Raw genomic sequence first — 57,671 nt, forward strand, 5'->3', positions numbered from 1 at the left:
ACCTTCTGCAATACCCTGGTCGCCTACATCGCCCCGAGCGCGCAACGCGGCTCGATGCTGGCGATCCATATCGGCGGCATGACCAGCGCCGGCATGCTTGCGCCCTGGATTGTCGGCCAACTGGTCGAGTTGCGCGGCGGCGACATCGCCCACGGATTCGAGACCGCACTCGGCCTGTTCGGCGTGCTTACCGTGGTCTGCGCCATCCTCGGCTGCCGGATCATCGCCCCCGAGCGTACCCGCCAGTCCCTGCAGGGCGAGCATAACGAAGCGCCGCTGCCCGGTGCTGTCGGCCACGCCTGATCTTCTTCAAAGGGCCCGCGCGTCGGGCCCGTTTTCCTGACTCGAATCCAATCATCCGGAGTGGTGATGAAGCCGTCTGCCTGCTTTTCCCAGAGCTACGCCGAAGCGCGTGGCAAATTCCTGGCCGCCTGCCTGTCCGCCGGCCTGGTTGTCGAATCCCACCGTCATCCGCTGACGGGCCGCGATGGTGAGCCCCTTGCCCTGGATGTGGCGCGCAGCGGCCCGCGCGATGCGCGCAACCTGCTGATCATCAGCAGCGGCTGCCATGGGGTGGAAGGCTTCTGTGGCTCGGCAGTGCAGGTCGCACTGCTCAACGATCCCGACTGGCTGGAGCTGTGTGCCAAGGCTGATTGCGCGGTGCTCTACCTGCACGCGGCCAACCCGCATGGTTTCTCCTGGTGGCGGCGCTGGACCCACGAGAACGTCGACCTCAACCGCAATTTCATCGACTTCTCCCAACCGCGCCCGCGCAACCAGGCTTATGGCGCGCTCGATCCGATTCTGATTCCGCGGCGCTGGCCATCCTTCGCCAGCCACCTGCGCCTGCTGCGTTACGCCATGCGCCACGGACGCAAGCAATTGCAGGCGGCCATCTCCAGCGGCCAGGACAGCCACCCCAAGGGCCTGTTCTATATCGGCGCCCAGCCGACCTGGAGCAACCAGGCCGTGCGCAAGGTACTACGCCAGCACGCTCGCGAGTGCGCTCGCCTGGGCTGGATCGACTTGCACACCGGTTTGGGCCCCAAGGGCCATGCCGAGCGCATCTATGTGGGCGGTAACGATCCGCAGACCCTGGCGCGAACCCGCCGCTGGTGGGGCGCGGAGGTGACCTCGGCGCACGAAGGGGGATCGGTGTCGGTGCAGTTGCAGGGGCAGATGATCCTCAGCGCTGCCAGCGAGTGCCCGCAGGCCGAGTTGACCGCCATCGCCCTGGAGTACGGCACGCTGCCGGGGCTCAAGGTGCTCAAGGCGCTGCGCGCGGACCAGTGGCTGGCCAACAATCCCGGCGTGCCGCCGGAGAAGGCCCTGCGCATTCATCGCCAGTTGCGTGATGCCTTCTATGTAGACGAGGACGGCTGGAAGTGCCGGGTGCTGGAACAGGCCGGTGAGGCGGCGCGGCAAGCCCTCGCGGGGCTGGGCGAGGCTCAGCCGGCGGTGGCTCGCGCGTCCAGGTAGCAGATCGTCGTGCGCCGTGACCCATTGGGTCGGCGCTGCGGGTCGGCGAAGGTTTCCAGCTCCTGGAAACCGGCCTTGCGCATCATGCCGGCGGAACCGGGGTTCTCTTCGTGTCGCTCGATGTAGATGTCGGGCAGGTCACGGGCGACCAGATCGGCGATGGCGGCGCGCAGCAGGCGGGTACCCAGGCCACGTCCGGCTTCGCCACGGTGCACCGTAGCCTCGGCGATATAGGCATGGCGTGACCGTCCATTCTGCTGGAAGCGGCCGAAGGCATCGCTTTCATGAAAAGTCACCAGGCCGCGCAGCTCGTTGCCATCCACTGCGACCAACGCCCATATTGCTCCCTCGGCGATGCCCTGGAAGTGCTCGCGTACCGGTCCTTCGGGCAGGAAGTTCCAGTCGTTGGGGCCGTGCTCGAAGATCAGTTCCAGCATGCCCGGCACGTCTTCGGCGTGGGCGGGGCGAATCTGCAGGTCGGCCATGGCGTGCTCCTGGAGGTCGGCTCGAAGTCGGGACGAACGACTCTAGCCACGGTCGATGCCCGGTTGCAGGCACAGTGGCGCAGGAAAACTGTACGGGTTGGGCCGGATCAGCGGCCGGGCAGCATCGGCGTCAGGTGCAGGATGTTCAACAGGTGCGGAACGCGCAGCGGGTAGCAGGCCTGCAGGCGCACGCGCGCCTCGGAGAGGGTCATCTGACGGGAAAACGAGCGCAGCACGGTCTTGCCCAGGCAGTGACCGTCCTGAAAATGCACGAGGAATTCATTCATGGCGAAGCGACAACGAGGAAACACGCACGAGGTGGCGCACAGGGCGCGAATAATAGCGACTTCGACGCGTTCATCGTTGCCATAAATCATCCTTTGCAGGAACTGTCCGACGGAACGCTCGTTCCGCCACCGGCCGAACCGACGACCGGCGGCGTCGGAAAGGGCCTAGAGCCCAGAAGCATGCTCGTAAGAGTAGTCCAGGCGCAGGACGTTGTAGTCCAGCCGCATGCCAAAGGCGTGCATGAAGAAAGCCTCCAGTTGCAGCTCCAGCGAGCGCGAGGTCAACGTCGCCAGGCGTGCGCCCTGGCGGCGCGTGCGGCGGCTCACCGCGGTGAACTCCTCGTGGACTATGCCCTGGGACGCCGGGTCGGCAATCAGGCGATAACAGCTGTCCGGCAGGTCGTCACGCTGGGTGGCGCTGAGGCTGAGTTCGGGATGGCCGTCTGCGTTGGTGATCAATTCCACACTGCAGCGCAGGCCTCGGTCGCGGGCGAAGCGCGAAGCCTCTTCGAAGGCCGGCAGGGCCTTTTGCAGGACCTGGATCTCGAAGGCGAGGAAGAATTGCTCGTCGAATTCAACGTCCTGGGTATCGCGGGGTGCCTGGTTCAACATCGCCGGCATCTCCTGTGTCGATGAAACGAGAAAACTTTCGTAAGCGAGTCGGGATCGCCAAAGTTTCGTCATCGCGGCATTGCAGGACACAACGCACACACAGTCGGCCAGCAATGCCATTTGCCTGAACGAAAGGCCATCTCACTGAAGCCCCCTCGAACTGTCAATGATCATTCCGGCATAACGCGGCTTCACTTAAATAGCCAGGCAAGCACTTTATTGCAGCTCGCCCGTCAGGAGCCGTGTGGCGAGCCCAGTTGAAGGGTGTAACGCGCTGTTTACGCCGGACGATTGGAGCTGAGTGTTTCGGATGAGTGGAGGGGGGCGGGAGCCGGCCAATCAGACCCTGCACATGGCAGGGGCCGATCGAACCGGCTGGCAGTCTTATTCGGTCAGGACGGTGAACTCTATACGACGGTTCTTCGCACGCCCTTCCTCGGTCGCGTTATCCGCCACCGACCGGGTCTGGCCGTAACCCTTGGCGCTCAGGACGCCGGCCGGCGCTCCCAGTTTCACCAGCTGGGCGACGACGGCCGCGGCGCGCTTCTGGCTCATGGCGAGGTTGCCCTGGTCAGTGCCGAGACTGTCGCTGTGGCCGCCGACTTCGATATGGGTGCCTTGCGGAGCGGCCTTGATGGCTTCGGCTGCACGCTGGAGGATGTCGAGGCTGTCGGCGGTGATGCGATCAGAGTTGCTGTCGAAATAGACCTGCATCAGGTTCAGTGCGCCGACCAGGTCTTGGGCGTCGAAACCCTGCTAATGCTCTTGGTCAGCGAAATGCGGCTCTCTCCTGTCAGGACCATTTGCTCGCGTGAAGGTGCACCTCATGGACTTGGATGCGGTCCAATGGATCATGTGTTGGGTGTGGAGGTCATCGCCCAGGTGATGAACCCGGCGTTAACAGCCGTAAAAGCCAAGGCGATCAGGAATACGGTGTCAGCTACCCGCATCATCCGCTGACCACGTAGGGTGCGGTGAGTACGCAAGCTCCAGTAGGAAGTTAACGCCGAGACCAGGTAGAACATCATGTTGACTGCCACCAGGTCGTCGATGATCAGGTCTTCCCGGCGCAGGGTGAGGATGACCCGGATGATGCCAATCACCGTCAGGCACACGCCGACCATGGTGGCGGAGACGGAGAAGATGTGGATGCAGATGTCGTCATCGAGGCTGGGAGGTTCCTGCTCACTCATCGCGTTTCACTCGCTGGCGGGAAATGCGGAAAGCGTAGTTGCGATTCGATGAAGGCTTGAGTACGAAGGCTAACGCGCCTACTGTCAGCGGCTGCCCCAAGCCCGGACATGAAACGCCCCATGATCGACTTCAACAATGTCACCGCCTACCAGCAGCAGACCCGCGTGCTGGACGGCTTCTCCCTGCATATCGGCGAAGGCGAGAAGGTCGCCATCCTCGGCCCCAATGGCGCTGGCAAGAGTACGCTGCTCAAGCTGATCAGCCGCGAGCTCTACCCGGTGGATCGCGAGGGCAGTTCGCTGAGCCTGTTTGGCCTGGAGAACGTCACTATCTGGGACCTGCGCAGCCGTATCGGCTTCGTCTCCCAGGACCTGCAGGAAGACTACACGCCCTTCACCCAGGCGCTGGAGGTGGTGATCTCCGGTTTCTTCGGCGCCATCGGCAGCCACGGCCACCTGCAGCCCACGCCGGAGCAGGTCGCCAAAGCGCGCGAGATGCTGGCCATCGTGGAGATGGACGGTTTCGCTGAGCGCATGTTCCAGCGCCTCTCCACCGGCCAGAAGCGCCGCCTGCTGCTGGCTCGCGCACTGATCCACGAGCCCCGCGCATTGATTCTCGACGAGCCGGCCAACGGTCTGGACATGGGCGCCAGCCTGCAGATGCTGACCCTGCTGCGGCGCTTCTGCGGCCCGGAGCACGCGATGATCATCACCACCCATCATCTCGACGAGATCATCCCGGAGATCGAACGCGTGGTGCTGATTGCCGAGGGCAAGGTGGTCGCCGACGGGCCCAAGGCCGAGGTCCTCACCAGCGAGCACCTATCTGCGCTGTACCAGGCGCCGCTGAAGGTGACCGAGCAGGAGGGCTGGTACCGTTGCTGGCATGCCTGACCGGCTGCATTTGTAGGAGCGAGCTTGCTCGCGAAAAAGTCGAGCGGGCCGATTCAGGCTGATGCTGGGTTCGCGAGCAGGCTCGCTCCAACAGATTGATTCGCCGAGTTACCGCCCCAACGCCTGACGCTGCATGTGCATGGCTCGGATGCGTTGTTCCCACTGGGCGCGCTCGGTTTCCGGCAGAGCGTTCCACCACTGGCTCACTGCACGGTTGCTGTAAGGCGTCACCCAGTCGGACCAGTGCGCCATCTGCGCCTGCGGAAAACCATTGTCGCGGCCGCGCAGGTAGTGGTCGAAGAAGCCCAGCACCAGCGTGGCCGGTGCTTCGATCAGCACGTCGGTGGGGGCGCCGCCGATCAGCTTGTCGCGCAGTGGGCGGCGCAGGTATAGCGCATTGTCGGTGAGGCCGGCATGCAGGGTGTCGCGCATGACCAGACGGTGGATGCGTGGATTCTGGCCGGCGTGCGCCAGGCTTTCGTAGGCGAAGTCGTTGAAGCTGCGCGGCTGGGTCGGCGGCGTGACGCCGAGCATGCGGTAGAACAGCGACAGGTCCGAATGCAGCATCAGCATGGGTACCGGCAGGTCCCGGTCGAAGGGCGTGAAGTCGAAGTCGCCGCCGTCCAGGTTCACTGCCGCTGCGCAGCGCTGATCGACCATGCAGACCGCACCAGTAGTCGAACCGCCGAAGGACATCCCCATCTCTCCCACGTGATCGAAGTCACTGGCGGCCACCACTTCGGCGACACTCGGGGGGACTTCGCCGGTTTGAAGACGGTCATGGACAAACAGGCGGTCCGCCAGCCAGACCGGCGCGCTGAGATGGATGGCGCGGTCCGCTGGCGGCTTGAGTTCGGTCGCGAAACGCAATTGGCCGTCGAGGCGGCGGGCCAGATCGTCCTCGCCGTAACCTTGCAGCAGAAGTGGCGAGAAGCCGTGCTCTAAGGCATCGCGAAGGTGGACGTAGAGCGCCGGATCAGTGGGGGCAACTTCGCCGTTTGGGAACAGCGTGGGCGAGGCATCCCCCGTGTGCTGTACGGAGTAGACCGCATATCCATTGCTGGCCAGTTCCTCCATGATCCGCCCGTTCATGCCGGCGAAAGAGCCGTAGCCGTGGCTGTAGAGCACCACGGGCAGGCGACCGAGGTCGGCCCGCAGCGGCGCGTTTTCGTAGGAATTGGTACGCAAGTGACGAAGGTGCGTGAGCAGCGGCGGGAAATGGAACAGCTCACCGAAACCGCGCGCGGTGCTGCGGCTTTCGGCATCGCTGAAGTAGTGGCGCGGTTGCGCGTCCACCGCCTGCCTGGCCGGATACCAGACGCGCACCAGCAGGCGCCGGGCCTTGCCGGTTGGCGCGCCAAGGAGGCCAGTACGGCTGGCATCGACCAGCTCGAAGTCGCGCATGCCGACCGGGTAGGGGCCACCGGGCTTGGGTAGCGGTGAGACCGGGAAGAAATACAGTGCGGCGACAGCCAGGCTTGTCAGCAGAGTGAAGAACATCCCCGACCAGACTGGCACTCGTGCCGGGTGCCTGCGCCGCAGCAACAGGGCCAGCACCAGGAGTACGGCGACGACTGCGCCGACGGCAGCCTGCCAGCGATCGTCCCACATGCCATACAGCGCCACGAGCAGCGCGAGCAGGGCGGCGGCATTTGCCAGGGGCCGACGACGCAGCCACCAGCCAAGCAAGGCGACGACGAGCAGGGCGAGCAGCAGGCCGTCGGCAAGCGTCATGCAGCGGCGCCTTTGCGCGGCAGTACGGTCCAGGCGATGCCGAACAGCAGCAAGGCGGCGACCAGCACATAAGGCGCACGGCTATCGACCTGGTGCAGCAGGGTGCCCAGCAATGGGCCGCTGATCATGCCCAGCCCATGCACGGCCACTAGGCTGCCCGCAGCAGCGCCTTGCTCGTCTGCTTCCACGGCGTTGGCGTTGAGCGCCGAGACGGCAGGGAAGACCCAGCCCATGCCGGCGGCGGCAACGAAGCAGGAGGCGTAGAGCATCCACGGTGCCACGGCGAAGCACACTGTGGCGAAGCCCAGCGCGGAAATGCTGCCGCCCACGCCGATCAGGCGCAGCGGCGCCCAGTTCAGCTTGCGTACCAGCATCTGCGCACAGATCAGCGCCACGCCCACGGATGTAAGCGCGATGCCAGCTACACGGGCGGCGTCTGCCGGGGGGAGCTGCAGGCGGTCGAGGGCGAAGAAGCCAACGGTCATCTGCGCCACGGTCACGCAGACCATGGCGATGAAGCCCAGGGTCAGCGAGCGGCGCAGGCGCTTGTCACTGATTGCCAGGGCGGGGCCTTTACGCTCGTGGGTGCGCTCGTGGTGCGGTAGCCATTTCCACAACACGCCCAGCGCCAGTAGCGGTAACAGGCAGGTGAGCAGCAGCGGCAAGGCCAGGCCGAGCATGGCCAGCAGGCCGGCGAAGCTCGGGCCGACCACCATGCCCACGGCGCTGGCGGCACCGAGCCCAGCCATGGCCGAAGCACGCTTGTCCGCGTTCACGTGGTCGGCCACCAATGCCGCCGAGCAGGCCGGCACGGCGGCGTAGAAGCCTCCCGCCAGTCCGCGCAGCGCAACTATTCCGATGAAGGCCGGCAGCGGAGACATCGAGGTATTCAGCGCCAGGGCCATGAAGGCGCAGAGCAGGGCGTAGGTGACCGCGAAGCCGGCCAGGCCGCTGAGCAGGACGCGGCGGCGGCCGAGACGGTCGCTGGCAATGCCCCAGACGCGCGCCATGAGCATCCAGGCGATACCACCCATGGTCACCGTCATGCCCGCCTGCCAGGGCGCCAGGCCCAGGGTGCGCGCCACCGGGCCGATCAGCGCGACGAAGGACATCACCGCTACCGTGCAGACGAAGGTTTCGAACATCAGCGGGCGCAGGTTGAGGGTGGGGGCCTGGGGCGGCATGGCGGTCATTTCGGGGTTGGCTCCTTGGGACGGCGGGGCATTCTCATCCATACAATGACGATCAGGAGCAGCGGAACACCAAGGGAAATCCACGACAACACGTCGAAAACCCCGTCGCCCAACAGCGCCGAGAGCAGCCCGAAGGTGCTCAGCACGGCCAGCGCGACGGGCCAACGGAAGATCATCCAGAGTCCGCGTCTCATGCCTTGATCTCCGTGCTCAGGCCGCCGGAATCCAGTTCCGCCAGGCGTTTCTCGATGGGCGTGCGGCGGCGTCCGAGCCATAGGTACAGGCCGCTGGCGAGGATCACGATGCTGACGATATCCAGCAGCGCCCAGACGATCTTCAGCGGCATGCCGCCGTAGTCGCCAAAGTGCAGCGGCTGGGACAGCAGCAGGGTCTTCACGTACAGCGGCATCTCGCGCATGTCGGTCAGTTCGCCGGTTTCGGCATCCACCAGGGCGGGTTTGAGCAGGCGTTCGGTCAGCGGCGTATTACCGCGCATGAACACGGCGTAGTGATGCTTGCTGCTGAACTGTGTGCCGGGGAAGCCTACGAAACTGACCTCCATGTCCGGCGCGGCCTTGCGTGCGGTGTCGATAGCCTTGTGCAGCGAGCCGAGCTGCTCCAGCGGCGGCGCGTCCTTGTACGGTGCGGTCATCTCCGCCAGTTGGCCGCCTTGCCAGAGCATGAGGATCGGCAGCGCCAGGGTGTTGATCACCCCGGTGACGCCCACCACCAGCACCCAGGCGAGGGTGACGATGCCCAGCACGTTGTGCAGGTCTAGCCACTTCAGGCGCGAGCTGCGTTGCGAGCGCACGGTGGCGAAGTCGAGCTTGCGCATGAACGGCGTGTAGACCACCACGCCGGAGACCAGCGAAGCCACCAGCAGCAGGCCCATGAAACCGAGGAACAGGTAACCGGGCAGCCCCATGAACAGGTCGGTGTGCAGCTTGAGCATGATGTACATGAAGCCGCCCGGCGGCGGCAGGGCCTCGAAGAACTCCCCGGTGCGCGCGTCGAAAGGCTGCACGTGGCCATCTTCCGGCGGCGGCACCAGGGTTGGCGCGGTGATGACGCCGCCCAGCGGATCGTCCTGCTCCCAATACACGAAGCGCACCACTTCACCCGGCCGTGTCGCCAGCGCGCGGGCGACCACATCGTCGTAGTCGATCTTCGGCGACTGCTCGGTGAGCGGCTTGAGCTCCGGGTGCGGCTCGAAGGTGTGCTCGATCTCTTCGTGGAAGATCAGCGGCAGGCCTGTGAGGCAGAGCATCAGCAGGAATACCGTGGAGATCAGGCTGGTCCACTTGTGCACCAGGTACCAGGTGCGGAGGGCTTTGGCGGTCATCGTCAGGCTCTTTCTTCTTTAAACATCCATTTAGAAATCCACGCTCGCGGACAACTGCAGCGTGCGGCCCTCGCCCAGGTACAGGTACCCGGCGGTGGAAGTGCCCCAGTAGTCCTTGTCGAACACGTTATCCAGGTTGGCGCGTAGCACTACCGGTTTGCCGAGGGTCTCGAAGCGATAGCGCGCGCCCAGGTCCAGGCGCCACCAGTCGGGAATGCTCAGGGCGTTGGCCTGGTCCACGTACTGCTCGCTGGTGTAGATCGTCCGGGCCGTGACAGTCAGGCCCGGCACCTGGGTGATGTCGTACTCACCGCCCAGATTGAGCTGGCGGCGCGGTACGCCGATACCGTTGTTGCCGTCGTACTGGCCGTCCTGGGTCTTGGTCAGCTTGGCCTGGGTGTAGGAAGCACCGCCGAGCAGGCGCGCGCCCTTGGCTACCTCGCCGAACAGGCTCAGCTCCAGGCCGCGGTTGCGTTGTTCGCCGCCACGAGTGAAGCGGCCGTTGTCGTTGACGCTGCTCGGGCGCTTGATCTCGAACGCAGCCAGGGTAGCGCCGAAACCGTCCCACTCGCCCTTGACGCCGACTTCCTTCTGCTTGGAAACGTAGGGCGTGAGCATTTCACCGGCGTTGACGGTGCCAATGGGCGCGGTTTCACCGGGGCTCAGGCCTTCGATGTAATTGGCGTAGAGCGAGATGTTTTCCCACGGCTTGACCACGATGCCACCCATGGGCGTGGTCTTCTCCTCGTCGTAGCCTTCACCTACCGGGGTGCCGACGTTCATTTCGTAGTTCTGCGATTCCACCCGCTGCTTGCGTGCGCCGAGAGTCAGCTCGACGCGGCCGTCGAGGATCGACAGAGTGTCGGCTAGCGCGTAGCTGGTGAGGGTAGCGGCGGTGTACTTCTGCACGTTCTTCGGATAATCGTCCGTGCTCGGCGTGCCGGAGTAGACCGGGTTGTAGAGGTTCGATGCGCGCGACGGGAAGGCGGTGTAGAGGAAGAAGATGTCCGAGTTCTGCACCACGCGGGTCGCGCCGAAATTCAGCTTGTGCTGCACCGGACCGGTGTCGAAAGTGCTGCGCAGGCCGGCCTCGGCGGAGTGCGAGCCGACGTCGTAGACCTGCCAGGCCGGGCTGGAGACGAAATCGCCCTGGTTGCCCATCAGCACCGGGTTGCCGGCCAGGGCGTCCATCTCGCTGCGGCGATCACCATAGCCGGCGTAGCCGGTCAGCCAGTCGGCGATGTCGTATTCACCACGGAACACCAGGGTGCGGTCGGTCATCTCCGAGTCGCCGTAGCCGGGATAGTTCAGGTCGTTGTCCGGTGCATGGGGAATCTTGGTGACACCGGGGCCAACGCTGAACTGGCGGACGACGTTGGTGAGGTCCTCGCGCTGGGTGATGTAGTCGGCGGACAGACGCAGGCGCTCGCCGGTGTAGTCCAGGCCGAGGGAACCCAGGCTGTCTTCCAGTTCCTGCTTGTCCACCGTGGTGTCGCCGTTGCGGTACACGCCATTGAAGCGCACACCGAATTCCTTGCCCTCGCCGAAGCGACGGCCGACATCCAGGTGGGTGCCGAACACCGAGTCGGACAGATACTCCAGGGTCACCCGGTTCAGCGGTTCGGCACCGGCGCGCTTGGTTACCAGGTTCACTGCGCCTCCGACGTTGCCGCTGGGCGGCATGCCGTTGAGCATGGTGCTCGGACCCTTGACCACCTCCACGCGCTCGGCCATCTCCACCGGTACCCGGAAGAACGGCGCCAGGCCGTACATGCCGTTGAGCGCGACGTCGGCGCTGACCACCGGGAAGCCGCGCAGGGAGAAGTCCTCGTTGAGGTTGGTGCGCGCACTGCCGATCTGCGCTGAAGGTTCGTTGGCCAGTACGTCGGCGACGCTCCGGGCCTGCTGGTCATTGATGGTCTGCTCGGTATAGCTGGTGATGCTGAAAGGCGCGTCCATCAGGTCGGTGTTGCCCAGCAGGCCGAGGCGTCCGCCACGCGCCACCTGACCACCGGCATACTCGGCAGGCAGGTCTTCAGGGCCGGAAGCCTGCCCGGTGATCAGAGAGGGCTGCATTTGCAACGCATCGGGACTGGGTGAACGAATCAGGGTAAAGGTGCCGTCACCGCGCTGCTCCAGTTCCAGGCCGCTGCCTTGCAGCAGGCGCTCGAGGGCGCCGCGGGTTGAATAGTCACCCTTGAGCCCGGGGCTCTGCAGGCCGTCGGTCAGCGTCGGGTCGAAGGACAGGTGCACGCCGGTCTCGGCGGCGAACGAGGCCAGGGCGCGGCCCAGTGGACCGGGGGAAATACTGTAGCTGCGTACTTCGCTGGCTGCCGGCGCGGCCGTCACCGGCGTCGCCACGGCCACCGCCAGGGAGAGGAGGGCGGTGCGTACCGCCAGGGAAAGTGAAGAGGGGTGTGCGTGTCTGCTGCTGGACATGGACGGGGTACCTTCGGGCCTCTGCGGGCTTCGTGTCGGGAGATGTTCCCCTGTTGCCAGCTGAAGTGAGAAAAAGTCTCACTTCTTTTTGAAAATATTTTGCATCAACGCCCGGTGCCTGTCTTCAGGCGGCTGCCAGAGTGATCCAGAAGTCCGTTACCCGACGGATTCGCAGGGGATAGGTGGCCTGCAGCATCGACAGCGCGAGGTTCCTGTCCAGCAGCGGGAAAGCCCCTGACACCGCCAGTTGCGCCACCGCAGGGTCACAGCGCAGCACGCCGCGGCGATATCGGCTCAGCTCGCCCAGCAGTGCCTGCAGGGGCAGGCGGTCGGCCATCAGCATGCCGTGGGTCCAGGCATCCGGGTTCGGCGTGCTGGGCATGGCAGAGATGGATTGCGCGGTCAGCAGTACGGACTCCCCGGCACCCAGCCACTGGCCGGAGCCTTGCAACGGCGACACCTGCACGCGCCCGTGCTGCACGGCAACTCGGGTCGCGCCGTCGGCCTGGCGTACGTTGAAGCGTGCCTCGGCGGTTTGCATCCGGCCTTCGCGGGTGGTGACCAGGAACGGGCGGCTGTCCGCGCGGGTATCGAGGAATATTTCGCCGCGCAGCAACCGCACCAGGCGTTGTGCGGGAGTGAAGGCGATATCTACGGCGCTGTCAGTGTTCAACGTGAGCAGACTGCCATCGGGCAGCGGCAGCTTGCGCTGCTCGCCCACCGCGGTGTGCTGGTCGGCCAGCCAATCCTGCCAGGGTTGTGTGCGCCAGGTAGCGAGGCCTACCGGAGCGACGGCCAGCAGCACGGCAAGCTGCTTGAGGGCGCGGCGGCGGTCCAGCGTGCGTTCTCGGCCCAGCGTCGGCATGGCCAGAGCGGGAGGCAAGCTGCCAAGGTGGCCCAGCAGGCGCTCGGCGCGGTCCCAGGCGCGGGCGTGCTGCGGACTCTGCCGCTGCCAGTCGGCGCAGGCGCGGCGGGTTTCCTCGCTGGCATCGTGCTGCAGGCGCACCAGCCAGTCCGCCGCTTCGTCGAGGATGCGAGGCGCGATGGGCTCGGCGGCAGTCATTCCATCAACTCCAGGCAATGACGGAAGGCCTGCTGCATATAGCGCTTCACCGAGCCAAGGGACACGCCCAGGCGTTGGGCGATGGCCTCGTATTTCAGCCCCTCGATCTGCGCCAACAGGAAGGCCTGGCGTACCGGGTCAGGCAGACGAGCAAGCAGGGCGTCGATCTCGTGCAGGGTTTCCAGCACCAGGTAGCGCTGTTCGGGGGAGGGGGCCAGCTCTTCCGGAAGCCCGGCCAGGGCTTCGAGATAGGCGCGTTCCAGCGACTGGCGTTGGAACCAGTTGATCATCAGCCCCTTGGCTATCGTTGTAAGGTAAGCCCGCGGCTCGCGTGCATCCAACACCCGGCGTGAACCGAGCAGGCGGGTGAAAGTGTCCTGGGCCAGGTCCGCTGCCTGTTCGTGGCAGTCCAGGCGACGGCGTAGCCAGCCTTGCAGCCAGCCGTGATGGTGCTGGTAAAGCTCGCTAACGGCGGCATGGAGGGGAGCATCGACCGGGGGCATGGCGGAATTTTTATCATTTGAGAATGCTTCTCATGATAAGGGTTGCTGCGCTCTGCTCACAAGCCCCCTTGAAGGATGGCATGCAGTAGCTTGTCAGCCTGCCCGGCTAGCTAGGTCGAGGGTTGTCAGCTGGGGGGCGGAAAGGCTCAACTGGGTAGCCCATACCAGGCTGGCGAGCTGGCGTTCATTGGTGGCACTGGCGATGGGGGCGGCGATGCCTGGCTGCTGGCGGAGCCAGGCGAGCGCGACCTCCGCCGGCGTCGAGTGGGTTTCTTCGGCGACCTGGCCCAGCGCCGCGAGAATCTTCAATCCGCGGGTATCAAAGTAGCCCTCCAGGTCTTCGCCACGGGCGCTACCGGCGAGGTCGCCGGGGGCGCGGTACTTGCCGGTGAGAAAGCCCGAGGCGAGGCTGAAATAGGTCACCACGACGTTGCCGTGTTCGGCGGCGATGGCTGCGGTTTCCGTTTCGTGGCCCGCGCGGTCGTAGAGGTTGTACTGGACCTGCAGTGCGGAATACGCAGGGAGGCCGTTGCTACGTGAAGTGGCTTCGGCTGCCTGCAGTTGTTGTCGGCTGAAATTGGACGCACCGATGGCGCGTACCTTCCCCGAGGCGATCAAGTCTTCGTAGGTGCGCAGGGTTTCTTCGTGGGGCGTGCTGTCATCGGGGTAATGGCTGAAGTACAGGTCGATGTAGTCGGTGTTCAGGCGCCGCAGGGAGTCCTCGACACCCTGCAGGATCCAGCGGCACGACAGCCCGCGCCGCTGTACCGAGAGTTCGGCGCCGACCTTGGTGCACAGCGTCACCTCAGTGCGGCGCCCCGGCTGGCTGGCGAGCCAGCGGCCGATGATGGCCTCCGACTCGCCGCCCTCGTGACCCGGCACCCAGACTGAGTACATATCCGCAGTATCGATACTGCTCAGCCCCGCGTCGAACGCCGCGTCCAGCAGGCGTCGCGACATCGCTTCGTCCACCGTCCAGCCGAACACGTTACCGCCCAGTATCAGTGGTGAAAGGTTCAGGTCACGAGCATGCATGGCTTTCTCCTCAGCACACCGCGATATGCGAATCCGCGCGCGGCTCGGTACCGCCGCAGAGCACGCCGGTTTCAGGATCGCGGACGATGATCTGGCCGCGCCCGTAGTCGGTGAGGTCGCAGGCGATCTCCACCTCGTGACCGCGTCGCGCCAGGCCGAAGGCGAGGTCGCGGTTGGCGTGCTGCTCGATGCCGACTTTCATGCCGCCCAGCCATTGCCAGCGCGGGGCGTCCAGCGCGGCCTGCGGGTTGAGGCCGAAGTCGACCAGGTTCATCACCATCTGCACGTGGCCCTGGGGCTGCATGTAGCCGCCCATCACGCCGAACGGGCCGACGGCCACGCCATCCTTGCTGAGGAAGCCGGGGATGATGGTGTGGAAGGTCTTCTTGCCCGGCGCCAGCGCGTTGGAATGCGCCGGGTCGAGGCTGAATTCCGAGCCACGGTTCTGCAGGCCGATGCCGCTGTCGGGGAGCACCACGCCGGAGCCGAAGCCGTGGTAGGCACTCTGGATGAAGGAGACCATGTTGCCTTCGCCGTCGGCGGTGGCGATGTACACAGTGCCGCTGGAGAGCGGGTCACCGTGTTTCGGCTCGGCGGCCTGATCGCTGATTTCAGCGCGGCGGCGCGCGGCGTAGTCGTCGGAGAGTAGCGCGGCGGTGCTGACGCGCATGTGCTCGGCGTCGGTGATGTAGTGCAGGCCGTCGGCGTAGGCCTTCTTCATGGCTTCGAGCTGGCGGTGCCAGGTGAGCTGGCTGTCGCGCTGGTCGAAGTCGTAGCCCTGGAGGATGTTCAGGGTCATCAGGGCGATCAGGCCCTGGCCGGCGGGGGGGATTTCCCAGACGTCATAGCCACGGTAGTTGGTCTTGATCGGCTCGACCCACTTGGGCTTGTAGCCGGCCAGGTCGGCGGCGCTTAGCTCGCCACCGGTGGCGGCGGAGTGCTCGGCGAGGCGCTGGGCGAGGGCGCCACGGTAGAAGCTATCGCACTTCGTCTCGGCCAGTTCGGCGAGGGTTTTCGCCTGGGCTGGGTTGCGGAACAGCTGGCCGGCGCAGGGGGCTTTGCCGTCCACGGTGAAGGTGTCGAACCAGGCTTCCAGGGCTGGCACGGCGGCGCGGCTTTGCTGGTATTCCTGGCGCGCGATTTCCCACTGGTAGGCAACCACCGGGGACACCGGGAAGCCGTCGCGGGCCAGGGCGATGGCCGGTTGCAGCAGGTCGGCGAAAGGCAGTTTGCCGAAGCGTGCGGACAGCTCGGCCCAGGCCGAGGGGATGCCCGGCACGGTGACCGGCAGCCAGCCGTGTACCGGCATCTTCTCAAAGCCGGCGGCTTTTACCTTGTCGATGGAGAGGGAGGCAGGCGCGTGGCCGCTGGCGTCGAGGCCGTGCAACTGGTCCTTGACCCAGACCAGGGCGAAGGCGTCGCCGCCGATGGCGCAGCCGGTGGGTTCGACCACCGTCAGCGCGGCGGCGGTGGCGATAGCGGCGTCGATGGCGTTGCCGCCGGCACGCAGCATGGCGATGCCGGCCTCGGCAGCCAGGGGCTGCGAGGCGGCGACCATGCCGTTGCGGGCGAACACGCTCTGGCGCTGGGAGGCGTAGGGGTACTCGTGGGCAGAGAAGCTCAGCATGGAAAACTCTCTTCGGTTCAGCGGTCAGTCTTGATACGGGTCCATTCGCGGGTGATCACGCGCTGGATTTTCGGCGGCAGGTCGGCGGAGACGTAGAGCTTCTCGATCACCGCGTCGCTGGGGTAGATGCCGGGGTTGTCACGGACTTTCGGGTCGAGCAGCGGCGTGGCGTCGGGGTTGGGGTTGGCGTAGCCGACGTAGTCGCTGACCGGGGCGATGACTTCCGGGCGCAGCAGGTAGTTCACCAGCTCGTGGGCGCCCTTGGGGTTCTTCGAGTCGCGCGGGATGGCGAGCATGTCGAACCAGAGGTTGGCGCCTTCCTTGGGGATCACGTAGCGCACGTCGATCTTCTTGCCGGCTTCCTGGGCGCGGGTCTGCGCCTGCATCACGTCGCCCGAATAGCCGACTGCCACGCAGATGTCACCGTTGGCGAGGTCGGTGGTGTACTTGGAGGAGTTGAAGTAGGTGATCGACGGACGCAGCTTCTGCAACAGCGCGGAGGCCTTGGTGTAGTCCTCGGGGTTGGTGCTGTTCGGGTCAAGGCCCAGGTAGTGCAGCGCCTGCGGGATGATCTTCACCGGTGCGTCGAGGAAGGCCACGCCGCAGCCGTGCAGCTTGGCGAGGTTTTCCGGCTTGAAGATCAGGTCCCAGGAATCGAGCGGAGCGTTGTCACCCAGGGCGGCCTTGACCTTGTCGTAGTTGTAGCCGATGCCCACGGTGCCCCACATGTAGGGCACGGCGTACTGGTTGCCCGGGTCGGCGGCTTCCAGGCGCTTCATCAGGCGCGGGTCGAGGTGCTTCCAGTTGGGCAGTTGGGCGCGGTCGAGTTTCTGGTAGACGCCGGCGTTGATCTGCTTGGTGAGGAACTGGCTCGACGGCACCACCAGGTCGTAGCCCGAGTGACCGGAGAGCAACTTGGCCTCTAGCATTTCGTTGGTGTCGAAGACGTCGTACTGGACCTTGATGCCGGTGTCCTTCTCGAAGTTCTTCAGGGTGTCCGGGCCCATGTAGTCGGACCAGTTGTAGAAGCGCACCAGCTTGTCGTCGGCCTGGGCGGCGGTGGCGCAGGCGAGGAGGGTGAGAGTGCTGGCGAACAGAACGCGTTTACGCATGACTTGTCCTTATCTTCAGAGAACGCGGCTGAGGAATTCCCGCGTGCGCGGGTGGTGCGGATTGCCGAAGACCTGCGCGGGCGGGCCTTCTTCGATGAGCTCGCCCTGGTGCAGGACCACCACGCGGTCGGCCACTTCGCGGGCGAAGCCCATCTCGTGGGTGACGACCACCATGGTCATGCCTTCGTCGGCCAGCTCCTTCATCACCTGCAGCACTTCGCCCACGGTTTCCGGGTCCAGCGCGCTGGTGGGTTCGTCGAAGAGCATGGCCTGGGGCTTCATCGCCAGGGCGCGGGCAATGGCCACGCGCTGCTGCTGGCCGCCTGAGAGCTGGCCGGGGTAGTGCTCGGCCTTGTCCGACAGGCGCACCCGTGCCAGTAGACGGCGGGCCTGGTCCAGCGCCTCGCCCTTGGGCACACCGAGCACCTGGGTCGGCGCTTCGATGATGTTCTCCAGCACGGTCATGTGCGGGAACAGGTTGAAGCGCTGGAAGACCATGCCGATGTCGCGGCGACGCCGGGCGATGTTGCTTTCCGAGTCGCGCACCAGCTTGCCGTCCGGGCGTTCGCGGTAGCCCATCAGCTCGCCGTTGACGCGAATGCTGCCGCCCTGGATGTCTTCCAGGTGGTTCATGCAGCGGATGAAGGTGGTCTTGCCCGAGCCCGAGGCGCCGATCAGCACCACCACTTCGCCCCGGCGTACTTCCAGGGAAACGCCCTTGAGGATTTCCAGTTCGCCGAAGGCCTTGTGCACGTCGCGGGCCTGGATTACCACGTCTTTCATGTCCGGGATCATCTCAACGCCCCCTCAGCAGTTTCATCGCCTGCCGGCCGAACAGGCGGTTCGAGGCGGCTGGCTGGCCATCGGATTTGCCGAAGCGCACTTCCAGCCAGCGCTGGAAGAAGCCCCACAGGGTGGTCAGGGCGAGGAAGTAGATCGCCACGACCAGGTACAGCTCGAACACGCGGAAGGTCGCCGAGGTGACCATCTGGGTGCTCAGCAACAGTTCCTGTACGCCGATCACGCTGACCAGCGTGGTGTTCTTCAGCATCACGTTGAACTCGTTGCCCAGCGGCGGAACGATCACCCGGAAGGCCTGCGGCAGCACGATGCGGCGCATCAGCTTGGGGAAGGTCATGCCGAGGGATTTGCCGGCCTCGTACTGGCCCTTGTCCACCGCACCGATACCGGCGCGGATGATCTCGGCCATGTACGCGCCTTCGTTGAGGCCCAGGGCGATGATCGCGGCCTGGATATTGCCCGGCAGGATGAACAACCCCAGGTCCAGGTCCTCGAAGCGGAAGATCCCGCCAGCAGCCAGCGCGGTGTAGAGGAAGACGATCTGCACCAGCAGCGGCGTGCCGCGCATCAGCCACACGTAGAAACGCACCGGGTATTGCAGCAGCGGATTGGTTGACAGGCGCATCAGCGCCGCCAGCAGCCCGAGCACGCAGCCCAGGAGCATGGCGCTGACGGCGATCACGCAGGTCAGCCACAGGCCGTAGAGGTAGATATCGCTCGGTCGCAGCAGGTACTGCCAGAACACGTCCCAACTGAAGTTCATGTCTCGTTACCTCAGTCCAGTTTGTCGCCTTCGATATGCCACTTGGCCAGGAGCGCGGCGTAGCTGCCGTCGGCCTGCATGTCCTTGATGATCTGGGTGACGGCTTCGCTCAGCTGCTTGTCTTCCTTGCGGATGCCCAGGCCGGTAAGGATGCGCGCGAAGGCCGGCACGCCGATCTCGAACAGGTCCGGCGCGGTGCTCTGGTAGTAACCGGCGGTTTCCACGGTGGTGCCGTAGGCGTCGGTCTGGCGGATGCGCAGGGACTGGAAGGCGTCGGTGTCGGTGTTGTAGACCACCACTTTCATCGGCGGCTTGCCGGCCTTTGCCAGCTTCTCGTTGTGGGCCTCGAGCAGGGTACGGATGGTTGAACCGTTGAGCACCGCGACCTTCTTGCCGGAGAGATCGTCCAGGGTGTGAATGCCCTCGGGGTTGCCCTTGCCGACGACCACGGCCTGGCTGGAGTACATGTAGTTGACCATGTCGATCACTTCGCGCCGCTCGGGCTTGTCGAACAGTTGGTCGACAAGCATGTCGCACTGACCGGCGAGCAGCGCCGGGATCAGCCCGGAGAAGGGCGTGATGCGCCAGTCGATCTTCTTGTCGCCCAGGCGCTTGGCGATGGCTTCGCCCAGGTCGATGGTGACGCCGGTGAGCTTCTGGTTGGCGTCATAGAAGCCCATGGGCGGGGAGTCCATGCCGCCGCAGAAGGTGACCTTGCTGGCGTTCTGCAAGCGGTCGGGAATCTTCACATCGGCATGCGCCAGGGGGGCGGCCAGGCAAAGGGCGAGAAGGCACTGCGGGATCCTGCGTTCGAACATGTTGCTCTCCGGGGTGGGGTTGCCAGGGGCAGTTCAGGGACACAGAAGTACGGGTCTAGGCGCCCGTTGCTTCGATTCTCTTCTTCGTGGATCGGCTTCGTGGATTTCGTTTGGGTGGATTGCGCGTTGGTGGATGGCGCCTCAGGTGGCTTGCGCCTCGAGGAATTTCGCCAGGGACGGGATGGTTCCCTCGATGTGGTCGCAGATCACCCGCTCGGCTTCGCGGGCATCGCCCGAGCGCAGGGCGTCGAGGATCACCGCGTGTTCCTCGCGGGCGCTCATGGGCTTGTCGACGTGCTGCAGCCACAGGCGCATGTGCGGCTCGATCACGGAGTAGAGCGCGGTGATCTGCCGTTGCAGGCGCGGACGTCCGGAAAGGCTGCAGAGGTATTCGTGGAAGGCGCGGTGGCGGCTGACCCACCCGGCGCTGTCGTCGCGGTAGTCGTCCATTTCGTCGAGCATGCGTTCGAGGCGGGACAGGTCTCGGTCGGTGAGTTGCGGCACGGCGAGGCGGATGGCCAGGCCTTCGAGGGCGCTGCGCATCTCGAAGACTTCGCGCATTTCCTCGATGTTCAGGCCGCTGACGATGGCACCGCGATTGGGTCGCAGGGTCACCAGGCCCTCGGCGTCCAGGCGCTTGAAGGCACCACGCACGGGCATGCGGCTCATGCCGATGTCGCTGGCGATGTCCTCGGCCACCAGGCGGTCGCCGGTCTTGTAGCGGCCGGTGCAGATGGCCTGGAGGAGATAGTCGTAGGCCTCGTCTTCGGCGCTCATCGGCGGGCGGGCAGCGGGTACCAGGCGCATGGGGTGTTTCCTCGTGGATTTTTGGATCCAATTATCCATGCATGCAGTTAAGCAGTTGCCGTGCCAATGCTGGCGAAATGATTGGAACTGGCCGGGGTAGAGCGGTAGGCGTAGGAAGGCGGGGTGGGAATGATGGAATGGGACGGGGCGAAACGGTAACGGATAGGGTATTTCGTGCGCGCTTGCGGTGCGCTTCGGTAACGTTGTGGTGCATGGTGGGCGCGTATGTGTAGGAGCGGGCCATGCCCGCTACCAAACCCGTGTCGGGCGCTTGTGGCCGGAAAATTGGGTTGGATACCGGCCGGATCGCGGGTGTGGCCGCTTCTATAGGTTCTACGCTCGCTCCTGCTCTTCGTAGGAGCGAGCTTGCTCGCGAACCGGCTCGGCCGGCGGTTACGTCCCGATCACGCCCCCATTGTCCTTGGTGATCACCAACGTCGTCGAACGCGGGATGCTCTTGCCGTCGCTGGCCGGGAAGCTGATGCCCGGGTGCTGGATATTCACCCACAGCGTCTTGCCATCCGGCGTCTGGGTGATGCCGGTCAGCTCGCAGCCGCGCGGGCCGACCAGGAAGCGCCGCACCTCGCGGCTGTGCGGGTCGGCGCAGAGCAGCTGGTTGCAGCCCATGGCCTGCATCGCCGGGACATCGTCGTCGTAGTCGGTCTCGATCCACAGGCGACCGGCGGTGTCGAAGTACAGGCCGTCCGGCGAGGAGAAGATGTCGCCGTTGATGGTGCCGATCAGGTTCTCCGGCGCGCTGGCGCCCTTGTGCTCGCCGGCCAGCAGGAAGATTTCCCACTGGAAGGTGGTGGCGGTCGGATCGCCGCCGGTTTCGTTCCAGCGCAGGATCTGCCCATGAAGGTTCTCCTGGCGCGGGTTGGCGGCGTCCACCGGCTGCTTCTTGCCGCGCGCATCGTTGTTGGTGAGGCTGACATAGACCTCGCGGGTGGTCTGCTGCACGGCGACCCATTCGGGGCGGTCCATGGGCGTGGCGCCGAGCTTGTCGGCGGCAGCGCGGGCGTTGACCAGCACTTCGGCCTGGCTGGCGAAACCGTTCTCGGCGGTCAGACCGTTCTGCCCGTGCACCAGCGGCAGCCACTGTCCGCTGCCGTCGGCGTTGAAGCGGGCGACGTAGAGGGTGCCTTCGTCCAGCAGGTCAATATTCGCCGCGCGGTTGTTCGGCTGGTACTGGCCCGCCGGGACAAACTTGTAGATGTACTCGCCCTTGGTGTCATCGCCGTAGTAGAAGGCCATGCGGTTGTCGGCGCCCAGCGAGAGGGTCGAGCACTCGCGGCAGAAACGGCCGACGGCGGTGCGCTTCTTCGGCGTGGATGCCGGATCGAATGGGTCGATCTCCACCACCCAGCCAAACCGGTTCGGCTCGTTGACGTGGCCGCCGTGGGGCTGGTCCGCCTTGGGCGTGGCGTCGAAGCGCTCATCCACCGCTTCCCAGGCGTAATAGTTGCTGAACTGGCCGTTGGACAGGCCGTAGCGCTTGTGCGAAACGCGCTGGGCGTAGTCGCCCTTGTCGCGGTTGACGAAGTACTGGTGCCAGTTCTCTTCGCAGGCCAGGTAAGTGCCCCAGGGCGTAACGCCCATGGAGCAGTTGTTCAGGGTGCCGAGCACCTGTCTGGCCTCGGGGTCGCTGGCGGTGCGCAGCAGGTCGTGGCCGGCCAGGGGACCGGACAGGTCCAGCGGCGAGCTGCCGGTGATGCGGCGGTTGTAGCTCGAGCCTTCGACACGCTGCCAGTGGCCGCCGGCGTCCTTCTTCACCTCGATCACGCTCAGCCCGTGGGCGGCGATCTCCTTGCGCACTTCGCCTTCCGGGCGGCCGCGCGAACCATCGGGGCGGGCCTCGAAGGTCTGGCCCTTGGGGTGCAGCGTCGGGTTGATGTACTCGTGGTTGATCACCAGCAGGCCGTGGCTGTCCGGCGCATCGGGGAAGGGGAAGTAGTGCATGCCGTCATGGTTGTCGCCGGCCTGCAGCTCCTGGGCTTTCCAGTCCTCGCTGGCGTCGCCTTTCCAGGCCGGTGAGCCGCTCACCACGGCGTCGCCCCAGGAGAAGAACGGCCGTGCGCTGTAGCCTTCGGCGACGATCACCCGGTCGAACTTCGGGTCCTGCTGCACCGGCACGCCCTTGAAGCCCAGCAACCCGGTGGGCACCGGGGCGTCGGCGGCGAACAGCGAGCGGCCGGGGAACAGGCTGCCGCCAAGGAAGCCGACGGCGCCCAGCACCAGGCTGTTCTTCAGCAGGCGGCGGCGCGAGGCATCGATGAGCTCGCTCATCGGCACGTTGCCGGAGGGGTTGATCGGCTGGTCGTCGAAGGCGGAAAGCTGGGCGTGGAAATCGGTTGGTTCAGCACTCATCGGGACGTCTCTTGGATCCGGTAATGGAAGGTGTTGCGCACGTTGGCCACGGTGACGGCCTGGCCGTCGATCACCCGTGGCTGGTAGCGGAAACGGGTGGCGGCCTGTAGCGACGGGCGCTCGAACACACTGTGGCTGCAGGCGCCGGGCACCACGCGCGGGTCGCGCACCGAGCCGTTGGGGGTGACGGTGTATTCCACTGTGCAGTCCCCCTCCAGGCGCCGATCGAGGGCTGTGTCCGGGTAAGTCGGGGCCTTCTTCACCAGCGGCTGGTAGTTCTGCGCGGCGCGGGCAGCTTCGGCGGCAGCGGCTTGTTGCGCGGCAAGTTGGCGGTCGCGCTCGGCACGGGCCTGCTGTTCGGCCTGCTGACGTTCGCGCAGCTCCTGTTCCCGGCGTTGCTGCTCGGCGAGGCGCTGCTGCTCCTGGCGTCGCTCTTCGCGTTGGCGATCCTCGCGCTCGCGTTGTTCGGCCTTGCGCCTGGCCAGTTGGGCCACATCGGGTTGCGGCTTGGACGGGGGCGGCTCGGCCTGCGGTGCTGGCGTGGTGACGGGCTCGGGAGGCTGCACCGCGGGGGGCGTCGGGACCACGGGGGAGGGGCTCGGCAGGCTGACCAGCGCGGTGCGCATCACCTTCGGCGCCGGTGTCGTCGGCGCGGATGGATGGAAGCCGATGTACAGGCCGACCAGCGCCAGGGCGTGCAGCCCCGCGCTGATGGCGGCCGGCAGGGCGCGGCGGGTGATCCTCGGGTTCACGATTGCGGGGCCTCGGTGATCAGCCCGACATCACTGACGCCGCCGCGTTGCAGCGCGGCCATGGCGGCGATCACCCGGCCGTAGTCCACCGCCTGGTCGGCGCGGATCAGCACCTGGGTGTCGGTACCCAGGCGGGTGAGCTTGGCGGTCAGCTCGTCCAGGCTGCCGGCAACGTCGGTGCGCTGCTCGGTGTCCACCTGGCTGCCCAGGTACCAGTGGTAGCCGCCGTCGGCCTGTACCGTGAGGGTCAGCACCGGGCGCTCGGTTTCACTGGGCAGCGCTTCGCTGGCCACCTTCGGCAGCTCCACCTTCAGGCCCTGCTGGATCATGGGTGCGGTGACCATGAAAATCACCAGCAGCACCAGCATGACGTCGATGTAGGGCACCACGTTCATTTCCGCCTTGGGCGCGTGCTTGCTGCGTATGCGTCGCATGGCCGGCCTCCGTTCAGGCCGCCGCGGCCAGCGCCGGGGCGGCGTGGATGCGGCGGTTGAGCTGGGCCTGCAGCTGTTCGGCAAAGGCGCAGTAGCGCCCCAGCAGCTGATCGGAACCGGCGGCGAAGCGGTTGTAGGCCATCACCGCCGGGATCGCCGCGAACAGGCCGACGGCGGTGGCCACCAGCGCCTCGGCAATGCCCGGTGCGACGGTGGAGAGTGTGGCCTGTTGCACGCCGGAGAGGCCGATGAAGGCGTTCATGATGCCCCAGACGGTGCCGAACAGGCCGATGTAGGGGCTGGTGGAGCCAACGGTGGCGAGGAACGGCAGGCCCCGCTGCAGGCGTTCTTCCTCCTGGGCGATGACCACGCGCATGGCGCGCTCGCTGCCTTCGATCAGCAGCGCCGGGTCGATTCCCGGCTCGTCGCGCAGGTGCAGGAATTCCTGGTAGCCAGCGTGGAAGATGCGTTCGACGCCAGCGTCCTCGCCGGGCTCGGCGGTTTCCCGGAACAGCCGCGGCAGGTCACCGCTGGCCCGCCAGCGGGCTTCGAAGGTGCGCAGGCGGCGACGGGCGCTGCCTAGCAACAGGCTGCGCTGGACTATCACGTACCAGCTCAACAGCGAGGCGGCCAGGAGGATCAGCAGCACGGCCTGGGCGAGCGGGCTGGCGGCTTCGACCAGCCCCCAGAGGCTGGTATGTTCGAGTGTGGCTTGCATGGTGGTCTCCCGGTAGGGCTCCCCTTGAGGGGAGCGCGGTGGTCAGTCGAGATCGAGGACACGGGCGACTTCCGCCCAGGGCACGTACTTGAAGTTCTGCGTGCCTTCGGGCAGGCGCTTGCGGCCGTCCTGCACCACCAGCATGCCCTGGCCGAACGCACCGCCCAGGTTGGCCGAGGTAACCTCGATGCCGTCGGTTTCCGAAGTGCCGTCGATACCGGCAGCGGCGTTCAGGCCAACGCGGAAGGCACCGCGCACGCGGTAGGGTGCTTTGGCGTCGAGCACCAGGTAGCTGTCGTTGCCCTGGCTGGAGACCAGCAGGTAGCTCGCCTTGGCGCCTTGGTAGAGGGCCAGGCCCTCGACGTCGTCATGCAGCAGGTCGCCCACGGCCAGTACCTGTTCCGGCACGCCAGGTGTGTCGGGCTCGGCGCCGAGGGTCCAGACGGCCACGTCTTCCTCGCCGAGGAACAGACGCTGGTTGCGATCATCGGCAACGCAGCCCTCGGGCTGGCTGGCGACGCGGAACTCGCGCAGCAACTCGCCCTTCACCTTGCCGTTGGGGGCACTGAGGCGGTATTGCTGGAAGCGACCGTCCTTGTCGTTGACGAAGGCCTGAATGTCGCCGTCGCGGGGGGCGTACAGGCACAGGCCGTAGACTTCTTCCAGTGGCGTTGGCACGCGGCCGATCTCGCGCACCTTGCCGTCAGCCGGCTCGATGGCGAACAGCGTCAGGCTGTTGTCGCTGCGGTTGCTCGCCACCGCCAGGTCGACGCGGCGATTGCCGAGCCGGAAGCCGTGGCGCACGTCGACATTGTTCACCAGACCGGAAGCCAGGCTCTGCAACTGGCGACCCTGGAGGTCGAAGACCAGCAGGCCTTCCTGCTTGTTGGTGCCCAGTACGCGGCTGAGTTTCGGGTTTTTCGCGCTGACCCAGATCGCCGGGTCATCGGCGGCGTCGCCATGACGCTGCACGCTCTGCGTCTGCACCGCCGGCATCACCTCGGGCAGCGCGCGGGGGCCTTCGGCGTGTGCGGGCAGGGCAGGGACTTCGGCGTGGTAGTAGTGCCCGCTGGTATCGTCCTGCAGGACGATGCGCAGCGTGCCGGCCTGTTCGGCGGCTGCGAGTTGTTCGGCTTTCTTCGGGCCACTCAGTGCAATCGCGCCGAGGTTCTCCCAACCGTTGCCCTGACGCACGTAGCGTTGCAGGGCCGGGCCCTTGTCCAGCGCGAGCACACCGCCGGATACCACCGCCAGTCCGCTGACCGATCCGGCGAGATTGCCATAGGGCGCGCTCAGGTCCACCGGCAGGCGGCTGCCGTCTGCCTCCGGGTTGGCACCATAGGCCCACAGGCCGATGCCGGGTTCGTCGACGTACAGGGTGCCGTCGCTGTCGTCGGTACGGCACAGCTCGGCGCTCGGCGGCAGGGCCAGGCGTCGCACCTTGCGCGCCTCGCGTTCGAGTCGCTGGCCGTGGCCGACCAGCCATTGCTCGCCCTGGCCGTTCTCGCCGACCAGGAACAGGTAGAGGTTGGCGCTGGCGTCACGGTAGAGGCACTGGCCGTTGACCGCGAAGTCCGGGCTTGGCAGGCGCAGCGCAGCGCCCCAGTGGCCGTTGCCGGCCAACGGCTGCAACAGCGGCTGTTGGCGTTCGCGGTCGAAAGTGGCGAGCAGGCTACCGTCGCCCCAGGGGCGTTGGTCGAGGAAGTCGTAGCGGCCGGCGAGACGACCGCGTTCGCTGCCTGTCTCGTCCAGCAGCAGGAGGCCGTCGCGCTTGCTGGCGACGACGCTGCCGGCGCCGGGCAGCAAGGCGATGGCCTGGGCCTTGGCACGGGTCGGCCAGGGTTGCAGGGCGACGGATTCGGCGCAGGCATGGCCGGCCAGCAGCAGGCCGGCGAGCAGCGGAGCAAGGGAGTAGCGGCGTTTCATGGAGGGCGTCTGTCCTTGTGGTGCTGCGCGGACGCCGGCGGACCGGCGTGCGCGGTCCTCAGAAGTGGGTGAGGGTCAGGCCGACGGTGTAGGTCGGGCCGTACTCTTCGTACTGGTAGTTGTAGCGACGGTGGCCGCTGTAGATGTAGTAAGGCTCATCGCCGAGGTTCTCGGCGTTGAAGAACACCTGCAGGTTGTCCGTCAGCGAGTAGCGCGCGCTGAAGTCGATCTGCGTCTGGTCGTCGACACGGCTGTCGTAGCGCTTGTCGCTGACGTTGCCGACCTCATAGAGGTAGTCGGACTTGTAGTTGGCGGTCAGGCGCAGGCTCAGGCGGTCCTTCTCGTAGCCGATGAGCAGGTTGCCGGTGACGTCGGATTGGCTGGGCAAGTCGATGTTGCGCTGGTTGCCGTCGGCATCGGCGATCTCGGCGCGCGAGCGGCTGAAGGTGGCGTTGGCGCCCAGCAGCAGGCCGTCCCAGGGCGCGGGGAGCATGACCATTTTCTGCGACCAGGCCAGTTCCAGGCCGTAGACCTTGGCCTTGTCGCCATTGGCGAAGGTGGACGCCTCGTCGAAGTCCGCCCAGGCGCCGCTGCCGGCGAGGTCGGTGTTGTAGACGAAGTTCTTGATGTCCTTGTAGAACAGCGACGCCGAAACCACGCTGGCGCGCCCCAGGTAGCGCTCGATGGCCAGGTCCAGGTTGTGCGAGCGCAGGGCGGCGAGGTCCGGGTTGCCGAACTCCGCTTCGTCGCCATCGATGGCATAGCCGGGCGCGAGTTGTTCGAAGGTCGGGCGTACCACGGTGTTGGTCCAGGCGGCGCGAATCTGCGTCTGGTCGTCCAGTTGGTAACGGGCATGCAGGCCTGGCAGCCAGTTGTGGTAGTCGCGCTTGCGCTCGATGGCCTGGTAGTCGCCGTTGTCGATGCCGGTGCCCCTGGCCTCGAAGTGCGTGCCCTCGTAGCGCAGGCCGGCGATGAAACGCCAGTCACCGACGTCCACGGTGTTCATGAAGTAGCCGGCGTCGATGTCTTCGTGCATGCGGAAGTCATTGATGGTGGAGGCTTCCTCGTCGTAGTACTGCGCCGAATCCAGCCCGCCGATCAGGCGCTTGACCGCGTCGGCGGATATTCCCTGGCCGAACTTCTGCAGGCGGTAGTGCACGGTGCCGTCCAGGGCGTTGGCGAGGTTCAGCTGGTCGTCGCTCAGGCCGGCGTCGGCGAGGTCCTCGTACTGCCAGACCTCTTCGTCGTTGTCCTTGGTGCGCCGGCTGAGCTTGCCGCCGAATTTGAAGGTCGACGGGTTGCCGGCCAGGTCGTAGTCGCGGGCCAGGTCCAGACGCAGGTTCTTCTCGCGGTCTGATGTGTAGGACTTGCCCCACTCGACCTTGTCCAGGCTGAACTGACTCGGGTCGTAGAACGCCGGGTCGATGTTCAGGCGTGGCTTCTCGCTGTCGTACCAGCCACTGTCCATGTCGCCGCCGCTGTAAACGACCGGGTCGATGTGGCCGGGGCTGTCCTCGTCGGATTTGCTCCAGCCGGCCTGGCCGCTGAAGGTCCAGTCGCCGCGACGTTGCTCGCCGCCGAAGACGTAGGACTGGATGGTCTGGGTTTCCTCGCGGTGTTTCAGGCGGCGCTCCACCTCGGCTTCGCCGCTTTCGCCTTCGGCCAGGGCGTCCTCGAAGTCGATCTTGGTGGACTGGCGTGTCTCGTTGTCCTTGAACTCGCTGTAGAGAGTGCGCAGCCAGAGCTTGCTGTCGTCGTCGGGGCGGTAGTCGAAGTTCAGCGCGCCGCCGCTGCGCTCGCGCTGGATGTCGTAGTCACGTTGCTCCAGGCTGTTGAGTCGGGCACCGTCGTCGAAATCCCAGTCGCCGCCGGTCTCGACGTTGTCGGAACCGAACTTGCGCTTCTGCCAGCTCAGTGCGGCGGCCACGCCGAAGTTGTCGATGCCGTCGCCGAGGCTGAAGCGCTGGCTGGCGGCGCCGGAGTATTTCGGGCTGAAGCGGTTGGTGTTCTCGTCGTAGCTGGTCTGTGCGGTACCGCTGAAGAACAGGCCGTCGTGATCGAAGGCGGAGAGGCTTTCAACCTCGATGGTGCCGCCCAGGGAGTTGGCGTCCATGTCCGGGGTCAGGGTCTTGACCACTGACAGCGACTGGATCAGTTCGCTGGGCAGTACGTCCAGCGCCACGGCTCGGCGTCCGGCCTCGGGCGAGGGCACCAGGGTGCCGTTGATGGTGACGGCGTTGAGGTCCGGGCCGAGGCCACGAACCCGTACGAAGCGGCCTTCGCCCTGGTCGCGTTCGATGGAGGTCCCCGGTACGCGTTGCAGGGCTTCGGCGGCATTGCTGTCGGGCAGCTGGCCGATGCTGTCGGCGTGTACCACGCTCTCCACGCTGTCGGAGCGGCGCTGCTGGCGCAGGGCCTTGTCGAGGCTGTCGGCCTGACCGTACACGGTGACGCTTTCGCCAACCTCGGCAGCTTCCTCGGCCCAGCCCGACGGTGTGGCGGCGATCGCCAGCGCCAGGGCGCTGACCTTGAACAGCGGACGCAGCGTCCGCGGCAATTGTTGATCGATCACGGCATTTCCCCTTGTGCCCGTTCCTTCGACCGGGGCGATTCGGCCCGGTCAACTGGGGAGCGGAAGCTAGGCAGCGGGAATGACGGTTACGTGACAGCGATGGCCTGCGAGCCCCGGAATACCGGGGTTTCAGCCGTGACAAGGGTGTTTTTGAGCCCAATTGACCCGGTGCGTTCGGCTCAGCCCCGGCGGCAGGTCGCGCCGCGTGGCGTCGGTGTTGGCGGCACAGGTTTTTTTTGCAGGATGAGGGCAGTTTCGAGTGAGCCGATTGCACCCTCGGCACTGTCATCAAAGCATCACGCGGACCTGTTTGGCTGGCCTCCGTCACTCGTTCGCGGATACCACTCCCATGTCCAACCTGCTCAAGCTGCACCGGCTGAAACTGATCGCGCTGGTGGCGCTCGCCAACATTGGCCTGTTGCTCTACCTCGCGGCCGGGCACATCAAGACCTGGGAGCGGATCGACTGGCTCGACGTGGTGGGCGAGGGTGGGTCGGCGCTGCTGGCGTTCTGCTGGGTATGCCTGGTGCTCGCGCACCGGCCTGCCGGGCGAGTCACTACCTTGCTGGCGGTGGGGCTGGGCGCGGTGTTCTTCTCCATGTGGATGGACGCTCTCGACGAGTTCATCCAGTTGCCCGCCGAGATTTCCTGGGACCACTGGCTCGAGTCGGCGCCGATGCCCATCGGCCTGCTGCTGATCACCCTGGGTCTGTACCATTGGAGCAAGGAGCAGAAGGCCCTCGGCCAACAGCTGAGCAAGCGCGAGCGGCTGTTCCGCGAGCACCTGCACCATGACCGCCTTACTCCGCTCAATGGCGCGGCCTACCTGCGCCGGCAGATCGAGCTGGAGCAGCGTCGCTCTGGCGAGGAGCAACAGGCGTTTTCCCTGGTGCTGGTGGACCTGGACGATTTCGCGCCCTTCAATCGCCAGCATGGTCATGCCGAGGGTGACCGGGTGCTGCAGGCGGTGAGCCAATTACTGTTGCTCAACCTGCGCCACTCCGATCTGCTGTGCCGGCTGGCGGGCGACCGTTTCGTCGCACTCCTGCCTGGCACTGGCGAGGCCCAGGCCTGGCGCATCGCCGGGGAGCTGGAGCGCGCGGTGCGTTCCTATGCGCACAAGAGCATGCCGCAGGGCGAAAGCCTCGCCCTCAGTGCCACTGCCGTGGCCTGCATGGCGCGTGATGAATCAGCGGACAACCTGCTGGAGCGCCTGAGCCTGGCCATGGCGCGGGCCAAATCGCGGCCGCGACTGGCGCGCAGCGCGTGAGGTGTGCCGCATGGATGCCCGACTGAACTACTACGAGCGCGACCTGCGCTTCATCCCGGCGCAGCACCAGCCCGCCTGCCTGCTCGACCTGGCGCTCAGCCGCGAACTGGACAGCCATCGCCTGTTGCGTGGCACGGGGCTGTTCCAGGAAGACATCATCGCGGGCCAGCGGCTGATCAGCGTCGAGCAGTACCTGCGGCTGGTGGACAATTGCCGGCAGGGCAGCGGCGGCGAGGAACTGGGTTTTCTCTTTGGCCAGCGCTTGCTGCCGGGACATCAGGGCGCCGCCAGTGGTGCGCTGATGCACGCGGCCAACCTGCAGGAGGCGCTGGAGTTGCTGATCCGCCACCGTGCGCGTTTCAGCCCGCTGCTTGCACCGCGCCTGCTGGTGGAGGAGCGCGTTGCCTGTCTGTACTGGGTGGATGCCTGCGGTATCGGTGGTGCCCGGCGTTTTCTGGTGGAGAGCGGCATGACGGCGGTCACCTCATTGTCACGTTGGCTGTCGGAGGAGCGCCTGCCGTGGAAGTATCTGTTCGCCCATGAACGACCTGACTATATCGAGCAGTACCAGGCGCACCTGGGGCTCAACCTGCAGTTCGACTGCCATGTCGACGCCATGCTGATCCCCCGCGAATACCTGGTGAAACCCTGGCCGCGCGCCTCACTCACCGCTGGCCAGGCGGCGCAGCGCGATGCCCGGCGCGAGCAGGACCAACTGGGCCTGCGCGAAGGCGTGCTGGAACATGTGTACCGCCTGCTGCAGCGCGAGGCCCGCGATCCGCTGAGCCTCGATCAGCTGGCCGAGCGCATGGGCATCAGCCCGGCCACCTGCAAGCGCAAGCTGCAGAAGCACCAGACGCACTTCCAGGCTGTGCACGATGAGGTGCGCAAGCACGTGGCGCTTTATCTGTACTGGTCACAGGGCTATAGCAACGAGGAAGTCGCGGAGTACCTGCGCTTTACCGACACCACCAACTTCCGTCGCTCGTTCAAGCGCTGGACGGGGCGGGTGCCCAGTGCCGTGCGCGACCTGCGACCGGGGCGCGACAGCTGGCAGGAACACCGCGTAACGGATAGTTGAGCGAAACGGTTGGTGATGAGGTGCGCTTTCTATAGAATGCGCAAACGTTTCAGCAGACCATGCATCCCTCCCACAACAAAAGCCAAAGCCGAAGGCTTTGCGTGTCTCTCTGCGCAGGACGTCCCTCATTCCATCAAGCAGGCCTCAGAGCCGGCGGAGGAGGGAACTGAGTCCCGACTCATCCTCGTCATCTGTCGCCTTGCCCATCGTTCGCGCCCTGTGCGCGGGGTCCGGCCTTCACGCTGAATGACGCTGGTGGGGAAGGCCAAGCCCTAACGACGAGAAACCTTTCGATGATCAAGAAAGTTAGCGGGGCGCTGCTGGGCCTCGCTCTGGCAGTGAATTGCGCGCCCGCGTTCGCGGAAACCAAGAAGGTCGATGTGCTGCTGATCGGCGGCGGCATCATGAGCACCACCCTGGGCGTCTGGCTCAACGAGCTGGAACCGGGCTGGAGCATGGAGATGGTCGAGCGCCTGGACGGCGTCGCCCAGGAAAGCTCCAACGGCTGGAACAACGCCGGCACCGGCCATTCCGCCCTGGCCGAGCTGAACTACACACCCGAAGATAAAGACGGCAACGTCACCATCGCCAAGGCGGTGGAGATCAACGAGTCCTTCCAGATCTCCCGTCAGTTCTGGGCCTGGCAGGTGCAGAACGGCGTGCTGAAGAACCCGCGCTCGTTCATCAACTCCACCCCGCACATGAGCTTCGTCTGGGGCGACGACAACATCGCCTTCCTCAAGAAGCGCTATGAAGCCCTGCAGGCCAGCCCGCTGTTCCGCGGCATGCAGTATTCCGAGGACCCGGCGCAGATCGCCAAGTGGGTGCCGCTGATGATGCAGGGCCGCGACCCGGCGCAGAAGATCGCCGCCACCTGGACGCCGATTGGCACCGACGTGAACTTCGGCGAGATCACCCGCCAGTTCGCCGGCTACCTGCAGACCAGGCCGAACTTCAGCCTGAAGCTCTCCAGCGAAGTCGAGGACATCACCCGCAACGACGACGGCACCTGGCGCGTCGAGTACAAGAACCTCAAGGACGGCAGCGTCACCGAAACCGACGCCAAGTTCGTCTTCATCGGCGCCGGCGGCGGTGCACTGCGTCTGCTGCAGAAATCCGGCATCGAGGAAGCCAAGGACTACGCCGGTTTCCCGGTGGGCGGTTCGTTCCTGGTCACCGAGAACCCGACCATTGCCCAGCAGCACCTGGCCAAGGCCTACGGCAAGGCATCGGTCGGCGCTCCGCCGATGTCCGTGCCGCACCTGGACACCCGCGTGCTGGACGGTAAGCGCGTGATCCTCTTCGGGCCGTTCGCCACCTTCTCCACCAAGTTCCTCAAGGAAGGCTCGTACCTCGACCTGCTGGGCAGCACCAATGTCCACAACGTCTGGCCGATGACCCGCGTAGGCATCGACGAATACCCGCTGGTGGAATACCTCGCCGGCCAGCTGATGCTGTCTGACGACGACCGCCTCGCCGCCCTGCGCGAGTACTTCCCGGAGGCCAAGGCCGAGGACTGGCGTCTGTGGCAGGCCGGTCAGCGCGTGCAGATCATCAAGCGAGACGCGGACAAGGGCGGCGTGCTGAAGCTCGGCACCGAGATCGTCGCTTCCGCCGACGGCAGCATCGCCGGCCTGCTGGGCGCATCGCCGGGCGCCTCCACCGCCGCGCCGATCATGCTCAACGTGCTGGAGAAGGTGTTCAAGGACAAGCTGGCTACCCCGGAGTGGCAGGCCAAGGTCCACCAGATCGTCCCCAGCTACGGCACCAAGCTGAACGACAGCCCGGAGAAAACCTTCCAGGAGTGGAGCTACACCGCCAAGGTCCTGCAACTGGACCCGCCGCCGGCCATCGACCAGGCTCCGGCTGCACAGCCGACCGACGCCGCTCCGGCACCGGAAAAGGCCTCCAGCGATATGGCGCTTTAAATTGCCTCGCTGAATAAGCGAGTTCCGAAGGCCGGACTTAAAGTTCGGTCTTCGGAATTCCTTTATTGAACATCCTCTATTTCGCCATTTGCCGAACTTTAGTCAGGGCGATCTGCCCGGTATAACGCTCGGGCTTCCCGCTTTATCTCTCATTTCCCTTGATGTCCGAGTGTCCTGTGAACTGCCGGGCAACTTCGAAACCGCAGATCCTGCCCTGGTGAATTAATGAGGAGGGCGAATCCGCGCAATAGTCGAAGTTTTGCGCTCGCGTCTACGCCGGTGACGAACTGCTATTCGAACCGTGGGAGGTTGGGCCTTTACATTCAATTTTGCATGTCAACCCGTCTGTTTCGCCGCTTCGCTCTGCGCCGGGCTTCAGCGACCCTTTGGTCTGTGGATTGGCATGACCGTACCGACAGGTTTGCTGGGCTCGTATTTTCCGACGAGCGGTAATTTGTACTCCAGGGATTACAGTCGTGTAAGCCATTGGCGATAGTCAAACAAGCGACTGAATATTGTCGTGGAGGTGTCGGGGCGGCAAAGTGCGACGGCCAAATCGCGATGGCGGGAGTAAGCCCCGGAAGTGGCGCTGCTTACAGAGAATGTCAATTAATTGTCGAGAGTGAACCGGCCTGATATCAGCGCTTATATCTGCGAGTGGACAATAAACTCTGAACTTTCCAGCGGGTGCTTAGGTTACTACCTTTCGATTAAACCTTTTGGCCAGGAGCCTTTGAGAGTGCTCCCGGCGCCTTGTACAGAAGCTGCTATCTCTTTCTGGCCATAAACAAAAAAATATTCCGGTCAGAGGAAGTCAGCATGGCGATCCAGGCGAAGGTCGTGGCGTCTCAAGTGCAGGTGGCCAGCGCCACGCAGCAGACGGTACAAGGAAGCATCGTTCTCCAGCAGGCCAGCAACGTGGCCCTGGATGTCACCGCCGACGCGGTCGCCAGCTACCAGCAGGTTGGTGCGGACCTGGTGGTGCAGCTCAAGGATGGCGAGACCATCCGCATCGCCAATTTCTTCGCCGAAGGGCAGCCGCCCAGCCAGCTTTATCTCGTGGACGAGAAGGGCGACCTGGTGGTGACCGAACTGGATGCTGTTGCGGCCGACGGCACGCTGATGCCCACCTACGTCTCCGCGCCCATCGACGCCGGCTTTGAGTCCCTGACCGGTGCCGAGGCCGGCGCTGCGGCAGGTGGCATCGCCGGGCTGGGCACGGCCGGGACCATCCTCGCCGGCGCCGCAGTGATTGCTGGCGGCGCTGCCATTGCCAGCAGCGGCGGTGGGGGCGGGGGTGGCGGCGGTGGCGGCGGCAGCAACCCTCCAGCGCCCCCCGCGCCGGCGACCGATGTCACGGTCAGCCCTGATGGCAGCGTGATCACCGGCCGTGCAACGCCGGGTACGACCGTCGAGGTGGATGTCAACGGTGACGGCCAGCCCGACTACACCGCGCCGGTGGACGGCAACGGCAATTTCCAGATACCGGTCAGCCCGCCATTGAGCAACGGCGAAAATGTCACCGTGGTAGTGCGCGGCCCCAATGGTGGCAGTGCCAGCTCCGGTACCACCGTCACCGCGCCGGATACCACGGCTCCTGGCGCCGCGACCGGTGTCACGGTGTCGGAAGATGGCAGCAAGGTCAGCGGCAGCGCCGAGCCTGGTTCCACCGTGAAGGTCGACACCAACGGCGATGGCATCCCCGATGCGACCGGGGTCGCCGGCTCCGACGGGCATTTCGAAATCACCCTGCCCAGCCCGGTGAACAATGGCCAGGGCGTCACGGTGACGGTCACCGACCCGGCCGGCAACAGCGGGCCGGCCACCGTGGTGAGTGCGCCGGATACCACGCCACCGGAGGCCGCCCATAACCTGGCGATCAGCGCCGACGGTCGTGGCCTTGCGGGTATCGCCGAACCGGGTAGCTCATTGTCCATCGATCTCGACAATGACGGCATCCCTGACCTGACCGTGCAGGTCGGTCCCGATGGGCGTTTCAATCTCAGCCTGGAGTCGCCGCTGTCCGCCGGCCAGGTCATTTCCATCATCGTTCGCGACGCCGCCGGCAACGCCAGCCCCATCGCCACCGTCAGCGCGCCGGGCGGCGCGGTGCCGGCGCCGGTCATCGAACCGAGCAACGGTCATGTTCTCCAGGGCACGGCGACTGTGGGCACCCAGGTCTACCTGAGCAATGCCCAGGGCACCCTGATCGGCGTGGCCCTGGTGGGCGGCGACGGCCACTGGAGCTTCACCCCGCTCACGCCGCTGGCCGACGGTACAGTGGTTACCGCCGTAGCACGAGGCCCGCAGGGGGAGAGCGGCCCCGCCAGCGTCACGGTGGATGCCGTGGCACCGTCCACGCCGGCCATCACGTCGGGTAACGCCAGCGGGCTGGAGGGGACGGCGGAAGCCGGCGCGACCGTGGTGCTCACCACCGGCAACGGCGCCCCGCTGGCGACCGTCGTCGCCGACGGCAACGGCCACTGGAGCTACCAGCCCGGCTCGCCATTGCCCAATGGCACCCAGGTCACCGTCGTCGCCAGGGACGCGGCCGGCAACCTCAGCGGCCCGGCGCAGATCACCCTGGATACCCAGCCCCCGGCAGCGCCCACGGTCAACCCGAGCAATGGCGGATTGTTCAGTGGCAGCGCGGAAGCCAACAGCACGGTGCTGCTGACCAATGCCTCCGGCCAGGTGATCGGCCAGGCCCAGGTCGACGGCAGCGGCCACTGGCAGTTCTCCTTCAGCCCCCCGCTGGGCGACGGTGTGCAGGTCTCGGTCAGCGCCAGGGACGCCGCCGGCAACACCGGGCCGGCGGCCAGCGTCACGGTGGATGCCAGCATTCCCTCGGCGCCCACGGTCAACCCCAGCAACGGCTTGAGCATCAGTGGCCTGGCGGATGCCGGGGACCGCGTGGAGATCCGCGACGCCAACGGCAACCTGATCGGCTCCGTCACTGCCGATGGAGGAGGCCACTGGAGCTATACCCCCGGCGCTCAGCTCCCTGACGGCACCCAGTTGCAGGTCGTCGCCGTGGACCCGCTGAGCGGCCACCAGAGCCCGGTGATCGGGCTGGTCGTTGACGGGGTGGCACCCGTTGCGCCCCAGGTGGACACCAGCAATGGCGCCGTCCTCAGCGGCATCGCCGAACCCGGCAGCCTGGTCAGCCTCACCGACCCACAGGGCAACCTCATTGCTCAGGTCCGCGCCGACGGCATCAGTGGTGCGTGGTCCTTCACGCCGGGGGCTTCGTTGCCAGACGGTACGGTGGTGGTGGTCACCGCCACCGACGCCGCCGGCAACTCCAGCCAGCCCACCAGCGTGGTGGTCGACGCCGCCGCGCCGCCGCCGCCGCAGGTCAATGCCAGCAATGGCCTGATCCTCAGCGGTACGGCCGAACGCGGCGCCACCCTGATCATCCTCGATGCCAACGGCAATCCCATCGGCCAGGTGACCGCCGACGCTGCCACCGGGCAGTGGACCTTCACGCCGCCGTCGGCCCTGCCCAACGGCACGCAGGTTTCCGTGGTCGCCCGTGACGCCGCCGGTAACGTCGGCCAGCCAACCCCCGTGGTCATCGACCGCCAGGTCCCCAATGCCCCGCAGATCGACGCGAGCAACGGCGATGTCCTGCATGGCACCGCCGAGCCGGGCAGCACGGTGACCCTCACCGACGGCAACGGCAATCCCATCGCCCAGGTTTCCGCCGATCCGGTGACCGGGGACTGGTCATACACGCCGGGTACACCCCTGGGCAATGGCACCCAGGTGCTCGCCACCGCGACGGACGCGGCCGGCAACGTCAGCCCGGTGGGGCAGATCACCGTCGACAACCTGGCTCCCAATGCCCCCACGGCAGGGCCAAGCAACGGCACGCAGATCGGCGGCACCGCCGAGCCGGGCAGCACCGTCGTCATCATGGACGCCGCCGGCAACCCCTTGGGCGAGGCGGCGGTGGGGCTCAATGGAGCCTGGCTGTTCCGCTTCAACCAGGCGCTGCCCAGTGGCTTCGTGCTGCGCCTGGCGGTGCGTGATGCGGCCGGCAACGTTGGTGCGGAAACCACCACCACGGTGGACAGCGACCTGACCACGCCGCCCACACCGGATGCGAGCAACGGCAGCGTCATCAGCGGCACCGCCGAGGCCGGCCAGCAGGTGATAGTGCGCGATGCCAACGGCAATGAAATCGGCCGCACCACGGCCGACGGGAATGGCCACTGGAGTGTCACGCCGGCGACGCCATTGCCCAACGGTTCGGATTACCAGGTGGTGGCCGTCGACCCGGTCAGTGGCCATGAAAGCGTACCGGTCACGGGCACCGTGGATGCCGTGGCGCCGGTCGCACCGACCATCAACGGCAGCACCGGCGTGACGCTGTCGGGCACGGCGGAACCCGGCTCGACCGTCACGCTCAGCGATGGCAACGGCAATCCCATCGCCGTGGTCACGGCCGATGGCAACGGGCAGTGGACCTTCACACCCGGTACCGCGCTGCCCAACGGCACGCAGGTGAACGTGACGGCCACCGACGCGGCCGGCAATGTCAGCCAGCCGGCGAGCACCACGGTGGATTCCGTGGCGCCGCCGACCCCGCTGGTCGATCCGAGCAATGGCCATCTCTTCACCGGCACCGCCGAGGCCAACTCCACGGTGATCCTGCGCGATGCCGGCGGCAATGTGATCGGCCAGGCGCTCGCCGACGCGGGTGGCGTCTGGAGCTTCGCCCCGCAACCGGCGCTGCCCAACGGCACCCAGGTGACGGTCATGGCCCGCGATGCGGCGGGCAATGAAAGCGGTACGGCGGGTGTGACCGTGGACGCGCAGCCACCGGCCGCGCCGGTGGTCGCACCCAGCACCGGCAGCGAGCTCAGCGGCACCGCTGAACCCAACGCGCAGGTGGTGGTGATTTCCGCCAATGGCCAGGTGATCGCCGAAGTACCGGTAGGGCCCGACGGCAGCTGGAGCTACACCCCGAGCACGCCGCTGCCCGATGGTGCGACCCTCAGCGTGGTCGCGGTGGACTCCTCCGGCAACCGCAGCGACACCACCACGCTGACCGTCGACGCCACGCCGCCGGCAGACCCGCAGGTGAACCCCGGCAACGGCACGCAGATCAGCGGCACCGCCGAACCGGGCAGCACGGTCACGGTGACCGATGCGAACAACAACCCGGTGGGCCAGACCACCGCCGACGGCCAGGGCAACTGGAGCATCACCCCGGCATCACCGTTGCCCAATGGCAGCAGCGTAACGGTGGTCGCCACCGATGCGGCGGGCAATGCCAGCAACGGCACGGTGGTGACCATCGACAGCAGCGCGCCGACGGACCCGACGGCCACGCCAAGCAATGGCACCGTGCTCAGTGGCACCGGCGAGGAGGGCAGTGTCCTGGTCTTCACTGACGGCGCCGGCAATGTGCTGGGGCAGGTCACGGTCGGTGCGGGCGGCAACTGGACCTTCACCCCGGACCAGCCTCTGGCCGACGGCACCGTGGTGACCATCGTCGCCCGCGATGCTGCAGGCAACGAGAGCGGCCCGGTCCAGGTGACGGTGGACTCCAGCGCGCCCACCACGCCGACCCTCGACCCAAGCAGCGGCAGCGTCCTGGGCGGCACCGGGGAAATCGGCAGTACGGTCATCGTCAGCGTCGCCGGCAGTGAGGTCGCCCGTGTGCAGGTCGGCCAGGACGGCCGCTGGAGCTACACGCCCGGCAGCCCGTTGGGCGACGGCACGGCCGTCTCGGTGCAGGGCACCGACGCGGCCGGCAACACCACGCCTGTCGTCAACGGCAGCGTGGACGGCGTCGCTCCCGGCGCGCCGGATATCCTGCCGAGCAACGGCACCACCTTCAGCGGCACCGCCGAAGCGGGCAGCACCGTCATCCTCAGCGGGCCGGGCGGCGAGATCGGCCGCGCCCTGGTGGATGCCGAGGGCCACTGGACCTTTACCGCCACTCCAGCGGTGGGCAACGGCGTGACCGTCAGCGCAGTCGCACAGGATGCCGCCGGCAACATCAGTGGCAGTGACAGTGTGGTGGTGGACTCCGCCGCGCCCGTCGCCCCGAGCATCGACCCGAGCAATGGCACGGTGATCACCGGCACTGCCGAGATCGCCAGCACCATTACGCTGGTCTACGCCAACAACGTGCTGATCGGCCAGGCTACCACCGGCCCGGACGGCAGCTGGACCTTCACCCCGAGTCCGCCCCTGGCCGACGGCACCCGGATAGATGTGATTGCCCAGGATGCTTCCGGCAACGCCAGCGCCGTGGCGAGCATCGTCATCGATGCCGCGCCCCCGGCGGCGCCAACCGTCGCGCCGAGCAACGGCAGCGCACTCAGCGGCACGGCAGAGGTGGGCAGCACGGTCATCGTCACCACCGCGGGCGGCCAGGAACTGGGCCGCACCACCGCCGGCCCGGACGGCCAGTGGACGCTAAACCCAAGCCCGCAGCCGGGTGATGGCGACGTGCTGCAGGTCATCGCGCGGGACGCCGCCGGCAACCAGAGCACGCCGGCCAGCGTCACCATCGATGCCGACCCGCCTGCCGCACCGACCCTCAGCGCCAGCAACGGCGAAGTGCTCAGCGGCACGGCGGAGGCGGGCAGCACCGTCTTGCTGAGCGTGGGTGGCACTGCCATCGGCCAGACCACGGCGGATGCCAGTGGGCACTGGACCTTCACGCCGGCCAGTCCGATCGCCGACACGACCCTGGTGACTGCCCTGGCCCGCGATGCGGCGGGCAACATCAGCCCGCCAGCGACGGTGACGGTGGACGCCACGCTGCCGAGTGCGCCGATCATCTCTCCCAGCGATGGCAGCGTGATCAGCGGGACCGCGGAGGCCAACGTCATCGTGCGCATTCTCGATGGCAACGGCGTGATGCTGATCGAAGTTGGCGCCGGTAGCGACGGCAAGTGGAGCTGGACGCCGCCCTCGAAGCTCCCCGATGGCACACAAATTTCCGCCGTGGCGGTGGAGGGCGGGCAGGTCAGCGGTGAAACCAGCATCACCATCGATGGCCTTGCGCCCGGCGCTCCGACCGTTGATCCGAGCAATGGCACTGTTCTCAGTGGTACTGCCGAGGCCGGCAGCACCGTGATCCTCAGCGATGGCAACGGCAACCCGGTGGGGCAGGTCACCGCCGACGCCAGCGGGCACTGGAGCTTCTCGCCCGCCGCGCCGCTGGCCAACGGCACGGTGGTCAATGCCGTGGCGCAGGACGCCGCCGGCAACACCAGCCAACCCGCCAGCACCACGGTGGATGCGCTGGCACCGGCCGCACCAACCATCGACGCCAGCAACGGCAACGTCCTCACCGGCAGCGCCGAACCGGGGGCCACGGTCATCCTCATCGACGGCAACGGCAACCCCATCGGCCAGGTGATTGCCAATGCCGGCACCGGGCAGTGGAGTTTCACGCCCAACCCACCGCTGCTCGGCGGTACCACAGTGATCGCCATCGCCCAGGATGCCGCCGGCAACACCAGCGGCCCGGCCAGCACCCAGGTGGACACCAACGCGCCGACCACGCCGACCATCCTGCCCAGCAACGGCACTGTGCTCAGCGGCACCGGCGAGGCCGGTTCGAGCATCGTGCTCACTGACGGTAACGGCAACTCGATCGCCCAGGTCAGCGTCGATGGCAACGGCAAGTGGAGCTTCACGCCGTCGACGATGTTGCCCAATGGCACGACGGTGAATGCCGTGTCGGTGGACGCCGCCGGCAACCAGAGCGCCTCGGTCAGCACCACCGTGGACACCACCGCCCCGGCCGACCCCACCATCAACCTGAGCAACGGCACGCTGCTGACCGGCACCGCCGAAGCGAATGCGCTGGTACTGCTCACCGATGGCAATGGCAACGCCATCGGCCAGGTACGCGCGGGTGCCAACGGCGCCTGGAGCCTGGCGGTGAGCCCGGCGCTGGCCAACGGTACGCAGGTGATTGCCCAGGCCAAGGATGCCGCCGGCAACACCAGCGGCACGGTGAGCACCACCGTGGACTCGGTCGCGCCCGCCGCACCGACCATCGCGGCGAGCAACGGCACCGAGCTGCACGGCACCGCCGAGATCAACGCCACGGTCATTCTCACCGACGGCAACGGCAACCTGATCGGCCAGGCCACGGCCAACGGCAGCGGCAACTGGAGCTTCACACTCGGAACCCCGTTGGCCAATGGCACCGTGGTGAACGCAGTGGCGCAGGATGCCACCGGCAACACCAGCGGCCCGGTCAGCACCACGGTCGACAACCTGGCGCCGCCCACCCCGACCATTGACGCCAGCAACGGCACGCTGCTCGAAGGGACCGCCGAGGCCAACGCCACGGTCATTCTCACCGACGGCAACGGCAATCCCATCGGCCAGGTCAGCGCCAATGGGGCGGGGCAGTGGTCCTTCGCACCCGGCACAGCGCTGCCCGATGGCACCGTGGTCAACGTCGTGGCGCGGGATGCTGCCGGCAATACCAGCGGCTCAGCCAGCACCACGGTGGACGCCGTGGCGCCGGCCGTCCCGACCATTGCCCCAAGCAATGGCGTGCATATCACCGGTACCGCCACGGCTGGCGTTACCGTGGTGCTCTCCGATGGCGGCGGCAACCCCATCGGTACCGCCGTCGCCGACAGCGCCGGCAACTGGTCCTTCGATCCGGCCACGCCGCTGGGCAATGGCGTGGTCATCCAGGCCGCCACCCGCGATGCGGTCGGGAATACCAGTGCAGCGGTCAGCACCACCGTCGACAACGTCGCGCCGCCGCCACCGACCATCGAGCCCAGCGATGGCACCGTGCTGAGCGGTACCGCCGAAATCAACGCCACCGTCATCCTGCGCGATGGCAACGGCAACTTCATCGGCACTACCCAGGCCAACGGTAGCGGCGACTGGACATTCAGTCCCAGCCCGGCGCTGGCCAACGGCACCACGGTCACCGCCGTGGCCCAGGACGCCGCCGGCAACAGTAGCGGCCCTGCGTCCACCGTGGTCGACAGCCAGGCGCCCGAGCCACCGGTGGTCGACCCCAGCAATGGCACGCTGCTCAGCGGCAGCGCCGAACTGGGCGTCACCGTGGTGCTCAGCGTGAATGGTGTGGAACTGGCGCGGGTTGCGGTGCAGGCCGATGGGACCTGGTCCTTCCCGGTACCCTCGGCGCTGGCCAACGGCACGGTGGTGGATGTGCTGACGGTGGACGCCACGGGCAACCTGAGCGCCAGCGTCAGCGTCACCATCGACGCCCTGGCGCCGCCGGTCCCCACCGTTACGCCCAGCGATGGCTCCGTACTCGCCGGCACCGCGGAAGCCAATGCCACGGTCATCCTGCGCGATGGCTTCGGCAACCTGATCATCGAAGTGAAGGCCGATGCCAGCGGCAACTGGCACTACGTGCCGGGCTCGCCGCTGGCCGACGGCCTGGAAGTCGTGGTCAGCGCCCGTGACGCGGTCGGCAACGAAGGCCTGGGGACCAGCGTGGTCATCGACTCCAGCCTGCCGGCCGTGCCGGTCATCACACCGAGCAACGGCACGGTGATCAGCGGCACCGCCGAAGCCAACGTCACTATCCTGCTGAGCGTCGACGGTGTGTTCGTCGGCCAGGTGACCGCGCAAGCCAACGGCAGCTGGAGCTTCACGCCCGCAGCACCGCTGGCCGATGGCGCCGTGATCAGCGTCGTGGCGCGCGACGCCAGCAACAACCTCAGCGGCGCCGCTACCCTGGTGGTCGACGCGCTGGCACCGAACGTACCGGTGGTCTCGCCGAGCAATGGCGGACAGATCACCGGCACGGCAGAGGCGGGTGCCACGGTGGTACTCAGCGTCGGGGGCGTGCCCATCGCCCAGGTGGTGGTCGACGGCACCGGCCATTGGGCCTACACGCCCGGTGTGCCTCTGGCCAATGGCGTGCAGGTCAGCGTGGTGGCTCGGGATGCGACGGGCAATACCAGTGGCGCGGTGAGCGTCACGGTGGACAGCGTCGCACCCAACACGCCGACCATTGCCGCCAGCAACGGCATCACCTTCACCGGCACTGCCGAAGCCAACTCCACGGTCATCATCACGGGAGCCAATGGCGCGTTGCTCGGCCAGGTCACGGCCAACGCCAGCGGCCTCTGGAGCTTCACACCGGGAGTACCGGTGGGCAACGGCGTGGTGGTGAGCGTGGTGGCGAAGGATGCCGCCGGCAACGTCAGTCTCATCGCCGCCAGCACCACGGTGGATGCGCTGCCGCCGGCCACCCCGGTGATCAATCCCAGCAATGGCGTGCTGCTCGCCGGTACGGCCGAGGCGGGCGCCACGGTGGTGCTCAGCGTGGGCGGCAACATCATCGGCCAGGTCACCGCCAACGCTCAGGGGCAATGGAGCTTCGCCCCTGGCGTGGCGCTGGCCAACAACACCCAGGTCAGCGTGGTGGCCAAGGATGCGGTGGGCAATATCAGCGTCGCCGCCAGTGTCACGGTGGATGCCGTGGCGCCCACCGCTCCGGTAGTCGCCCCGAGCAACGGCAGTGTACTCAGCGGCACGGCGGAGATCGGTTCGACGGTAATCCTCAAGGTCGGCGGCGCCATCATCGCGCAGGTCACCGCCGATGCCACCGGGAACTGGAGCTTCACGCCCGGCAGCCCGCTGGCGAACAACACTCAGGTCAGCGTGACGGCCAAGGACGCTGCCGGCAACACCAGTGTGGCAACCACCATCGGCATCGACAGCGTGGCGCCGGTCGCGCCCAGCGGCTTGAGCGTGACCGCCAATGGCACAGTGCTCACCGGCATCGCCGAAGCGAACAGCACGGTGAAGGTCATCATCAACGGCGACACGGCCAACCCGATCACTGTCCAGGCCAACGCCAGCGGCAACTTCACCGTCAACCTCAGCCCGGCCCTGACCGCAGGGCAGTTGCTGACGGTGAACGCCGTGGATGCCGCCGGCAATGCCGGCGCGGCGATCCAGATCCAGGCGCCGGACCTGACGCGCCCGGTGCTGACCATCGCCGAGGCCGCCGACGGCTACATCAACAAGGCCGAGCTGAGCGACGGCATCCAGGTGCGTGTCGGCCTGACCGCCGGTGCCCGCGCCGGGCAGACCCTGACCCTGCGCTACAGCGGGCCGGGCGGCTACAGCTACACCCAGGCCCACGTGCTCACTGCCGCGGAGATTCTGGCGGGAGTGGCCCTGGTAACCGTGCTGCCTGCCGCCGGAGTGGGTGTGATCCCGCAGGGCGCGGCGACCCTCACCGCCGACGTCAATGGCGGGCTGACGGCGACGCCGGCCAGCTTCGTCCTCGACACCCTTGCGCCGGCCACACCGGTACTGACCCTGGCGAGCAACCTGCTGGGTATCAGTGGTGAGGCCAACAGCACGCTGGTGGTGGACGTGAACGTCAGTGGGCTGACCTCGCACACCGAACTGACTGCCAGTAACGCGGGCCTCGCCCAGGTGGACCTGTTCAGCGGCCTGGGCCTGAGCCTGACCTGGGACCAGCTGCTGGACGCCAGTGTGTCGGTGGGATCGCGGGATGCCGCCGGCAACCTCGGCAACCTGGCGAGCATCAACCTGGAGAATGTGCTCACGCAGAACACTGTGACCATCGGCGGGCTCGGCCTGGCCGTCGGGTTGCTGCCGCCGGCACTGGGCATCAGCGGCACGGCGATCGCCGGGGGCAGCCTCGCGGTGCAGGTGATCACGCCGGCGGCCAACGTCACGCTGCACCCGGTTGTCGATGCCACCGGGCACTTCACCATCAACCTGCTGGCGGCGGACCTGCTGGGGCAGCTCGGCCTGTCCGTCACGCAAATCCTCAACCTGGGCAGCCAGCTCAGCCTGCAATTGATCGCCTATGACGCCAGCGGTCACCAGAGCGCGACCTACGGCATCTCGCTCACCGGCTCGGGGCTGAGCCTGGCCATCGGCGAGATCAGTGTCACCGGGACAGCGGGTGCCGATGTGTTCGTCGGGCAGAGCGGTGCCGAGCATTTCTTCGGCAATGCCGGGGCGGACCTGTTCCTCCATGTCGGTACCGGCGACATCGTCCAGGCCGGCGATGGCAACGACACCGTCCAGCTGCAGGCCACCAACTTCAAGTCCATCGACGGCGGTACCGGCTTCGACACCGTGATGCTCGACCACGGCATCACCCTCAACTACGGCGCGGCCGGCACCGGCACCTGGACCAACATCGAGCGGGTGGACATGGGCAAGGGCGATACCGGCGGCAGCCTGACGCTAACCGCCGCCCAGGTGGACGCGGTGACCGATGCCAACAACGTCCTGCAGGTCACCGGCGACGCCAACGACACGCTGACGGTAAGGGGCGCGGTGGATACGGGGGTGAACCAGGTGCATGGCGGCGTCAGCTACGACGTCTACAGCTTCGGCAGCAATACGCTGCTGGTGGAGGAAAACACCGTCCACGTCGTTGTGTCCTGAACCGTCGTTTCCGGGAGAAGGAAAGCACTGCATGACACCACGCAACGCCTGGTTGTACGGCCTGCTGCTGATCAGCGCGGCAGGCCAGGGGCAGACACTGGACGAGGCCGTGCGCGCCGGCCTCGCCATCCATCCCGAAGTCCGCGCCGCGGTGGCGGAGGCGGAGCGCGGCAAGACCGATGTGGAGATCAGCAAGGGCGGTTATTACCCGCAGGTGAGCATGTCCGGAGGGCCCAACGAATTCGACTTCGGCGAAGTCGTCTACGACCTGACCGCGTCCCAGATGCTCTACGACTGGGGCCGGATGAAGAGCAAGGTGGACAGCGCCAAGGCCACCCATCGCCAGCTCGACGAGTCCGCGCTGGTGAGCCGCGAGGACGCTGCCCTGGACATCGTCGAGACCTACCTCGACGTGCTTGCCGCACAGGCGCGGATCGAGACTGTGCGCGAGCACATCCAGCGCCTGGGTGACATCCGCGAGATGACCCAGGCCCGCGGCGGCGACGGCTATGCCGACCGCAGCGAACTGGACCGCGCCAACCTCGAACTGTCCCGCGCGCAGGAACAGCTGGCGCTGGAGAAAGGCGCCCTGCAGGACGCCCGCAACCAGTACGAGGTACTGGTCGGCAAGCCGCCGGCCGACCTCGCCGAACCGGAGCCCCTGTCCATGCAACGCTACCTGGTCGGAACCGACATGAATCGCCTGATCGTCGACAGCCCGCTGTACCGCAAGGCCGCCGAGGACGCCGAGGTGGCCGAGGCCAGGCTGCGCGAGAGCAAGGCCTCGCTGCTTCCGCAGGTGAACCTGGAGGCCTCGTCGCTGCGCCGGGAGATCGGTGGACACCTGGAGAACGACTCGGTCGTCTCGCTGCGCCTGCGCATGGATACCTTCGAAGGTCTCTCCAACTTCCGTCGGCCCACCGCCGCCCAGCAACACCTGGAGTCCACCCGCTGGACCCGCGATGCCATGCAACGCGACATCAAGCGCAAGCTGCAGACCCTGTTCGACACCGACGACACCCTGCGCTGGCGGCAGGATTCGCTGGTGCAGCAGGTGCGTGAATCGGACCAGGTGAGCGGCGTCTACCGTGACCAGTTCGAAGTCGGCCGGCGCGACGTGATCGACCTGCTCAACGTGCAGCGCGAACGCTTCGAGGCTGAACGCCAGCTGGCCAACCTGCGCTTCGAGCGCAAGCGCGTGGAATACCGCGCCGCCGCGCAGATCGGCCTGCTCGGGCCGATGCTGGAAAACCACCTGTCTCCGGGAGCCTCCTGATGAACGCCGACAATGTGGTGCTGCTGGCGGAACACGAGGATGAAGCCGATCCGCTGCGCCAGGGGCTTTCCCTGCTGTGCCGCCAGCTGGGCCGACCGCTGGGAGTGGCCGAGCTGGGGGAGGGCATGCCGCTGCACCAGGGCCGCCTGCCGCTGCGCTTCGTGCCCCGCGCCCTGCGCCGAGCAGACATTGTTGCGCGGGTCGAGCGCCTGGCCCTGGCGAAGATGGACAGCTACCTGCTCCCCGCGCTGCTGCTGCTCGAAGACGGCGGCACCCTGGTGCTCTGCGAGCAGGATGAACAGACGGCCAGCGTGCTGGTGCCGTACAGCGACGGCGGCGTCGAGCGAATTCCGTTGGCCGAGCTGCAGCACCGCTACAGCGGCGTGGCGATCTTCGCCAAGTGCCGCTACCGCGCGGACGGTCGCGTCGGCGACTTCGCCCGGCGCGAGCCGGACCACTGGTTCTTTGGCCCGCTGAAACGCCTCTGGCGCTCCTACTTCGAAGTCGCCATGGCGGCGATGATGGCGAACCTGCTGGCGATTGCTTCAGCGCTGTTCGCCATGCAGGTGTATGACCGGGTCGTGCCCAACGCGGCCATGGACACCTTGTGGATTCTCGCCACCGGCGTGGGCCTGGCGATTGTGCTGGAGGGTGTGATTCGTGCCCTGCGGGGGCACCTGCTGACGACCATGGGCAAGCGCATCGACCTGCAGCTGTCGACCCTGCTGTTCGAGCGCGTGCTCAATACCCGGCTGGCCGCCAAGCCCGGCTCGGTGGGCGCGTTCAGTACGCAGGTGCGCGAGTTCGAGGGCGTGCGCGAATTCTTCACGGCGTCCAGTGCTGCAATGATCAGCGACCTGCCGTTCGTGTTCCTGTTCCTGCTGATCATCGCGCTGATCGGCGGGCACCTGGTCTGGGTGCCGGCGGTGGCGGCGCTGCTGATGCTGCTGCCCGGGTTGTTCTGCCAGGGGCTGCTGGCGCGGCTGTCGCGGGAGAACCTGCGCGAGGGCGCGGTGAAGAACGGCATCCTGCTGGAGTCCATCGAGAACCTCGAGTCGGTCAAGGCCACCCGTGCCGAGGGCCGCTGCCTGCACCTCTGGGAAAATCTCACCGCGCAGCTGGCTGGCAACGCCATGCGCACCCACACGCTGACCACGGCACTGTCCTATGGCGCGAGCATCGTCCAGCAGCTGTGCTACGTCGGCGTAGTGGTGTTCGGCGTGTACCGCATCAGTGCCGGTGAGCTCAGCGTCGGCGCGCTGGTGGCCTGCTCGATCCTCGCATCCCGCGCGGTGGCGCCGCTGGCCCAGGCCGCCGGCATCCTGGGCCGCTGGCAGCACACCAAAGTGGCCATGGAAGGGCTCGACCAATTGATGAAGGCGCCCATGGAGCGCCCGCAGGACAAGCGTTTCGTGCGCAAGGAACGTCTCGCCGGGCACTACCGCCTGGAAGCCCTGAAGCTGGCCCACGGCGAGAATCCGCCGGCGGTGGACATCACGGCGTTGGAGATTCGTCCCGGCGAACGCATCGCATTGCTGGGCGGCAACGGCGCGGGCAAGTCGACCCTGCTGCGCCTGCTGGCCGGGCTTTACGACGCGCAATCCGGTCGTCTGCTGCTCGATGACGTGGCCATCGCGCAGATCGACCCTTCCGACCGCCGCCGGCACATCGGCTATCTGCCTCAGGACGTCGCCCTGTTCTTCGGCACCCTGCGTGACAACCTCAATCTGGAAGGCGCTGCGATCAGCGACGACGAGATGTTCGAGGCGCTGGACGGCGTCGGCCTGGGCGATTTCGTCCGCTCGCACCCGCTGGGGCTGGACCTGCCGCTGCTGGGCAACGGCAGCCTGTCCGGCGGCCAGCGCCAGGCCGTGGGGCTGGCCCGGGTGCTGCTGCAGGACCCGCCCGTGGTATTGCTCGACGAGCCCACCGCCACCTTTGACCAGAGTACCGAGCTGCACGTCATCGGGTATCTGCAACGCTGGCTGGAAGGCCGCACCCTGGTGATGACCACGCACAAGAAGACCATGCTCGCCGTGGCTTCTCGCGCTGTGGTGCTCAGCCAGGGCAAGGTGGTGATGGACGGCACCCTGGACCAGATCGTCAAGGACCGCACGGTCCATATTCCCGGACAGGAAGGAGCCGTCCATGGCCAGTGAATCCCGTGCCGCCGAACGCCTGCGCCGAGAGTTGCAGGACCCGCTGCTGGCCGCCAGTCATCCGGTGTCGCGGCCGCTGCTCTGGGCGCTGCTGTTGAGCCTGGTCGCCGCCATTGCCTGGGCGGCCTGGGCCGAGCTGGACGAGGTGACCCGTGGCGACGGCCGGGTGGTGCCGTTCAGCCGCATGCAGAAGATCCAGAGCCTGGAGGGCGGCATCCTTGACCGTCTGCTGGTGCAGGAGGGCGAGCTGGTGCAGGTGGGCCAGCCGCTGGTACGCCTGGATCGCACGCACTTCGAGACCTCCTGGCAGGAAGCCGCCAACCAGGCCGAAGTGCTCGGCGCCGCCATTGCCCGGCTGGATGCCGAGGTGATGGGCCAGGATCACATCGTCTTCCCCGAAGGCATGCCCGCCGATGGCCCGGTGGCGCGTTCCGAGCGCGAGCTGTTCAAGTCGCGGCGCGACAAACTGGAGGAAAATACTCGTTCGCTGCAGAAGCAGATCCGCCTGGCGCAGAGCCAGCTGGCCCTGGTCGAACCGCTGGTGGCACGACGCGCGGTGAGCCAGATGGAAGCACTCAAGCTGAGCCAGGACATCGCCACCCTGAGTGGCAAGCTCACCGAACTGAAGAACACCTACTTCCAGGACGCCTACACCGAACGCCAGGAGAAGAAGGCCCAACTGGCGCAGATCGAGCCCATCGTCCAGCAGCGCAAGGACCAGTTGCGCCGCACGGAAATCCTCTCGCCGGTACGTGGGCGGGTGAACACCGTGCTGATCAGCACCCGTGGCGGCGTGGTGCAGCCGGGTGAGCCGATCATGGAGGTGATCCCGGTGGAGGAGCGCCTGCTGGTGGAGGCCAAGGTCAAGCCGCGCGACGTGGCTTTCCTGGTGCCGGGCATGCCGGCCAAGGTGAAGATCACTGCCTATGACTACAGCATCTACGGTGATTTGAAGGGCACCCTGGAACAGATCAGCGCCGATACGATCGAAGAAGAGACGGTGCACGGCAAGGAGTACTACTACCAGGTGCTGATCAAGACCGACGGTAGCCAGTTGACGCGTAACGGCGAGGTGCTGCCGATCATCCCCGGCATGGTCGCCGAAGTGGACATCCTCAGCGGCAAGCGCAGCGTGCTGAACTACCTGTTGCGGCCGTTGCTCAAGGCGCGGTTGATGTAGCGAGGTACCCCGCACGAACGGTCATCCGGGGATGGCCCGGCGGGCCATGAGGTGAACACGGAAACACCCGGCGTACGCCTCCTTTCCCGGACGGGAAAGGGCCGGGGACCTGGGGAGGGAAGGGCGTGGCACTGTAGGGGCGAGCCGACCTGCCATGGATGTCCGGGCGGGGCATGCGGTCGGCTCGCTCCTACGGCGGCCAGTCGATCCTCGCATCCACCACTACGGTTCTTCCTGTAGGAGCGAGCTTGCTCGCGAACCTCCCAGCGCCGGAACTACCGGGAAAATCGTTCGCGAGCAAGCTCGCTCCTACATAAAGAAGCTGGGAGCGTGGGGCAGGGCAGTCATCACACAACCTGGTCGACCATGGCCCCCGTAGCGCCTGATGTTGTACGATGACTACCTCTCATTTTCTATCCAGCGACTCCCATGCCCACCAGCCCGCTTCCCCGCAAACGTTCCCGCAGCCTCGCCCACGACGTGGTCGCCGAGCTTTCCGCGCGTATCCGCGACGGTCGCATCAAACCGGGGGAGAAGCTGCCCACCGAGTCGGCGATCATGGCCGAGCAGGGTGTCAGCCGCACCGTGGTGCGCGAGGCGATCTCCCGGCTGCAGGCCGCAGGGCTGGTGGAGACGCGCCACGGTATCGGCACCTTCGTGCTGGACACGCCCAAGGACGGCCCGTTCCGCATTGACCCGGCAACCATCGTGACCCTGCGCGATGTGCTCGCCGTGCTGGAACTGCGCATCAGCCTGGAGGTGGAGTCCGCCGGGCTCGCCGCCCAGCGTCGTACGCCGGAGCAGTTGCAGGGCCTGCGCGAAGCCCTGGACGCCCTGGAGGAAAGCCAGGCCCATGGCCGCGACGCCGTGGCCTCGGACTTCCAGTTCCACCTGCGCATCGCCGAGGCCACCGGCAACAGCTATTTCACCGACATCATGAGCCACCTGGGGGCAAGTATCATCCCGCGTACCCGGCTCAACTCCGCGCGCCTGGCCCATGATGACCAGGGCCAGTACCTGGCACGCGTCAACCGCGAGCACGAAGACATCTTCGAGGCCATCGCCCGCCACGACAGCGACGCCGCCCGCGCCGCCATGCGCCTGCACCTCACCAACTCCCGCGAACGCCTGCGCCGCGCCCACGAATCGGCCGAAGAAAAACTCGGCTGACGAGCGGGCGGAAGAAAAGGTTGTCTGATGACTTGTCGTCTTTTATTTGTAGTTGTACGATGACTGACAACAAGACGCCATAAGCCGATTGTCGTTCCACCTCTTCCTATAAAAATTCGCTTTGCAGGGTGATCGCCAATGAATCCACAAGAACTGAAGTCCACCCTTTCGTCCGGTCTGCTGTCGTTCCCCGTGACGGACTTCGATACCCAGGGCAACTTCCGCGCGGACACCTACGCCCGCCGCCTGGAGTGGCTGGCCCCGTACGGCGCCAGTGCACTCTTCGCGGCTGGCGGCACCGGCGAGTTCTTCTCGCTGGAGCCCAACGAGTTCTCTTCGATCATCAAGACCGCGGTGGATACCTGCCGTGGCCAGGTGCCGATCCTCGCTGGCGCCGGCGGCCCGACCCGCCAGGCCATCGCCTACGCCCAGGAAGCCGAACGGCAGGGCGCCGCCGGCATCCTGCTGCTGCCGCACTACCTGACCGAAGCCAGCCAGGAAGGCCTGGTGGCCCACGTCGAGCAGGTCTGCCGCTCGGTGGACTTCGGCGTGGTGGTGTACAACCGCAACGTCTGCCGCCTGAACGCCGACAGCCTGGAAAAACTGGCGGATCGCTGCCCGAACCTGATCGGCTTCAAGGACGGCATCGGCGAGATCGAGCCGATGGTCGCCATTCGCCGCCGCCTGGGCGAGCGCCTGACCTACCTCGGCGGCCTGCCGACCGCCGAAGTCTATGCGGCGGCCTACAAGGCCCTGGGCGTGCCGGTGTATTCCTCCGCCGTCTTCAACTTCATCCCGAAAACCGCCATCGAGTTCTACAACGCCATCGCCGCTGACGACCACACGACGGTCAACCGCCTGATCGACGATTTCTTCCTGCCTTACCTGGCCATCCGCAACCGCTGCGAAGGTTACGGCGTGAGCATCATCAAGGCCGGCGCCAAGCTGGTCGGCCATGACGCGGGTCCGGTGCGCGCACCGCTGACCGACCTCACCGGCGAAGAAGTCGAGATGCTCGACGCGCTGATCAAGAAACTCGGCCCGCAGTAAGCCGGAGGTTCCCGTGGCACAACAGTATTCGCACTACGTCGACGGCCAGTGGCTGGCCGCTACCGACGCGACCCCGAACCGCAATCCGTCCGACCTCTCCGATGTGGTCGGCGACTACGCCCTGGGCGACGCCGCGCTGGTCAACCAGGCGGTGGAGGCGGCCCGCGCCGCTTTCCCGGCCTGGTCCAACAGCAATGTGCAGGCCCGCGCCGACGCGCTGGACAAGGTCGGCAGCGAGATCCTCGCCCGTCGCGCCGAGCTGGGCGCGCTGCTGGCGCGGGAGGAGGGCAAGACCCTGCCCGAAGCGATCGGCGAAGTCGGCCGCGCCGGCAACATCTTCAAGTTCTTCGCCGGCGAATGCCTGCGCCTGGCCGGCGACCTGCTGCCTTCGGTTCGCCCCGGCGTCAGCGTCGAGGTAACTCGCGAAGCCGTGGGCGTGGTCGGCCTGATCACCCCGTGGAACTTCCCCATCGCCATCCCGGCCTGGAAGATCGCCCCGGCCCTGGCCTACGGCAACTGCGTGGTGATCAAGCCCGCCGACCTGGTGCCCGGCAGTGCTTGGGCGCTGGCGGAAATCATCTCCCGCGCCGGTTTCCCCAATGGCGTGTTCAACCTGGTGATGGGCCGTGGCAGCGTGATTGGCGAAGCCCTGGTCAACCACCCGCAGGTGGACGCCGTGAGCTTCACCGGCTCGGTCGGTGTCGGCCGGCGCATCGCCGCACAATGCGTGGCCCGTGGTGCCAAGGTGCAGCTGGAGATGGGCGGCAAGAACCCGCAGATCATCCTCGACGACGCAGACCTCGCCAGCGCCGTGGAACTGTCGGTGCAGAGCGCCTTCTACTCCACCGGCCAGCGCTGCACCGCTTCCAGCCGGCTGATCGTCACCGAAGGTATCTACCCGCGCTTCGTCGAGGCCATGGTCGAGCGCATGCGCAGGATCAAGGTCGGCAACGCGCTGCATGAAGGTATCGACATCGGCCCGGTGGTCTCCGAAGCGCAGCTGCGCCAGGACCTGGATTACGTCGAGATCGGCCGCAACGAAGGCGCGCGCCTGCTGTGCGGCGGCGAGCGTCTGGCGCTGGCCACCGACGGCTACTACATGGCCCCGGCGCTGTTCGACGAGACCACCCCGGAGATGCGCATCAACCGCGAAGAAATCTTCGGCCCGGTGGCCAGCATCCTCAAGGTGAAGGACTACGACGAAGCGCTGGCCCAGGCCAACGCCACCGAATTCGGTCTCTCCGCCGGGATCGCCACCACCTCGCTCAAGCATGCCGCGCACTTCAAGCGGCATGCCCAGGCCGGGATGGTGATGGTCAACCTGCCCACCGCCGGCGTGGATTACCACGTGCCGTTCGGCGGTCGCAAAGGTTCGTCCTACGGGCCGCGCGAGCAGGGCCGTTATGCCCAGGAGTTCTACACCACGGTGAAGACCGCCTACGTCGGCGCCTGACCGGCTCAGCGGGCGGCCCTTGCCATCGCCGCCCGCTGCGTAAGCACCCGCAACCCCGATACAAGAACAAAGCAGGGGAACCACCATGACCATCGTCTGCCCGCAGTCGACACGTACCCGCGAACCCAGGCGCTGAACGCGCCGCGAGCTTCCCACTCCGCTCACTTTCGCTGGTAGGTCGTCATGCTGAATCAATCGATCGCACATCCGATTGCACATCGCCGCGCCGTCGCGCGCCGGCTTCCCCCGCGCCCGTTCCCTGGCCGCGTCGCGTCGTCTTGCCTGCTCGGCAGACGTCCGACGGGGCTGTTTTCTTCGCTCCACGCTCTCAAGCACTTCGCCATCCGGCTGCCTGCCGGTCATGGCGCGCACTTTCCTGTGTCGCTCGCGCATGTCGTCAGTACGCGAGTCGGAACGGACGTACCGGCCCCGGCCGCCGTACGTCGGCAAGGAGGCGGTAACGGCTCGCCGCAGCGGGCCGGCTGATAATCTGGCCGGCATGCGCCGGTCGCTCCCATAAAAACAAGACACGAGACGCAATCGATGAGCCAAGCAACCGCCAAACCGACGCATGTGCGTTACCTGATCCTGCTGATGCTGTTCCTGGTAACCACCATCAACTACGCCGACCGCGCCACCATTTCCATCGCCGGCTCCAGCCTGCAGAAGGACCTGGGCATCGACGCGGTCACCCTCGGCTATATCTTCTCCGCCTTCGGCTGGGCCTACGTGGCCGGGCAGATTCCCGGCGGCTGGCTGCTGGATCGCTTCGGCTCGAAGAAGGTCTATGCGGCGGGCATCTTCATCTGGTCGCTGTTCACCTTCCTGCAGGGCTTCGTCGGCTACCTGCCGGTGGCCAGTGCGGTGATCGCACTGTTCCTGCTGCGCTTCATGGTGGGCTTCGCCGAGGCGCCGTCCTTCCCCGGTAACGCGCGCATCGTCGCTGCCTGGTTCCCCACCGCCGAACGCGGCACGGCCTCGGCCATCTTCAATTCGGCGCAGTACTTCGCCACCGCGCTGTTCGCCCCGATCATGGGCTGGATCGTCTTCCACTTCGGCTGGGAGCACGTGTTCGTGGTGATGGGTGTGCTGGGCATGGTCTTCGCCGGCATCTGGATGAAGACCATCTACAACCCCAAGGAACACCCGCGCACCAACGCCGCTGAAGTGGCCGCCATCGAGGCCGGCGGCGGTATGGTCGACATGGACCAGAAGCGCGCCAGTGACGGTCCGAAATGGCACTACGTCAGCCAGCTGCTGCGCAGCCGCATGCTGCTGGGCGTGTACCTGGGCCAGTACTGCATCAACGCGATCACCTACTTCTTCCTCACCTGGTTCCCGGTGTACCTGGTGCAGGAGCGCGGCATGTCGATCCTCAAGGCCGGCTTCATCGCTTCGCTGCCCGCGCTGATGGGCTTCCTCGGTGGTGTACTGGGCGGGATCATCTCCGACTACCTGCTGCGCCGCGGCCATTCGCTGACCTTCGCCCGCAAGCTGCCCATCGTCTGCGGCCTGCTGCTGTCCACCACCATGGTGTTCTGCAACTACGTGGATGCCGAGTGGATGGTGGTCGGCTTCATGACCCTGGCGTTCTTCGGCAAGGGCCTGGGTGCGCTGGGCTGGGCGGTGGTGGCGGATACCTCGCCCAAGCAGATCGCCGGCCTCTCCGGTGGCCTGTTCAACACCTTCGGCAACCTGGCCTCGATCACCACGCCGATCGTCATCGGCTACCTGATCAGCGCCACCGGCTCGTTCAAGTGGGCGCTGGTGTTCGTCGGCGCCAACGCCCTGGTGGCGGTGCTGAGCTACCTGTTCATCGTCGGCCGTATCGAGCGGGTAGAGCTGAGCGACGAAGCGCCCAAGTCGCCGCGCCGTGTCGATGAAAAACGTCTGGCCCCGGCCAATTCCTGAGCAGTTCCGGGGGTATTTCGGAGATGAGTGTCATGCAGTTGATCCCGCACCAGGACTCGCCGCGCTACGTGAAATTGCACGCGGACGATAACGTCGCCATCGTCGTCAACGACCAGGGCGTGGCCGCTGGCGGTCGCTTTCCAGACGAACTGGTAGCTGCCGAGTCGATCCCGCAGAGCCACAAGGTGGCGCTGGTGGACATAGCCGAAGGTGCGCCGGTGCTGCGCTACGGCACGGTGATCGGTTATGCGCTGGCACCCATCGCCAAGGGTCGCTGGGTCACCGAGCAGCTGCTCAGCCTGCCGGAGCCGCCGGTGCTGGATGCGCTGCCGCTGGCTACCGACGTGCCGCCCGCCGCCGAGCCACTGACCGGCTACAGCTTCGAGGGCTACCGCAACGCCGACGGCAGCGTCGGCACGCGCAATCTGCTGGGCGTCAGCACCACGGTACAGTGCGTGACCGGCGTGCTGGACCACTGCGTGGAGCGCGCCCGCCGCGAGCTACTGCCCAAGTACCCGCACGTCGATGACGTAGTGGCGCTGACCCACAGTTACGGCTGCGGCGTGGCGATCAACGCGCCGGACGCGATCATCCCGATTCGCACGTTGTACAACCTGGCGCGCAACCCCAACCTAGGCGGCCAGGCGCTGGTCATCGGCCTGGGGTGCGAGAAGCTGCAGCCGGTGCAACTGATGGACGGCGATGCGCTCACCGCCGGCCAGGACGAGGCGCAGTGGCTGTACCGCCTGCAGGAGTCCGGCAACGGCTTCCAGGGCATGGTGGCGCAGATTCTCGAGCTGATTGAAGAGCGTCTGGTGGTGCTGAACGAGCGCCGCCGCGAAACCGTGCCGGCCTCGGAGCTGGTGGTGGGCATGCAGTGCGGCGGCAGCGATGCCTTCTCCGGCGTCACCGCCAACCCCGGCCTCGGTGTGGCGGCGGACCTGCTGGTGCGTGCTGGCGCCACCGTGATGTTCTCCGAAAACACCGAGGTGCGCGACGGCATCCACCTGCTCACCGCCCGCGCGGCCACCCGCGAGGTGGCCGAGCAACTGGTCGCCGAGATGGACTGGTACGACCGCTACCTCGCCCGCGGCATGGCCGACCGCAGCGCCAACACGACGCCCGGCAACAAGAAGGGCGGGCTGAACAACATCGTCGAGAAGGCCATGGGCTCCATCGCCAAGTCCGGCAACAGCGCCATCGCCGGGGTCGTTTCGCCCGGCGCGCGGGTGAAGGGCAGGGGCCTGCAATACTGCGCCACCCCGGCCAGCGACTTCATCTGCGGCACCCTGCAACTGGCCGCCGGGATGAACCTGCACATTTTCACCACGGGCCGCGGCACGCCTTATGGGCTGGCCATGGCGCCGGTGATCAAGGTGGCCACGCGCACCGAGCTGGCCGAGCGCTGGCCGGACCTGATCGACGTCGACGCCGGCCGGGTCACCTCCGGGCGCATGACCCTCGACGAACTGGGTTGGGAAATCTTCCAGCTCTATCTCGACGTGGCCAGCGGCAAGGTGCACACCTGGGCTGAACGCCACCGCCTGCACAACGACCTGGTGCTGTTCAATCCGGCTCCGGTGACCTGATCCGCGCCTGAACGCCCGCAGCGCCGCCAGACGCTGCGGGTAGCCCTGAGCTTGCCCGTTCGCGAGCAAGCTTGCTCCTACAAAAAGCTAGAAACCTCGCGTCTGCCCGCTCTGCTGGGACGGGCGGCGCTCACCCTGAAATCCACGATCCGGAGACAACAATGAAAAACTCCACCCTGGGCGCCGCCATCGCCTGCGCCGCCCTCGGCCTGCTCGTGCCTGCCGCCC

The 57,671-nt window shown here is 66.5% G+C and carries 41 protein-coding genes (2 of these 41 only partly in view); 16 read left to right on the forward strand and 25 right to left on the reverse strand.

What is annotated here, in order from left to right:
- On the forward strand, window positions 1-303 hold the 3' portion of the coding sequence (locus tag ACKI1H_RS18615; RefSeq protein WP_440465892.1) for an MFS transporter. It extends 972 nt beyond the left edge of the window; only the last 303 of its 1,275 coding nucleotides appear in the window; its start codon lies off the left edge, out of view; its stop codon occupies window positions 301-303.
- A 66-nt stretch (window positions 304-369) separates the two neighbouring features.
- A complete protein-coding gene (locus ACKI1H_RS18620) occupies window positions 370-1,479 on the forward strand; it encodes a M14 family metallopeptidase (protein WP_440465893.1) in 1,110 nt (369 codons plus the stop codon).
- Here the strand turns inward: ACKI1H_RS18620 and ACKI1H_RS18625 are convergent.
- The 5 genes from ACKI1H_RS18625 to ACKI1H_RS18645 form a co-directional block, all read right to left on the reverse strand.
- Window positions 1,449-1,964 carry an N-acetyltransferase family protein gene (locus ACKI1H_RS18625; protein ID WP_440465894.1) on the reverse strand — a complete coding sequence of 172 codons (516 nt, stop codon included), beginning with the start codon at window positions 1,962-1,964 and terminating at the stop codon, window positions 1,449-1,451. The two genes, ACKI1H_RS18620 and ACKI1H_RS18625, sit on opposite strands and share 31 nt — an antisense overlap.
- A 107-nt stretch (window positions 1,965-2,071) precedes the next feature.
- On the reverse strand, window positions 2,072-2,251 hold the full coding sequence (locus ACKI1H_RS18630; RefSeq protein ID WP_024762799.1) for a hypothetical protein: 180 nt from the start codon (window positions 2,249-2,251) through the stop codon (window positions 2,072-2,074).
- Window positions 2,252-2,416: 165 nt separating this feature from the next.
- Entirely contained in the window at window positions 2,417-2,863 is a 447-nt protein-coding gene (locus ACKI1H_RS18635; protein WP_138525701.1) for a hypothetical protein, read from the reverse strand.
- A gap of 384 nt (window positions 2,864-3,247) precedes the next feature.
- The gene (locus tag ACKI1H_RS18640) at window positions 3,248-3,577 is read right to left on the reverse strand and encodes an OmpA family protein (protein ID WP_440465895.1); all 330 of its coding nucleotides are present in this window, start codon (window positions 3,575-3,577) and stop codon (window positions 3,248-3,250) included.
- A 137-nt stretch (window positions 3,578-3,714) separates the two neighbouring features.
- The gene (locus ACKI1H_RS18645) at window positions 3,715-4,056 is read right to left on the reverse strand and encodes a hypothetical protein (protein ID WP_138525703.1); all 342 of its coding nucleotides are present in this window, start codon (window positions 4,054-4,056) and stop codon (window positions 3,715-3,717) included.
- 120 nt (window positions 4,057-4,176) lie between these two features.
- Between ACKI1H_RS18645 and ACKI1H_RS18650 the strand changes: the two genes are divergently transcribed.
- Complete coding sequence (locus tag ACKI1H_RS18650) at window positions 4,177-4,950, forward strand: ABC transporter ATP-binding protein (protein ID WP_138525704.1); 774 nt, start codon at window positions 4,177-4,179, stop codon at window positions 4,948-4,950.
- Between the two features lie 108 nt (window positions 4,951-5,058).
- Here ACKI1H_RS18650 and ACKI1H_RS18655 read toward each other — a convergent pair whose 3' ends face one another.
- The 20 genes from ACKI1H_RS18655 to ACKI1H_RS18750 all read right to left on the reverse strand — a co-directional run bounded on the left by ACKI1H_RS18655 (window position 5,059) and on the right by ACKI1H_RS18750 (window position 28,956).
- Window positions 5,059-6,684 carry an alpha/beta hydrolase family protein gene (locus tag ACKI1H_RS18655; RefSeq protein ID WP_440465896.1) on the reverse strand — a complete coding sequence of 542 codons (1,626 nt, stop codon included), beginning with the start codon at window positions 6,682-6,684 and terminating at the stop codon, window positions 5,059-5,061.
- Window positions 6,681-7,877 (reverse strand): MFS transporter, encoded by a 1,197-nt coding sequence (locus tag ACKI1H_RS18660; protein WP_138525706.1) that lies wholly within the window; start codon window positions 7,875-7,877, stop codon window positions 6,681-6,683. Before ACKI1H_RS18660 ends, ACKI1H_RS18655 begins: the two co-directional genes overlap by 4 nt.
- Window positions 7,874-8,071, reverse strand: a complete 198-nt coding sequence (locus ACKI1H_RS18665; RefSeq protein WP_315809772.1) for a hypothetical protein — start codon at window positions 8,069-8,071, stop codon at window positions 7,874-7,876. The genes ACKI1H_RS18660 and ACKI1H_RS18665 overlap by 4 nt, the downstream gene beginning before the upstream one ends.
- Entirely contained in the window at window positions 8,068-9,219 is a 1,152-nt protein-coding gene (locus tag ACKI1H_RS18670) for a PepSY-associated TM helix domain-containing protein (protein WP_440465897.1), read from the reverse strand. The genes ACKI1H_RS18665 and ACKI1H_RS18670 overlap by 4 nt, the downstream gene beginning before the upstream one ends.
- A gap of 30 nt (window positions 9,220-9,249) precedes the next feature.
- A complete protein-coding gene (locus ACKI1H_RS18675) occupies window positions 9,250-11,658 on the reverse strand; it encodes a TonB-dependent receptor (RefSeq protein WP_246084924.1) in 2,409 nt (802 codons plus the stop codon).
- A gap of 124 nt (window positions 11,659-11,782) precedes the next feature.
- On the reverse strand, window positions 11,783-12,721 hold the full coding sequence (locus ACKI1H_RS18680; protein ID WP_440465898.1) for a FecR domain-containing protein: 939 nt from the start codon (window positions 12,719-12,721) through the stop codon (window positions 11,783-11,785).
- The gene (locus ACKI1H_RS18685) at window positions 12,718-13,224 is read right to left on the reverse strand and encodes a sigma-70 family RNA polymerase sigma factor (RefSeq protein WP_138525710.1); all 507 of its coding nucleotides are present in this window, start codon (window positions 13,222-13,224) and stop codon (window positions 12,718-12,720) included. The genes ACKI1H_RS18680 and ACKI1H_RS18685 overlap by 4 nt, the downstream gene beginning before the upstream one ends.
- Before the next feature lie 93 nt (window positions 13,225-13,317).
- Window positions 13,318-14,259, reverse strand: a complete 942-nt coding sequence (locus ACKI1H_RS18690) for an aldo/keto reductase (RefSeq protein WP_440465899.1) — start codon at window positions 14,257-14,259, stop codon at window positions 13,318-13,320.
- A gap of 10 nt (window positions 14,260-14,269) precedes the next feature.
- Window positions 14,270-15,886 (reverse strand): gamma-glutamyltransferase family protein, encoded by a 1,617-nt coding sequence (locus tag ACKI1H_RS18695; RefSeq protein WP_440465900.1) that lies wholly within the window; start codon window positions 15,884-15,886, stop codon window positions 14,270-14,272.
- Between the two features lie 17 nt (window positions 15,887-15,903).
- Window positions 15,904-16,998 carry a polyamine ABC transporter substrate-binding protein gene (locus ACKI1H_RS18700; protein WP_440465901.1) on the reverse strand — a complete coding sequence of 365 codons (1,095 nt, stop codon included), beginning with the start codon at window positions 16,996-16,998 and terminating at the stop codon, window positions 15,904-15,906.
- A gap of 15 nt (window positions 16,999-17,013) precedes the next feature.
- A complete protein-coding gene (locus tag ACKI1H_RS18705; protein WP_138216802.1) occupies window positions 17,014-17,793 on the reverse strand; it encodes an amino acid ABC transporter ATP-binding protein in 780 nt (259 codons plus the stop codon).
- 1 nt (window position 17,794) lies between these two features.
- Window positions 17,795-18,562, reverse strand: a complete 768-nt coding sequence (locus ACKI1H_RS18710; RefSeq protein ID WP_045207506.1) for an amino acid ABC transporter permease — start codon at window positions 18,560-18,562, stop codon at window positions 17,795-17,797.
- Window positions 18,563-18,573: 11 nt separating this feature from the next.
- Window positions 18,574-19,380 (reverse strand): ABC transporter substrate-binding protein, encoded by an 807-nt coding sequence (locus ACKI1H_RS18715; RefSeq protein WP_138525714.1) that lies wholly within the window; start codon window positions 19,378-19,380, stop codon window positions 18,574-18,576.
- Window positions 19,381-19,521: 141 nt separating this feature from the next.
- A complete protein-coding gene (locus ACKI1H_RS18720; protein WP_138525715.1) occupies window positions 19,522-20,187 on the reverse strand; it encodes a GntR family transcriptional regulator in 666 nt (221 codons plus the stop codon).
- Between the two features lie 393 nt (window positions 20,188-20,580).
- Window positions 20,581-22,554, reverse strand: a complete 1,974-nt coding sequence (locus ACKI1H_RS18725) for a PhoX family protein (RefSeq protein ID WP_440465902.1) — start codon at window positions 22,552-22,554, stop codon at window positions 20,581-20,583.
- Window positions 22,551-23,306, reverse strand: coding sequence for an energy transducer TonB (locus tag ACKI1H_RS18730; RefSeq protein ID WP_246084913.1), 756 nt, complete (start codon window positions 23,304-23,306; stop codon window positions 22,551-22,553). Before ACKI1H_RS18730 ends, ACKI1H_RS18725 begins: the two co-directional genes overlap by 4 nt.
- A complete protein-coding gene (gene tolR / locus ACKI1H_RS18735) occupies window positions 23,303-23,740 on the reverse strand; it encodes a protein TolR (RefSeq protein ID WP_138525408.1) in 438 nt (145 codons plus the stop codon). The genes ACKI1H_RS18730 and tolR overlap by 4 nt, the downstream gene beginning before the upstream one ends.
- 13 nt (window positions 23,741-23,753) lie before the next feature.
- Window positions 23,754-24,458 (reverse strand): protein TolQ, encoded by a 705-nt coding sequence (tolQ, locus tag ACKI1H_RS18740; RefSeq protein WP_138525409.1) that lies wholly within the window; start codon window positions 24,456-24,458, stop codon window positions 23,754-23,756.
- A gap of 42 nt (window positions 24,459-24,500) precedes the next feature.
- Entirely contained in the window at window positions 24,501-26,384 is a 1,884-nt protein-coding gene (locus tag ACKI1H_RS18745) for a phytase (protein WP_138525410.1), read from the reverse strand.
- A gap of 58 nt (window positions 26,385-26,442) precedes the next feature.
- A complete protein-coding gene (locus tag ACKI1H_RS18750) occupies window positions 26,443-28,956 on the reverse strand; it encodes a TonB-dependent receptor (protein ID WP_440465903.1) in 2,514 nt (837 codons plus the stop codon).
- A 349-nt stretch (window positions 28,957-29,305) separates the two neighbouring features.
- On the opposite strand from ACKI1H_RS18750, the gene ACKI1H_RS18755 reads away from it, so the two are divergent.
- From ACKI1H_RS18755 to ACKI1H_RS18815, 13 genes are all read left to right on the forward strand, one after another.
- Window positions 29,306-30,226, forward strand: a complete 921-nt coding sequence (locus ACKI1H_RS18755; protein ID WP_280056337.1) for a GGDEF domain-containing protein — start codon at window positions 29,306-29,308, stop codon at window positions 30,224-30,226.
- A 10-nt stretch (window positions 30,227-30,236) separates the two neighbouring features.
- Window positions 30,237-31,307 (forward strand): AraC family transcriptional regulator, encoded by a 1,071-nt coding sequence (locus ACKI1H_RS18760; protein WP_138525413.1) that lies wholly within the window; start codon window positions 30,237-30,239, stop codon window positions 31,305-31,307.
- 293 nt (window positions 31,308-31,600) lie between these two features.
- Window positions 31,601-33,235: a malate dehydrogenase (quinone) gene (gene mqo, locus ACKI1H_RS18765; RefSeq protein ID WP_440465904.1), complete on the forward strand. Its 1,635-nt coding sequence runs from the start codon at window positions 31,601-31,603 to the stop codon at window positions 33,233-33,235.
- An 819-nt stretch (window positions 33,236-34,054) separates the two neighbouring features.
- Window positions 34,055-45,655 (forward strand): Ig-like domain-containing protein, encoded by an 11,601-nt coding sequence (locus ACKI1H_RS18770; protein WP_440465905.1) that lies wholly within the window; start codon window positions 34,055-34,057, stop codon window positions 45,653-45,655.
- A gap of 31 nt (window positions 45,656-45,686) precedes the next feature.
- Window positions 45,687-46,931 carry a TolC family protein gene (locus tag ACKI1H_RS18775; RefSeq protein WP_409978054.1) on the forward strand — a complete coding sequence of 415 codons (1,245 nt, stop codon included), beginning with the start codon at window positions 45,687-45,689 and terminating at the stop codon, window positions 46,929-46,931.
- A complete protein-coding gene (locus ACKI1H_RS18780; RefSeq protein ID WP_315809785.1) occupies window positions 46,931-49,090 on the forward strand; it encodes a type I secretion system permease/ATPase in 2,160 nt (719 codons plus the stop codon). The genes ACKI1H_RS18775 and ACKI1H_RS18780 overlap by 1 nt, the downstream gene beginning before the upstream one ends.
- Window positions 49,080-50,270: an HlyD family efflux transporter periplasmic adaptor subunit gene (locus tag ACKI1H_RS18785; protein WP_315809786.1), complete on the forward strand. Its 1,191-nt coding sequence runs from the start codon at window positions 49,080-49,082 to the stop codon at window positions 50,268-50,270. Before ACKI1H_RS18780 ends, ACKI1H_RS18785 begins: the two co-directional genes overlap by 11 nt.
- Before the next feature lie 429 nt (window positions 50,271-50,699).
- Complete coding sequence (locus ACKI1H_RS18790; RefSeq protein ID WP_138525419.1) at window positions 50,700-51,440, forward strand: FadR/GntR family transcriptional regulator; 741 nt, start codon at window positions 50,700-50,702, stop codon at window positions 51,438-51,440.
- Between the two features lie 138 nt (window positions 51,441-51,578).
- Entirely contained in the window at window positions 51,579-52,490 is a 912-nt protein-coding gene (gene kdgD / locus ACKI1H_RS18795; protein WP_315809788.1) for a 5-dehydro-4-deoxyglucarate dehydratase, read from the forward strand.
- Window positions 52,491-52,503: 13 nt separating this feature from the next.
- Window positions 52,504-53,943, forward strand: coding sequence for an aldehyde dehydrogenase family protein (locus ACKI1H_RS18800; protein WP_440465906.1), 1,440 nt, complete (start codon window positions 52,504-52,506; stop codon window positions 53,941-53,943).
- A gap of 543 nt (window positions 53,944-54,486) precedes the next feature.
- The gene (locus ACKI1H_RS18805) at window positions 54,487-55,854 is read left to right on the forward strand and encodes an MFS transporter (protein WP_138525422.1); all 1,368 of its coding nucleotides are present in this window, start codon (window positions 54,487-54,489) and stop codon (window positions 55,852-55,854) included.
- 32 nt (window positions 55,855-55,886) lie between these two features.
- On the forward strand, window positions 55,887-57,443 hold the full coding sequence (gene garD / locus ACKI1H_RS18810) for a galactarate dehydratase (protein ID WP_440465907.1): 1,557 nt from the start codon (window positions 55,887-55,889) through the stop codon (window positions 57,441-57,443).
- A 161-nt stretch (window positions 57,444-57,604) separates the two neighbouring features.
- Window positions 57,605-57,671, forward strand: partial view of an OprD family porin gene (locus ACKI1H_RS18815; RefSeq protein WP_440465908.1) — the beginning only. The gene runs 1,301 nt beyond the window's last position; only the first 67 of its 1,368 coding nucleotides appear in the window; the start codon lies at window positions 57,605-57,607; its stop codon lies beyond the right edge, outside the window.

The sequence above is a fragment of the Pseudomonas sp. YH-1 genome (assembly GCF_051990045.1).
In the GTDB taxonomy this organism is placed as follows: Bacteria; Pseudomonadota; Gammaproteobacteria; order Pseudomonadales; family Pseudomonadaceae; genus Pseudomonas; species Pseudomonas nicosulfuronedens.

What these genes read in the sequence shown, in the direction of transcription:
- ACKI1H_RS18620 (WP_440465893.1), top strand. Translation starts at nt 370, where the DNA reads ATGAAGCCGTCTGCCTGCTTTTCCCAGAGCTACGCCGAAGCGCGTGGC.
- ACKI1H_RS18625 (WP_440465894.1), bottom strand. Translation starts at nt 1,964, where the DNA reads ATGGCCGACCTGCAGATTCGCCCCGCCCACGCCGAAGACGTGCCGGGC.
- ACKI1H_RS18630 (WP_024762799.1), bottom strand. Translation starts at nt 2,251, where the DNA reads ATGAATGAATTCCTCGTGCATTTTCAGGACGGTCACTGCCTGGGCAAG.
- ACKI1H_RS18635 (WP_138525701.1), bottom strand. Translation starts at nt 2,863, where the DNA reads ATGTTGAACCAGGCACCCCGCGATACCCAGGACGTTGAATTCGACGAG.
- ACKI1H_RS18640 (WP_440465895.1), bottom strand. Translation starts at nt 3,577, where the DNA reads ATGCAGGTCTATTTCGACAGCAACTCTGATCGCATCACCGCCGACAGC.
- ACKI1H_RS18645 (WP_138525703.1), bottom strand. Translation starts at nt 4,056, where the DNA reads ATGAGTGAGCAGGAACCTCCCAGCCTCGATGACGACATCTGCATCCAC.
- ACKI1H_RS18650 (WP_138525704.1), top strand. Translation starts at nt 4,177, where the DNA reads ATGATCGACTTCAACAATGTCACCGCCTACCAGCAGCAGACCCGCGTG.
- ACKI1H_RS18655 (WP_440465896.1), bottom strand. Translation starts at nt 6,684, where the DNA reads ATGACGCTTGCCGACGGCCTGCTGCTCGCCCTGCTCGTCGTCGCCTTG.
- ACKI1H_RS18660 (WP_138525706.1), bottom strand. Translation starts at nt 7,877, where the DNA reads ATGACCGCCATGCCGCCCCAGGCCCCCACCCTCAACCTGCGCCCGCTG.
- ACKI1H_RS18665 (WP_315809772.1), bottom strand. Translation starts at nt 8,071, where the DNA reads ATGAGACGCGGACTCTGGATGATCTTCCGTTGGCCCGTCGCGCTGGCC.
- ACKI1H_RS18670 (WP_440465897.1), bottom strand. Translation starts at nt 9,219, where the DNA reads ATGACCGCCAAAGCCCTCCGCACCTGGTACCTGGTGCACAAGTGGACC.
- ACKI1H_RS18675 (WP_246084924.1), bottom strand. Translation starts at nt 11,658, where the DNA reads ATGTCCAGCAGCAGACACGCACACCCCTCTTCACTTTCCCTGGCGGTA.
- ACKI1H_RS18680 (WP_440465898.1), bottom strand. Translation starts at nt 12,721, where the DNA reads ATGACTGCCGCCGAGCCCATCGCGCCTCGCATCCTCGACGAAGCGGCG.
- ACKI1H_RS18685 (WP_138525710.1), bottom strand. Translation starts at nt 13,224, where the DNA reads ATGCCCCCGGTCGATGCTCCCCTCCATGCCGCCGTTAGCGAGCTTTAC.
- ACKI1H_RS18690 (WP_440465899.1), bottom strand. Translation starts at nt 14,259, where the DNA reads ATGCATGCTCGTGACCTGAACCTTTCACCACTGATACTGGGCGGTAAC.
- ACKI1H_RS18695 (WP_440465900.1), bottom strand. Translation starts at nt 15,886, where the DNA reads ATGCTGAGCTTCTCTGCCCACGAGTACCCCTACGCCTCCCAGCGCCAG.
- ACKI1H_RS18700 (WP_440465901.1), bottom strand. Translation starts at nt 16,998, where the DNA reads ATGCGTAAACGCGTTCTGTTCGCCAGCACTCTCACCCTCCTCGCCTGC.
- ACKI1H_RS18705 (WP_138216802.1), bottom strand. Translation starts at nt 17,793, where the DNA reads ATGATCCCGGACATGAAAGACGTGGTAATCCAGGCCCGCGACGTGCAC.
- ACKI1H_RS18710 (WP_045207506.1), bottom strand. Translation starts at nt 18,562, where the DNA reads ATGAACTTCAGTTGGGACGTGTTCTGGCAGTACCTGCTGCGACCGAGC.
- ACKI1H_RS18715 (WP_138525714.1), bottom strand. Translation starts at nt 19,380, where the DNA reads ATGTTCGAACGCAGGATCCCGCAGTGCCTTCTCGCCCTTTGCCTGGCC.
- ACKI1H_RS18720 (WP_138525715.1), bottom strand. Translation starts at nt 20,187, where the DNA reads ATGCGCCTGGTACCCGCTGCCCGCCCGCCGATGAGCGCCGAAGACGAG.
- ACKI1H_RS18725 (WP_440465902.1), bottom strand. Translation starts at nt 22,554, where the DNA reads ATGAGTGCTGAACCAACCGATTTCCACGCCCAGCTTTCCGCCTTCGAC.
- tolR (WP_138525408.1), bottom strand. Translation starts at nt 23,740, where the DNA reads ATGCGACGCATACGCAGCAAGCACGCGCCCAAGGCGGAAATGAACGTG.
- tolQ (WP_138525409.1), bottom strand. Translation starts at nt 24,458, where the DNA reads ATGCAAGCCACACTCGAACATACCAGCCTCTGGGGGCTGGTCGAAGCC.
- ACKI1H_RS18745 (WP_138525410.1), bottom strand. Translation starts at nt 26,384, where the DNA reads ATGAAACGCCGCTACTCCCTTGCTCCGCTGCTCGCCGGCCTGCTGCTG.
- ACKI1H_RS18755 (WP_280056337.1), top strand. Translation starts at nt 29,306, where the DNA reads ATGTCCAACCTGCTCAAGCTGCACCGGCTGAAACTGATCGCGCTGGTG.
- ACKI1H_RS18760 (WP_138525413.1), top strand. Translation starts at nt 30,237, where the DNA reads ATGGATGCCCGACTGAACTACTACGAGCGCGACCTGCGCTTCATCCCG.
- mqo (WP_440465904.1), top strand. Translation starts at nt 31,601, where the DNA reads ATGATCAAGAAAGTTAGCGGGGCGCTGCTGGGCCTCGCTCTGGCAGTG.
- ACKI1H_RS18770 (WP_440465905.1), top strand. Translation starts at nt 34,055, where the DNA reads ATGGCGATCCAGGCGAAGGTCGTGGCGTCTCAAGTGCAGGTGGCCAGC.
- ACKI1H_RS18775 (WP_409978054.1), top strand. Translation starts at nt 45,687, where the DNA reads ATGACACCACGCAACGCCTGGTTGTACGGCCTGCTGCTGATCAGCGCG.
- ACKI1H_RS18780 (WP_315809785.1), top strand. Translation starts at nt 46,931, where the DNA reads ATGAACGCCGACAATGTGGTGCTGCTGGCGGAACACGAGGATGAAGCC.
- ACKI1H_RS18785 (WP_315809786.1), top strand. Translation starts at nt 49,080, where the DNA reads ATGGCCAGTGAATCCCGTGCCGCCGAACGCCTGCGCCGAGAGTTGCAG.
- ACKI1H_RS18790 (WP_138525419.1), top strand. Translation starts at nt 50,700, where the DNA reads ATGCCCACCAGCCCGCTTCCCCGCAAACGTTCCCGCAGCCTCGCCCAC.
- kdgD (WP_315809788.1), top strand. Translation starts at nt 51,579, where the DNA reads ATGAATCCACAAGAACTGAAGTCCACCCTTTCGTCCGGTCTGCTGTCG.
- ACKI1H_RS18805 (WP_138525422.1), top strand. Translation starts at nt 54,487, where the DNA reads ATGAGCCAAGCAACCGCCAAACCGACGCATGTGCGTTACCTGATCCTG.
- garD (WP_440465907.1), top strand. Translation starts at nt 55,887, where the DNA reads ATGCAGTTGATCCCGCACCAGGACTCGCCGCGCTACGTGAAATTGCAC.